The 56193-nt window shown below is 71.6% G+C and carries 50 protein-coding genes and 4 pseudogenes (1 of these 54 only partly in view); 34 read left to right on the top strand and 20 right to left on the bottom strand.

The features are described 5' to 3' along the window. The 5 genes and pseudogenes from ACFYWX_RS44875 to ppk2 form a co-directional block, all read left to right on the top strand. Positions 1 to 1027, top strand: partial view of a PP2C family protein-serine/threonine phosphatase gene (locus ACFYWX_RS44875; RefSeq protein WP_389431193.1) — the 3' portion only. The gene continues 107 nt to the left of window position 1, outside the view; only the last 1027 of its 1134 coding nucleotides appear in the window; its start codon lies off the left edge, out of view; it ends in the stop codon at positions 1025 to 1027. A 100-nt stretch (positions 1028 to 1127) separates the two neighbouring features. Further along, positions 1128 to 1526, top strand: a pseudogene (locus ACFYWX_RS44870) (response regulator); the annotation flags it as partial. 245 nt (positions 1527 to 1771) lie between these two features. Continuing rightward, entirely contained in the window at positions 1772 to 2128 is a 357-nt protein-coding gene (locus tag ACFYWX_RS44865) for a hypothetical protein (RefSeq protein WP_389431192.1), read from the top strand. A gap of 328 nt (positions 2129 to 2456) precedes the next feature. Continuing rightward, entirely contained in the window at positions 2457 to 2960 is a 504-nt protein-coding gene (locus ACFYWX_RS44860) for a flavodoxin domain-containing protein (protein ID WP_389431191.1), read from the top strand. A 98-nt stretch (positions 2961 to 3058) separates the two neighbouring features. Continuing rightward, positions 3059 to 3862 (top strand): polyphosphate kinase 2, encoded by an 804-nt coding sequence (gene ppk2 / locus ACFYWX_RS44855; protein ID WP_389431190.1) that lies wholly within the window; start codon positions 3059 to 3061, stop codon positions 3860 to 3862. Between the two features lie 13 nt (positions 3863 to 3875). Here ppk2 and ACFYWX_RS44850 read toward each other — a convergent pair whose 3' ends face one another. The 5 genes and pseudogenes from ACFYWX_RS44850 to ACFYWX_RS44830 form a co-directional block, all read right to left on the bottom strand. Continuing rightward, positions 3876 to 4781, bottom strand: coding sequence for a universal stress protein (locus tag ACFYWX_RS44850; RefSeq protein ID WP_389431188.1), 906 nt, complete (start codon positions 4779 to 4781; stop codon positions 3876 to 3878). A gap of 122 nt (positions 4782 to 4903) precedes the next feature. Continuing rightward, positions 4904 to 7291 carry a glycoside hydrolase family 65 protein gene (locus tag ACFYWX_RS44845; RefSeq protein WP_389431187.1) on the bottom strand — a complete coding sequence of 796 codons (2388 nt, stop codon included), beginning with the start codon at positions 7289 to 7291 and terminating at the stop codon, positions 4904 to 4906. Between the two features lie 124 nt (positions 7292 to 7415). Continuing rightward, positions 7416 to 7796 carry a universal stress protein gene (locus tag ACFYWX_RS44840; RefSeq protein ID WP_389431186.1) on the bottom strand — a complete coding sequence of 127 codons (381 nt, stop codon included), beginning with the start codon at positions 7794 to 7796 and terminating at the stop codon, positions 7416 to 7418. 1178 nt (positions 7797 to 8974) lie between these two features. Next, positions 8975 to 9253: a pyridoxamine 5'-phosphate oxidase family protein gene (locus ACFYWX_RS44835; RefSeq protein ID WP_389431206.1), complete on the bottom strand. Its 279-nt coding sequence runs from the start codon at positions 9251 to 9253 to the stop codon at positions 8975 to 8977. 10 nt (positions 9254 to 9263) lie between these two features. Beyond that, positions 9264 to 9866 (bottom strand): annotated as a pseudogene (locus ACFYWX_RS44830) (alcohol dehydrogenase catalytic domain-containing protein); the annotation flags it as partial. 281 nt (positions 9867 to 10147) lie between these two features. On the opposite strand from ACFYWX_RS44830, the gene ACFYWX_RS44825 reads away from it, so the two are divergent. Next, complete coding sequence (locus ACFYWX_RS44825) at positions 10148 to 11677, top strand: APC family permease (protein WP_389431185.1); 1530 nt, start codon at positions 10148 to 10150, stop codon at positions 11675 to 11677. 94 nt (positions 11678 to 11771) lie between these two features. Here the strand turns inward: ACFYWX_RS44825 and ACFYWX_RS44820 are convergent, their stop codons facing one another. After that, positions 11772 to 12188 carry a peptidoglycan-binding protein gene (locus ACFYWX_RS44820; RefSeq protein WP_389431184.1) on the bottom strand — a complete coding sequence of 139 codons (417 nt, stop codon included), beginning with the start codon at positions 12186 to 12188 and terminating at the stop codon, positions 11772 to 11774. A gap of 72 nt (positions 12189 to 12260) precedes the next feature. Between ACFYWX_RS44820 and ACFYWX_RS44815 the strand changes: the two genes are divergently transcribed. Next, positions 12261 to 12521, top strand: coding sequence for a hypothetical protein (locus ACFYWX_RS44815; RefSeq protein WP_389431205.1), 261 nt, complete (start codon positions 12261 to 12263; stop codon positions 12519 to 12521). 42 nt (positions 12522 to 12563) lie between these two features. Next, a complete protein-coding gene (locus ACFYWX_RS44810; protein ID WP_389431183.1) occupies positions 12564 to 14750 on the top strand; it encodes an endonuclease in 2187 nt (728 codons plus the stop codon). A gap of 100 nt (positions 14751 to 14850) precedes the next feature. On the opposite strand, the gene ACFYWX_RS44805 is transcribed toward ACFYWX_RS44810, so the two are convergent. Next, entirely contained in the window at positions 14851 to 16116 is a 1266-nt protein-coding gene (locus ACFYWX_RS44805) for an MFS transporter (protein ID WP_389431182.1), read from the bottom strand. A gap of 262 nt (positions 16117 to 16378) precedes the next feature. Here ACFYWX_RS44805 and ACFYWX_RS44800 point away from each other — a divergent pair, with 262 nt between their 5' ends. From ACFYWX_RS44800 to ACFYWX_RS44765, 8 genes and pseudogenes are all read left to right on the top strand, one after another. After that, the gene (locus ACFYWX_RS44800; protein ID WP_389431181.1) at positions 16379 to 17437 is read left to right on the top strand and encodes a glycoside hydrolase family 5 protein; all 1059 of its coding nucleotides are present in this window, start codon (positions 16379 to 16381) and stop codon (positions 17435 to 17437) included. Positions 17438 to 17582: 145 nt separating this feature from the next. Further along, the gene (locus tag ACFYWX_RS44795) at positions 17583 to 19583 is read left to right on the top strand and encodes a GDSL-type esterase/lipase family protein (RefSeq protein WP_389431179.1); all 2001 of its coding nucleotides are present in this window, start codon (positions 17583 to 17585) and stop codon (positions 19581 to 19583) included. A gap of 221 nt (positions 19584 to 19804) precedes the next feature. Then, positions 19805 to 19972, top strand: a complete 168-nt coding sequence (locus ACFYWX_RS44790) for a hypothetical protein (RefSeq protein ID WP_389431178.1) — start codon at positions 19805 to 19807, stop codon at positions 19970 to 19972. Positions 19973 to 20126: 154 nt separating this feature from the next. Further along, on the top strand, positions 20127 to 21005 hold the full coding sequence (locus tag ACFYWX_RS44785; RefSeq protein WP_389431177.1) for a DUF6424 family protein: 879 nt from the start codon (positions 20127 to 20129) through the stop codon (positions 21003 to 21005). Between the two features lie 30 nt (positions 21006 to 21035). Beyond that, on the top strand, positions 21036 to 22208 hold the full coding sequence (locus ACFYWX_RS44780; protein ID WP_389431176.1) for a DUF2235 domain-containing protein: 1173 nt from the start codon (positions 21036 to 21038) through the stop codon (positions 22206 to 22208). A 93-nt stretch (positions 22209 to 22301) separates the two neighbouring features. Further along, positions 22302 to 23465, top strand: a pseudogene (locus ACFYWX_RS44775) (NUDIX domain-containing protein); the annotation flags it as partial. Positions 23466 to 23498: 33 nt separating this feature from the next. Continuing rightward, a complete protein-coding gene (locus ACFYWX_RS44770; protein ID WP_389431203.1) occupies positions 23499 to 23996 on the top strand; it encodes a GNAT family N-acetyltransferase in 498 nt (165 codons plus the stop codon). A gap of 170 nt (positions 23997 to 24166) precedes the next feature. Then, positions 24167 to 25405 carry a phosphodiester glycosidase family protein gene (locus ACFYWX_RS44765; RefSeq protein WP_389431175.1) on the top strand — a complete coding sequence of 413 codons (1239 nt, stop codon included), beginning with the start codon at positions 24167 to 24169 and terminating at the stop codon, positions 25403 to 25405. Between the two features lie 3 nt (positions 25406 to 25408). Here ACFYWX_RS44765 and ACFYWX_RS44760 read toward each other — a convergent pair whose 3' ends face one another. The 6 genes from ACFYWX_RS44760 to ACFYWX_RS44735 form a co-directional block, all read right to left on the bottom strand. Further along, positions 25409 to 25603 (bottom strand): hypothetical protein, encoded by a 195-nt coding sequence (locus ACFYWX_RS44760; RefSeq protein WP_037672675.1) that lies wholly within the window; start codon positions 25601 to 25603, stop codon positions 25409 to 25411. Positions 25604 to 25705: 102 nt separating this feature from the next. Further along, positions 25706 to 26569, bottom strand: a complete 864-nt coding sequence (locus tag ACFYWX_RS44755) for a phosphatidylinositol-specific phospholipase C/glycerophosphodiester phosphodiesterase family protein (protein WP_389431174.1) — start codon at positions 26567 to 26569, stop codon at positions 25706 to 25708. Positions 26570 to 26772: 203 nt separating this feature from the next. Then, complete coding sequence (locus tag ACFYWX_RS44750) at positions 26773 to 27846, bottom strand: acyl-CoA dehydrogenase family protein (protein ID WP_389431173.1); 1074 nt, start codon at positions 27844 to 27846, stop codon at positions 26773 to 26775. Further along, entirely contained in the window at positions 27843 to 29024 is a 1182-nt protein-coding gene (locus ACFYWX_RS44745; RefSeq protein ID WP_389431172.1) for an acyl-CoA dehydrogenase family protein, read from the bottom strand. The genes ACFYWX_RS44750 and ACFYWX_RS44745 overlap by 4 nt, the downstream gene beginning before the upstream one ends. After that, positions 29021 to 29992: an NADPH:quinone oxidoreductase family protein gene (locus tag ACFYWX_RS44740; protein ID WP_389431171.1), complete on the bottom strand. Its 972-nt coding sequence runs from the start codon at positions 29990 to 29992 to the stop codon at positions 29021 to 29023. Before ACFYWX_RS44740 ends, ACFYWX_RS44745 begins: the two co-directional genes overlap by 4 nt. Before the next feature lie 101 nt (positions 29993 to 30093). After that, positions 30094 to 30678, bottom strand: coding sequence for a helix-turn-helix domain-containing protein (locus ACFYWX_RS44735; protein ID WP_389431169.1), 585 nt, complete (start codon positions 30676 to 30678; stop codon positions 30094 to 30096). Between the two features lie 77 nt (positions 30679 to 30755). Here ACFYWX_RS44735 and ACFYWX_RS44730 point away from each other — a divergent pair, with 77 nt between their 5' ends. The 5 genes from ACFYWX_RS44730 (at position 30756) to ACFYWX_RS44710 (ending at position 35447) form a co-directional block, all read left to right on the top strand. Then, positions 30756 to 31685, top strand: a complete 930-nt coding sequence (locus ACFYWX_RS44730) for an NAD(P)/FAD-dependent oxidoreductase (protein WP_389431168.1) — start codon at positions 30756 to 30758, stop codon at positions 31683 to 31685. A gap of 29 nt (positions 31686 to 31714) precedes the next feature. Beyond that, the gene (locus ACFYWX_RS44725) at positions 31715 to 33253 is read left to right on the top strand and encodes an ATP-dependent DNA ligase (RefSeq protein ID WP_389431167.1); all 1539 of its coding nucleotides are present in this window, start codon (positions 31715 to 31717) and stop codon (positions 33251 to 33253) included. 5 nt (positions 33254 to 33258) lie between these two features. After that, positions 33259 to 33723: an NUDIX domain-containing protein gene (locus ACFYWX_RS44720; protein WP_389431202.1), complete on the top strand. Its 465-nt coding sequence runs from the start codon at positions 33259 to 33261 to the stop codon at positions 33721 to 33723. Positions 33724 to 33799: 76 nt separating this feature from the next. Then, positions 33800 to 35185, top strand: a complete 1386-nt coding sequence (locus ACFYWX_RS44715; RefSeq protein ID WP_389431166.1) for an NADP-dependent succinic semialdehyde dehydrogenase — start codon at positions 33800 to 33802, stop codon at positions 35183 to 35185. A 25-nt stretch (positions 35186 to 35210) separates the two neighbouring features. Next, on the top strand, positions 35211 to 35447 hold the full coding sequence (locus ACFYWX_RS44710) for a DUF6213 family protein (RefSeq protein ID WP_133931902.1): 237 nt from the start codon (positions 35211 to 35213) through the stop codon (positions 35445 to 35447). Positions 35448 to 35587: 140 nt separating this feature from the next. On the opposite strand, the gene ACFYWX_RS44705 is transcribed toward ACFYWX_RS44710, so the two are convergent. Then, positions 35588 to 36814 (bottom strand): acyl-CoA dehydrogenase family protein, encoded by a 1227-nt coding sequence (locus tag ACFYWX_RS44705; RefSeq protein WP_389431164.1) that lies wholly within the window; start codon positions 36812 to 36814, stop codon positions 35588 to 35590. 180 nt (positions 36815 to 36994) lie between these two features. On the opposite strand from ACFYWX_RS44705, the gene ACFYWX_RS44700 reads away from it, so the two are divergent. Then, positions 36995 to 37639: a TetR family transcriptional regulator gene (locus tag ACFYWX_RS44700; RefSeq protein ID WP_389431163.1), complete on the top strand. Its 645-nt coding sequence runs from the start codon at positions 36995 to 36997 to the stop codon at positions 37637 to 37639. 92 nt (positions 37640 to 37731) lie between these two features. Here ACFYWX_RS44700 and def read toward each other — a convergent pair whose 3' ends face one another. Next, positions 37732 to 38271 carry a peptide deformylase gene (gene def / locus ACFYWX_RS44695; protein WP_389431161.1) on the bottom strand — a complete coding sequence of 180 codons (540 nt, stop codon included), beginning with the start codon at positions 38269 to 38271 and terminating at the stop codon, positions 37732 to 37734. A gap of 157 nt (positions 38272 to 38428) precedes the next feature. Between def and ACFYWX_RS44690 the strand changes: the two genes are divergently transcribed. The 7 genes from ACFYWX_RS44690 to ACFYWX_RS44660 all read left to right on the top strand — a co-directional run bounded on the left by ACFYWX_RS44690 (position 38429) and on the right by ACFYWX_RS44660 (position 46428). Next, a complete protein-coding gene (locus ACFYWX_RS44690) occupies positions 38429 to 39667 on the top strand; it encodes a MurT ligase domain-containing protein (RefSeq protein WP_389431159.1) in 1239 nt (412 codons plus the stop codon). Between the two features lie 20 nt (positions 39668 to 39687). Next, on the top strand, positions 39688 to 40416 hold the full coding sequence (locus tag ACFYWX_RS44685) for a type 1 glutamine amidotransferase (RefSeq protein WP_389431157.1): 729 nt from the start codon (positions 39688 to 39690) through the stop codon (positions 40414 to 40416). A gap of 225 nt (positions 40417 to 40641) precedes the next feature. Then, positions 40642 to 41667 carry a 6-phosphofructokinase gene (locus tag ACFYWX_RS44680; RefSeq protein WP_389431156.1) on the top strand — a complete coding sequence of 342 codons (1026 nt, stop codon included), beginning with the start codon at positions 40642 to 40644 and terminating at the stop codon, positions 41665 to 41667. Positions 41668 to 41846: 179 nt separating this feature from the next. After that, positions 41847 to 42797: a cytochrome c oxidase assembly protein gene (locus ACFYWX_RS44675; protein ID WP_389431155.1), complete on the top strand. Its 951-nt coding sequence runs from the start codon at positions 41847 to 41849 to the stop codon at positions 42795 to 42797. A 57-nt stretch (positions 42798 to 42854) separates the two neighbouring features. Then, a complete protein-coding gene (locus ACFYWX_RS44670; protein WP_389431153.1) occupies positions 42855 to 44288 on the top strand; it encodes a DUF6777 domain-containing protein in 1434 nt (477 codons plus the stop codon). 45 nt (positions 44289 to 44333) lie between these two features. Then, a complete protein-coding gene (locus ACFYWX_RS44665; protein WP_389431152.1) occupies positions 44334 to 46244 on the top strand; it encodes a protein kinase in 1911 nt (636 codons plus the stop codon). 13 nt (positions 46245 to 46257) lie between these two features. Further along, the gene (locus ACFYWX_RS44660; protein WP_389431151.1) at positions 46258 to 46428 is read left to right on the top strand and encodes a hypothetical protein; all 171 of its coding nucleotides are present in this window, start codon (positions 46258 to 46260) and stop codon (positions 46426 to 46428) included. Positions 46429 to 46431: 3 nt separating this feature from the next. On the opposite strand, the gene ACFYWX_RS44655 is transcribed toward ACFYWX_RS44660, so the two are convergent. Genes ACFYWX_RS44655 through ACFYWX_RS44640 form a run of 4 tightly spaced genes read right to left on the bottom strand, consistent with a single transcriptional unit; the run spans position 46432 to position 50526 of the window. Beyond that, positions 46432 to 47637 carry a sensor histidine kinase gene (locus tag ACFYWX_RS44655; RefSeq protein ID WP_389431150.1) on the bottom strand — a complete coding sequence of 402 codons (1206 nt, stop codon included), beginning with the start codon at positions 47635 to 47637 and terminating at the stop codon, positions 46432 to 46434. Positions 47638 to 47659: 22 nt separating this feature from the next. After that, complete coding sequence (locus tag ACFYWX_RS44650; RefSeq protein WP_389431149.1) at positions 47660 to 49375, bottom strand: cation acetate symporter; 1716 nt, start codon at positions 49373 to 49375, stop codon at positions 47660 to 47662. Between the two features lie 25 nt (positions 49376 to 49400). Further along, on the bottom strand, positions 49401 to 49760 hold the full coding sequence (locus tag ACFYWX_RS44645) for a hypothetical protein (protein WP_389431147.1): 360 nt from the start codon (positions 49758 to 49760) through the stop codon (positions 49401 to 49403). 1 nt (position 49761) lies between these two features. Continuing rightward, a complete protein-coding gene (locus ACFYWX_RS44640; protein WP_389431146.1) occupies positions 49762 to 50526 on the bottom strand; it encodes a LytR/AlgR family response regulator transcription factor in 765 nt (254 codons plus the stop codon). Positions 50527 to 50626: 100 nt separating this feature from the next. On the opposite strand from ACFYWX_RS44640, the gene ACFYWX_RS44635 reads away from it, so the two are divergent. From ACFYWX_RS44635 to rocD, 3 genes are all read left to right on the top strand, one after another. Continuing rightward, the gene (locus tag ACFYWX_RS44635; RefSeq protein ID WP_389431145.1) at positions 50627 to 51118 is read left to right on the top strand and encodes an Lrp/AsnC family transcriptional regulator; all 492 of its coding nucleotides are present in this window, start codon (positions 50627 to 50629) and stop codon (positions 51116 to 51118) included. Between the two features lie 136 nt (positions 51119 to 51254). After that, positions 51255 to 52085 (top strand): dimethylargininase, encoded by an 831-nt coding sequence (ddaH, locus tag ACFYWX_RS44630; protein ID WP_389431144.1) that lies wholly within the window; start codon positions 51255 to 51257, stop codon positions 52083 to 52085. Then, a complete protein-coding gene (gene rocD / locus ACFYWX_RS44625; protein WP_389431142.1) occupies positions 52082 to 53308 on the top strand; it encodes an ornithine--oxo-acid transaminase in 1227 nt (408 codons plus the stop codon). Before ddaH ends, rocD begins: the two co-directional genes overlap by 4 nt. Positions 53309 to 53355: 47 nt before the next feature. Here rocD and ACFYWX_RS44620 read toward each other — a convergent pair whose 3' ends face one another. Then, positions 53356 to 53796 carry a DUF6174 domain-containing protein gene (locus ACFYWX_RS44620; protein ID WP_389431141.1) on the bottom strand — a complete coding sequence of 147 codons (441 nt, stop codon included), beginning with the start codon at positions 53794 to 53796 and terminating at the stop codon, positions 53356 to 53358. A 148-nt stretch (positions 53797 to 53944) separates the two neighbouring features. Here ACFYWX_RS44620 and ACFYWX_RS44615 point away from each other — a divergent pair. Together ACFYWX_RS44615 and ACFYWX_RS44610 are read left to right on the top strand one after the other, a co-directional pair. After that, positions 53945 to 54722: pseudogene (locus ACFYWX_RS44615) on the top strand (SpoIIE family protein phosphatase); the annotation flags it as partial. 67 nt (positions 54723 to 54789) lie between these two features. After that, the gene (locus ACFYWX_RS44610) at positions 54790 to 56016 is read left to right on the top strand and encodes a PP2C family protein-serine/threonine phosphatase (protein WP_389431140.1); all 1227 of its coding nucleotides are present in this window, start codon (positions 54790 to 54792) and stop codon (positions 56014 to 56016) included. Positions 56017 to 56193 lie beyond the last annotated feature (177 nt).

Raw genomic sequence — 56193 nt, 5'->3', positions numbered from 1 at the left:
CCTGGTGGAGGTTCTCGGTGTCCTGTCCGGATCCGAGGTGTGGCTCCTGGGGCTCCTGGTGTTCCTGCCGGGGGCGGCGTCGGCCCTGTGCACCGTGCGGCAGACGAAGTTCGTCGCCGCCTGGACCACGCTCTTCGTCACCGCCACCGTGCTGCTGCGGGACGTCGCCGAGGGCCGGTGGCTCGACCGTCTCCTGCTGGTCCTGCTCACCCTCGCCCTGGGCGTGACCTCCGTCTACGCCTGCCACCGGCGGGTCAGACGCGAGCACGAGATGCTGCGCCTGCGCTCCACCGCCGCGGCGATGCAGCGGCACATCCTGCATCCCCTCCCCCTGGTCACCGACGACGTGCTGGTCAACGGCGTCTACGAACCCGTCCAGGAGGACCGGCTCGTCGGCGGCGACATCTACGAGGTGGTCGCCTCGCCCTGGGGAACCCGGGTCCTGATCGGAGACGTGCAGGGCAAGGGACTGGCCGCCGTGGGCACCGCGTTCGCCGTCATCGGAGCCTTCCGCGAGGCGGCCTATCGCGAGCCCACGCTCACGGCACTCGTCGACGTTCTGGACGCGGCCGTCGTACGCCACAACTCCTACGCCGAACACGCCGGCGACGACGAACGCTTCGTCACCGCCCTCGTCATCGGCATCGACGCGCACACCGAGGAGGTGCAGGCCGTCAACTGCGGTCACGTCCTGCCCCGCGTGATGCACGCCGGCACCGTCACCGCACCGCCGCTGGACTCCGGCGTCCCCCTCGGACTCGCCGCGCTCGCCCTCGAACCCACGACCGTGGGCTGGTTCGAGTTCCCGGAGGGTGCGACGCTGCTGCTCAGCACCGACGGCCTCACCGAGACCCGTGCCGCCGACGGCTCGTTCTACCCCGTCGACGAGCGCCTGGCCAAGCACCTCGGTCTCTCCCCCACCGAACTGCCCCAGGTCCTCTACGAGGACGCCCGCGCGTTCGCGGGCCACGGCGGCCGGCACGACGACGTCGCCGTCCTGACCGTCCGCCGGGCACCGCGTCGCTGAACACTCCGCCTCGGCCACCACGTTCTGCCGCCCCCTCCCCCACAGCACACACCCAGCACGCGCACAGGACGCTCATGGCCGACCGGGAGAAGGTCGGCTCATGTCTGGCGTCCCCGGTACCCGTGACGGCACGGTCCGCGTGCTGATAGTCGACGACGAGCCCGAGCTCACCGAGCTGCTGTCCGCGGCCGTGACCGAGGCGGGGTGGCGGTCCTTCACCGCGGGGGACGGACGCGGAGCACTGCGCATCGCGCGGGACTGCGCCCCGGACGTCGTCGTCCTCGACGGGATGCTGCCCGACGTGGACGGGGTGCAGGTACTGCGCAGGCTGCGCGGCGAGAACACGCGACTGCCCGTGCTGATGCTCACCGCTCGCGACGCGCTCGAGCACCGTCTCGACGGGCTGTCGGCCGGCGCGGACGACTACGTGACCAAGCCCTTCTCTCTGGAGGAGGTCATGCTGCGGCTGCGCGGGCTGCTGCGCCGCGCGGGCCCCGCCGACCCATTCCCCGTCCGCGGATGCCCCCCGTCATTCCCTGTCGGCGGATGACCCTGCCGTCACACTCCTGCGGACTCTAAGCGCTCTCACAGAGAAGCAGCTCAGGCCGCCTCCACCGTTGCCCGCGCGGCGATTTGGAGGGGCGTACCGCCTCTTCTTAAGGCCGGCCTAAGTTCGCTGCTCCACAGTGATCACCGGGCGGCCGTCCAGCGTGGATGTGCCCATGACGAAGGGAATCAGCGACGATGACCGAGCTCGACACCGGTGAGCCGACGGCCCGGGAGCCGCAGTCCGAGAGCGGCCGGCGTGCTCACGCGAGCCGCCGCAACTTCATGCGCAAGGTCTTCTTCGCCAGCGGTGCCACGGCCGTCGCGACCATGGGCGGCGCCGGAGCCTGGGCCGCGATGGCCGACGACACGACCCCGACCGCCGACGCCTCCGCGGCCCCGAGCGGTGCCCCCAGCGGCGGCCCGGGCGGTGGTGCCGGCGGTCCCGGCAACCAGTCGATCACCGAGGACTTCTTCGGCCTCACCACCGACGGCAACGACTACGGAAAGGAACTCCTCAGGCAGCACTACCTGACGTCACCGCACCACCGGTGACTGCGGCCGTGAGCGCGGCGCGGCCGGCCTCCAGGCGGGCCGTCGGGATCCGGAAGGGCGAGCAGGAGACGTAGTCGAGGCCCGCTCGGCGGCGCCGGCGGTGACAGGCGGAAGCGCGCCGCGCATCCCCTGCGCTCGATGTGCTTCTCACTGCCGGCGTCGCGGACCGGTGCCTCGGCCGCGCAGGGGCCGTCCGGCCCTCCCCCGTGCCCGACCGGCCCATCGGACCAGGGGCCACCGAGGACGAGGCTGAAGTTGCGGACCTGCCGACGAGAGGCCTCCTGGACGGGGCAACAGGCATCGCAAGCTGCAAGGAGGTGCACCGGTCATGAACGAGACGGTGCTGGTCGCCTACGGATCGACCAACGGCTCGACGGCCGAGATCGCCGAGCGCATCGGTGAGATCCTGAGCAAGGAAGGACTGACGGTGGACGTGCGGTCCGCTGCGCAGGTCACGGACCTCACGCCGTACGACGCGGTCGTGCTCGGCGGCGGACTGTACGCGGGGCGCTGGCAGCGCGACGCCCGCCGCTTCGCACGGCGTCACCGCAGGGCCCTGGCGGAACGTCCGGTGTGGCTGTTCAGCAGCGGTCCGCTGGACCCCTCGGCGTCCGAACGGGACATCCCGCCGACGTCCGGCGTGCGGCGCGTCATGCACCGTACCGACGCGCGGGGGCACATCACGTTCGGCGGGCGTCTGGAGGGCGAGGTCAAGGGGCGCATCGCCCGGATGATCGTCAACTCCGGGAAGGGCGGCGACTTCCGCGACTTCGAGCAGATCAACACCTGGGCGACCATGGTGGCCCGGAACCAAGGAGGCCCCGACACCTGAATCCCGGCCTCCCGCCGGGCGGCCGACAGGCCACGGCTCCGGTCGGGCAGTACGGTGCTGGCACGGATGCCCGAGCCGTGGTGGACCGAGGAGGCGGCATGGCCGACAAGCAGGCGGCGAGGCTGCCGCGCAAGGAGTACGAGAAGGAACTGCTGCGCCTGCAGACGGAGCTGGTGAAGCTCCAGGAATGGGTGCGGACGGAGGGTGCCCGGCTGGTCGTGATCTTCGAGGGGCGGGACGCGGCCGGCAAGGGCGGCACCATCAAGCGGGTCGCCGAGCACCTCAACCCCCGCGTCGCCCGGATCGCGGCGCTGCCGAAGCCGACCGAGCGCGAACGCACCCAGTGGTACTTCCAGCGGTACATCGAACACCTGCCGGCGGCCGGTGAGATCGTGCTGTTCGACCGCAGCTGGTACAACCGGGCCGGCGTCGAGCAGGTGATGGGCTTCTGCACGAGGGAGGAGTACCAGCTCTTCCTGCGTCAGTGCCCGATCTTCGAACGGATGCTGGTCGAGGACGGCATCCTGCTGCGCAAGTACTGGTTCTCGGTGAGCGACACCGAGCAGCAGGAACGCTTCCGGCGCCGGCTGGGCGACCCCGTGAGGCGCTGGAAGCTGTCGCCCATGGACCTGGAGTCCATCACCCACTGGGAGGCCTACTCCCGCGCCAAGGACGAGATGCAGGTGCACACCGACATCGCCGAGGCACCGTGGTACGTCGTCGAGAGCGACGACAAGCGTCGGGCCCGGCTGAACATGATCGCGCACCTCCTGGACTCCGTGCCGTACCACGAGGTGCCGCCTCCCGTGCTGGAGCTCCCCGCGCGGCCCCCGTCGACCGGCTACCAGCGCCCGCCGCGCGATCTGCAGACCTACGTCCCGGACCACGCGCCCGGCCTGTGACGCACGCACGCCGTCAGTCGTGGGCGACGACGGCGACGGGGGCGGCGGAGTGGTGCAGTACGGCGTGCGTGACCGGGCCGATGTGCGCGCCGAACGGGCTGCGGCGGACCTTGCGCCCCACCACCACGAACGAGGCCTCGCGGGAGGCGTCCACGAGGTGGTTCGCGGGGCTGCCGGAGCGGGAGTCCTCGACCACCTCGACGGCCGGGTACTTCTGCCGCCAGGGGCGCAGCGCCTCGGTCAGCGCGGCGGCCCGCTGCCGGGCGATCTGACGGTGCGGGCTCAGGTCGGCGGACAGGCCGTAGACGTAGTACGGCGGCAGGTTCCAGCCGTGCACGACCCGCAGGGCGGTGTCGCGACGGGCGGCCTCCTCGAAGGCGAAGGCGATCACCGCGTCGTCGGGGTCGTCGGTGTCGAGGCCGAGCAGGACCGGGCGGAACGGGGTCGCCGCGGACGGGATGCCGACCGGGTCCATGGCGTGTTCGTCGGCCGCCTGCTCCCCGGCCCGCACGAGCACCACGGGGGTTTCGGCATGGGCGACGACGGCGAGGCCGACGGAGCCGACCAGGAACCCTTGGATCCCGCTCAGTCCGCGGGAGCCGAGGACCAGCAGTTCGGCGTCCTTCGCCGCGTCCGCCAGGACGTCGGCGGGCCGGCCGTTCAGCTGCTCCTGGACGACCTTTACCCCGGGGTGGCGCAGCCGGAGCCCGTCGGCCGTCTCGCGCGGGATGCGCTCGCTCCAGTGCGCCTGCGTCTCGGCGCCCAGCAGCGGGGCCTGAGCCATGGGCTCGGGCACGGGTTCCCAGACGTGCACCAGCCGCAGCGGCAGGCCGCGCAGCTTCGCCTCACGAGCCGCCCACTCGGCGGCCGCCCGGCTCTCGGGCGATCCGTCGAGGCCCACGGTGACGTTGCGGGACATGCTGTCCACCTCCTGAATCGGGGATCCGCCCTCAGGTTCCTGCCGGCAGCGGCCGGTGTGCAGGGGCCGCAGGTCCCGCTCGGGGGCCGTTCGGCCCAGGACGGCCTCACTCCCTCACTCCCTCACTCCGCAAGGAGCAGCCGGCACGTCTCGCCCGGTTGCACGCAGACCTCACGGTCGGGGAGCAGGACGTCGATGGGTGACAGGTCGGAGGACGGTACGGCGATCTCCAGTTGCTCGCGCTCCATGCGCAGGCGTACGCCCCAGTGGCCCCGATAGTGGAGCGCGAAACCGTAGGAGGACAGCTCGGGCAGGGGCGCGGGGTCCAGCCGGAGGGCGCCGCCCCGGGTCTCCAGGCCGGGCAGGCCCCGTTGCACCAGGTCGAGGGTGCCGGCCATCGCTCCGAGGTGGATGCCCTCGCCCGTGGTGCCGCCCTGCACGTCGGCGATGTCGCCCCGCAGGGCTTCCTGGCAGAACGTCCACGCCTCGGTGCGGCGGGCCCGGGCGAGGATCCAGCCGTGCACGAGGCCGCTGAGGGTGGATCCGTGGCTGGTGCGGGCGAGGTAGTGGTCGGCGGTGCGCCGCCAGGTGTCCTCGTCCAGCCGGTAGCCCAACCGGTGGAAGAGGGATTGCAGTTCCGCGGGTGAGAAGAGGTGGCCGAGCATCAGCACGTCGGCCTGCTTGGACACCTGGTAGCGGTTGACGGTGTCGCCCTCGGCCTCCAGGATCCGGTCGAGGCGCCGGATGTCGTCGTACCGCTTGCGGTAGTCGTCCCAGTCGAGCTCCTCCAGCCTGTCGTAGCCGTCGAACTGGCTGATGACACCGGCGTGGAAGGGGACGTGGAGGGTGCGGGAGACCTCCTGCCACCGTTCGAGTTCGCCGCCGTCGATCCCGGTGCGCTCGACGAGTTCCCGGCGGCGCGGTGCGGGGAGGGCGTCGAGCAGTTCGAGGGCGCGGGCGAGCACCCAGGCGGCCGTGACGTTGGTGTACGCGTTGTCGTCGACGCCGGGCCGGGTCGCCCAGGGGTAGGCCTCGTGGTACTCGTCGGGGCCGACGATCCCGCGGATGCGGTGTCGTCCGAGCTGCTCGTCGTACACGGCCGAGTCCGCCCAGAAACGGGCGATCTCCAGCAGCATCTCGGCGCCCTCGGTGTGCAGGAACTCGGTGTCGCCACTGGCCTCGCAGTACTGCCACACGTTGTAGGCGACGGCCGATCCGACGTGGTGCTGGAGGTGGGAGTGGTCGGGCAGCCAGCGTCCGGAGCGTGGGTTGAGGTGCAGACGCTGGGTCTCCTCGCGGCCGTCGCTGCCGCTCTGCCAGGGGTACAGCGCTCCGCGCCGGCCGAGGTCGCGGGCGGCGGAGCGGGCCGCGCCCAGGCGGCGGTGGCGGTAGTGCAGCAGGGCGCGGGAGACCTCCGGGAAGTGCAGGTCGAGGTAGGGCAGCACGAACAGCTCGTCCCAGAACACGTGACCGCGGTAGGCCTCGCCGTGCAGGCCGCGTGCGGGCACGCCGACGTCGAGGTCGGCGGTGTGCGGGGAGAGGGTCTGCAGGACGTGGAAGAGGTGCAGCCGCAGGATGCCGCCCGCCTCACCGGGCACCTCCAGTTCGGCTCTGCGCCACAGCTGTTCCCAGGCGGTGCGGTGCGACTCCAGGAGGTCGTCGAAGCCCGGGGCGCGGCCCACCCGGTCGATCGCGGCGTCCAGGGGGTCGCTGATCGCCGGGTCGCGGGAGGTGTGCAGGGCGACGCACTTGTCGACGGTGGCGGTGCGGCCCGGTGCCAGGTGCAGCCGCAGTCGTTGGACGGCACGCGCAGGGGTGTGCCGGGGGGCGAGGGGCACGTCGGCCGTGAGCCGGGCCGCCATGCCGACGCGGATGTCGGAGGTACGGGTGCGGCAGCGCAGCCACACGGTGTCCTCGGCGGCGTCACCGGTGTGCACGTGGGTGAGATGGCGGCCGTCCAGGTCGCGGTAGCGCGCCACTCCGGCGTTGGTCACACCGCCGTCGAGGGCCGCCTCCACGTCCAGGTCCAGGCCCGGGGCCAGGTCCCCGGCCCTTCCCGTCGCCGTGAACTCCGTGCGCAGGGCCGCGAGATGAGGGTCCGCCATGTGCACCAGCCGCTGCTGCCGTACCGCCAGCGCCCGTCCCTCGCCGAGGTCGTAGCGTGTGCGGCGCTCCAGCAGTCCCGACGACAGGTGCAGCACCAGGTGGTGTTCCGGCACCGTCGCCGTGTCCGGGGTGAGCCAGCGTCGTCCGGGCAGGCGGAAGCGCAGCGGCAGCCAGTTCGGCAGGTTGACCATGTCCTCGTTCTCGACGAGCCGCCCGGCCACCTCGGACGTCAGGCGGTTGTAGACACCGGCCGCGTACGTGCCCGGGTAGTGCACCTCGTCCGCCGCGCACTCGGGCAGGGCGCCGCGGGTCGCGAAACGGCCGTTGCCCAGGGTGCACAGAGACTCCCTGAGCCGCTCCTCCTCCGCGGCGTATCCCTCGTACTCCCAGGTCAGGGCCGTCACGTCGGTGCTCCTCGCGTCAGCGGTCCGCCCGGTCGCCCACGTCGGTGTCGGCGCCGTGGCGCGGCGGTCCCTGCCGGGTACCCGCACCGGCCGCCCGATCCACGCGCGAGGAGGCGGTGGGCGGTCAGACCCGCTGGGGTACGACCGCCACCGGGCACTCGGCGTGGTGCAGCAGGGTGTGTGCCACGCGGCCCAGCTGGAGGCCGTAGTGGCCGTGCCGGTGCCGGGCCCCGATGATCAGGAGGTCCGCCGCCGCGGAGCGGTGCAGGAGCACCCTGCGGGCCGGTCCCTCCACCGTCGAGCGGCGTACGCGAAGCGCGCGCACCAGCTCCGGGCCCACCGCCGCCCGCAACAGCACGGCGCCGTCGTCGTCCAAACGGAAGTCGACCGGCAGGACGGCGGGCAGGGCCTGCCGCGTGTGGACGATGCGACCGAGAGGCGCGTTCGCCAGCAGACGCAGACACTCCTGCCGGTCGAGTTCGCGGAAACCGTCGTTGGGATACATCGCCAACCGCCTTTCGCCGGCGCAGCGGTGTTGGGTCCCTCCCATGCTGCGCCGGGCAGCGGCCGGCCAAGAGGGGCCATCGGTCCCGCCCCGGCGGAGAAGGACCCTGACCGCCGCGAGCAAACGCGCCCCTTCCGGCTACGCCTGTCCGCCCTGGTTGCCGGAGGCCCCCTCGTCGCCCCGGCCGACGTGGGGACGCGGCGGACGAGCACGCAGCACCAGCACATCCGAACGCAGCTCGTCAGGAGCCACGTCCAGCCCCGCCCACAGCGCGCAGGCAGCGAGCAGGTTCAACGGGCGGTGCGGGGCGCAGCGTACGTCGGAGGCGAGAGGGAGCTCTGGCGGACGCTCGGCGGGCGTGGGTACGTCCGAGGAGAACGGCGGGTCGGGCGGCGTGCGTACGTCGGAGGAGAACGTCACCCCCGGCAGGCGCTCGGCCGGCGTGCCCACCTCGGATACGAACGGCAGCTCGGGCAGGCGCTCGGCCAGGGCGCGAGCGGCTGCCTCCGCGTCGGCCGCGTGCGGTCCACTGGCCGTGGGCACGGGTTTGCCCGCGCCGGACACCAGCGCCTCCGCGAGAAGCAGCCGCGGGCCGTGGGGAGTCGCCCACCGGTCCGGCCGAGTGGTCACCGTCGTGCCGGGAAGGAGGTCGGCCAGACGGGCCGCCATCCAGGCGGCCTGCGCCACACCGGTGGCCAGGACGCCGGCACCGGCGCCCGCCGACCACGGGCGGTTGCCCTCGCCGGTACGCGCCCGCCCCAGCAGCTCCCAGCCGTCCGCCCTGTCGGCCGCGGGAACCGGCACCGACATGGGCGCCTCCAGCACGAGCGCGGCCCGCCCGCCGGAGGCCAGGCCCGCGATCACGGCCTGGACCGCCGTCTCGGGGTCGGCCCCCTGCCCGGCGAGAGACAACCCCGGCGCGTCGAGCGCGGCCCAGGCGAACCTGCCCTGAGACACCGAACCGACATCGACTCCCACCAGACGCGCTTCCATACGGCCAAGTCCAGCACAGGCCCCCCGCGACCAGGCCCCGGCATGGCTCATCGGCCCGGTGCGGCCGGGAGGGACCCGGGACCCACGCGGCCGGGACCCGACACCGCTCACCGATCCCGCGCGGCCGACGCCGGCGCCCCCATCGAACCCACGTAGCCAGAACCCCGCACCCCACCCCACACCGCTCACCCACCCCCCGAGGCCCCCTCCGTGATCTCGCGGCCGCTGATGTCGACCGCGTCGACGCAGACCCACGTCTCGCGTCGGCCGCCCGCCCACGGCTCGCTGTGGGCCCGCTCTCGCAGCCGTCGTACGGTGTCCGGGTCGGACACGCCTCGGGCCCGGCCGTGCAGCAGTACGCTCCAGCCTCTGCTGAGCGCCTCGTCGATGTGGTCGACCTCGAACGCGACGCGTCGGCCGAGGACCTGCGAGGGTACGGAGCCGGGGGCGGTGCGGAAGGCGATCGTGCCGTCGAGCGAGGTCCACGGCGATGATCCGTGCGGGCGTGTACAGCCGGGCGGTGAGGACAGCGGCGAGCCCGATGGGGCCGACGCCGACGACGGCGACCGTGTCTCCGGGGCGTACGTTCCCGTTGGTCACGCCCACTTCGTAGGCGGTCGGGAAGATGTCGGCGAACAGCACGGCGTCGTGGGACTCCAACGCGCCGGGCAGCGGATGCACGGACAGGTCGGCGTGCGGCACGCGCACGTACTCGGCCTGCGTGCCGTCGATCAGGTGGCCCAGGATCCAGCCCCCGCCGCCCTGGCACTGGCCGTACGCCGCCTCTTTGCAGAACCGGCAGCGGCCGCAGGCGGTGATGCAGGAGACCAGGACCCGGTCGCCCGGCCGGACGGTGCGCACGTCGCCGCCGGTCTCGACGATCTCGCCGACCGCCTCGTGGCCCAGCACCGTGCCGGGACGCACCTCCGGCACGTCGCCCTTGAGGATGTGCAGGTCGGTCCCGCAGATGGTGACGGCGTCGACCCGCACGACGGCGTCGGTCGGGTCCTTGATTCCGGGGTCCGGGACGTCCTCCCAGGCGGACCGTCCGGGGCCGTGGAAGACGAAGCCCTTCATGACCGTTCCTCCTTCGGTCGGCGGTGCCGGGAATCTCCCGCAATTCCAGCCTGACCACCGCGGCCGGCATCCACTTGGGCCGGTCGGCCCCCGGACGGGCCTCCTCGGCCCTTCTTCGCCTCCCGTGTCGGTGCGGTTTCCGATGCAGTCGGTGCGGTTTCCGATGCGTTCGGGCGGAGAAATGATGGTCAAGACTTGTGCAGGAACGCTTGTGGGATTTTGTGGCGGCGGCGAACCATGGGCCGGATCCCGCCCGTACCACGAGCACGCAGGAGCTCCCGGTGGCCGCTGGCCAGATAGTCTCCGAGCCGGCCGACACGCCGGCGGCAGCACAGACGGAGCGGCGGAAGCTGCGCAAGCACTTCGGCCGCTTCGACATCCTCTTCTTCCTCCTCTGCACCATCGTCGGCGTCGACACCATCGGCACCGTGGCCTCGTCCGGTGCCGAGGCGTTCACCTGGCTCATCGTGCTGGCCGTGGTGTTCTTCGTGCCGTCCGCGCTGTTGACCGCCGAGCTCGGCGCCGCGTTCCCCGACGAGGGCGGTCCCTACATCTGGACCAGCCGGGCCTTCGGGCGCCTGGCCGGTGCCGTCAACAACTTCCTGTACTGGATCACCAATCCGGTGTGGCTCGGCGGCACACTCTCCGTCTCCGCGGTCACGGCCTACACCACCTTCTTCCACGACGGGAAGGACCTGAGCACCCCGGCGTTCTACGCCTTCACCCTCGTGTTCATCTGGGTGGGCGTGCTCGCCGCGATCCTCTCCTTCGACGTCGGCAAGTGGATTCCCACCGTCGGCGCGTGGAGCCGGTTCATCCTCCTCGGCCTGTTCACCGTCACGGTCGTGGTGTACGGCGTCCGGCACGGCCTGCACGGATTCGGGCTCGGCGACTTCTCGCCGACGTACGCGGGATTCGTCGGCCTGGTACCCGTCCTGATGTTCAACTACGTCGGGTTCGAGCTGCCCAACACGGCCGGCGACGAGATGACCGACGCACAGAAGGACGTGCCCTTCGCCATCTTCCGCAGCGCCTTCCTCGCCGTCGTGCTGTACGCGCTGCCGATCCTCGGCATCCTGCTCGTCCTGCCGGTCAAGGCCGTCACGGGCCTCGGCGGGTTCGTCGACGCGATCCGGCAGGTCTTCACCGTGTACGGCGGTCATGTCGCCGCCGACGGCACCGCCTCACTCAGCGGCGCCGGCAGCCTGCTCGGGGACCTTGCCGCGCTCCTGTTCATCCTCACGGTGCTGTCGTCGGGCGTCACTTGGGTCATGGGCTCCGACCGCGCCCTCGCCGTCTCCGGTTACGACGGCGCCGCGCCCCGCTTCCTCGGCGTCATCTCCAGCCGGTTCGGCACCCCGGTACGGGTCAACGTCCTCAGCGGAGTGGTCTCCACCGTCGTGCTGGTCCTGGCACACGAACTGACCGACGGCAGCGCCGCGAAGCTCTTCGGCGCCGTCCTCGGCCTCGCCGTCTCGACCACTCTCGTCAGCTATCTGGGCATCTTCCCGGCGCTCGCGGTACTGCGCCGCAAGGCCCCGGACGTCCCCCGCCCGTACCGGGCACCCCTGCCCCGCACCATCAGCGTGGTGCTCACCCTGCTCGTCCTGTTCGCCAGTGTGCAGTTGGTCGCTCCCGGGCTCGGCGACCACTGGTTCGGCTCCGACTACGCGCCGGACGGCTGGAGTTACGGCGAGCGCTGGACGTATCTGCTGACGGAGGCCGTTCCGCTCGCCGGGTTCATGCTCCTCGGCGTCCTCTTCTGGGCACTGGGCAAGCCGACCCGCATGTCGGCTGCCGCGAGGGAGTAGGTCAGGGCTGACTCCCAAGGGCGCCCGCGAATCGGCTTGTCGACCAGCGGTACAGGCTGCGCGCCCGCGCGTTCTACGCGTGGATCTCGCCGTTCTACGCGTAGATCTCGCTGGGGTAGGGAACCTTGAGTTTGGCCCAGGACGTCTGGCCCGGCCAGCCGTCCGCGTCCGCGCCCTTGTAGTGGAGCTTCCGCTGCCACTTGGCGTAGGAGTCACGGTGCTGCGCGTTCCACTGGTACGAGGGGCCTGTGTGGCCGTATGCCGAACAGCCCTCTTGCATCAGGCGGATTCCCATTTCGTGGATGATGGGGCTCTCCGGCAGCGTCTTGAACCACGCGGCTCCCGGGAAGGGAATGTAGTTGGAGTGGTCCTGCCTGACGATCAGCCGTTGGCCGACCCTGATTTTGTTCGGGTCGCGGATTCCGTTCCACGCCTGAAGCTGTTCGACCGTTGTATCGAACCTTTGCGCCAGTTCGTACAGCGTGTCGCCCGTCTCAACTGTGTAGTACATGTCGTCTCTTTCCATGCTTTTATGGTAGGCGTAGCCGTCATTGCGTGCATGTGGAGGGCAGCGGTGGCTTCCATGGACAGTGATGTGCAGAAAACCCGTACGTGGGCAGGCCTTTTGGCCGTTTTCATCGGTGACGCGGCGATCTCGGTCGCCGCGATCTGGGGAGTGACCGGCACCGATGACGCGCAGAGCGTAGCCATTCTCACCAGTGCGTTCACCGCGGTCAGCACCATGACCACGGCCTATTTCGGCATCAGAGCCCTGTCGAACACGGCCCAGGCGAAGGCGGCGGCACATTCCAAGGAGCCAGACGCCGCGAAAGCTCCTGATTGACCAGGTGACATTTGAATCGGCGACCGATGTCGGGAGGCGTTCATGATTACCGGAGAACGCGTTTCTGAGGCCGGAACGGATTATTTGGCGCAGCTGGAGAAAGCCGGTGAGCGTTTCGAGAGCCGCACCGCGCAACGCGAGGAAACCCGCACGACCATCGAGCGCCGTGGCGTGCTTTATGCGGACGAGCCCGACCGGGTCAGGAAGCGGTTGGCGCGGCTGAACGCCGACTGGTCACTCGTCAGATCGATCGAGGCGACCCCCACGGAGCCGTCCGCGTCGACGGGAAGCACTCTGCCGCTGCCTCCGGAATCCTTCGGCGCCGATGTGCTCGGCCTGGAACGCCTGATGGGACGCAACAACCTCACCGGGGTGGCGTTCCTCGAGGGTGGGTATCTGGCCGCCCGGTCGACCGGGCGGGTGACCGTCGCGGCGCCGGCGGGCGGACACCACGGCACCGGATTCATGGTGTCGCCCTCCCTGTTGATGACCAACAACCACGTGTTGCGCAGCGCCGAGGAAGCGGGCCACGCCGTCGTCGAGTTCAACCTGCAGGCGGGCCTCGACGGACTCCCGCTCGCCCCGGTCGCGTTCCCGCTCGAGCCCCAGAGGTTCTTCGCGACCGACCGCGACCTGGACTTCAGCGTGGTCGCGGTGGCCGAGCGCAGCCAACAGGGCGCGCGGCTCGCCGACTTCCACTGGCTGCCCCTCGACGGGGCACAGGGCAAGGCCATCCTCGGGGAGTTCGTCAACATCGTTCAGCACCCGGGCGGTGAGCCCAAGCAGCTCGCACTGCGGGAGAACCAGATCGTCGATCTGCTGGACCAGTTCATCCACTACGAGACCGACACCGCACCGGGTTCCTCGGGCTCCCCGGTCTTCAACGACCAGTGGGAGGTGGTCGCCCTGCACCACTCGGCGGTGCCGAAGACCGACGGCGAAGGCCGGCTCCTGGCGATCGACGGAACGGTCTGGCGGCGGGGGATGGACGAGCACCGGCTGGCGTGGAAGGCGAACGAAGGGGTGCGCATCAGCCGCGTGCTGGAGACACTGAGCCGACTCACGTTGACCGGGACCGCGGCCCGGCTGCGGGACGAACTGTTCAAGCCACCGGGGCCGGGCGACGGCGCGCCGCGGACGACCGCGGGTGCGAGGCCGGAAGCCGACGGGGCGACACCGAACGGTTCGGCACAGGTCACCTCGCGGGGCGCGGTGGGAGTGACCGTGCCGCTGCGGATCACCGTCGACGTCGATCTGCCGACTCCCGAACAGCCCGACCCAGGACGCTCCCCGGCAGGCCCACTCCCGGTCGGGACGACAGCAGTTGCCGCCCCGCAGGTCGACGGCACCGCCGCGACCGACGCCGCCGAACGGGATCTGCACGCGGCCCTGCGCAACCTCAGACTCGGGGAGGAACGGGTCTACTACGACCGGGACGCCGACCGCGCCGCACGAGACGCCTACTACGCGGGCATCGACCACGGAGCCGACGGCGACGCGCTGCGACGTGCGTTGACCGACCTGCTGGACGACACCCACGAGCGCCGCCCCTCGTACAAACCCGCACGGATGCTCTACCCGTGGGTCGACCTCCATCCCGACCGGCTCCTGCGCAGCGTGTACTCCGGCAAGACCTTCACCGCGGAGCAACTCATCCGCGCCGACGCCGCCGCCGAGGCCGCCCGGCTCAGGGCTGTGCGGGAGTTCCTGCTCCGGGAGAGCGCGACGGGCCCGGCCGAAGTCACCGCGGAGCTGGGCGCGTTGGAGGCCTCGCTGCCGTTCAACTGCGAGCACGTCGTCCCCCAGGCCTGGTTCGCGCACCGGGAACCCATGCGGGGCGACCTGCACCATCTGTTCGCCTGCGAACCGGCGTGCAACACCTTCCGCGGCAGCATCCCGTACATGGACTTCCCCGGCTTCGACGAGACCGTGCGGGAGGACTGCGGCATGCGCGAGCCGGGAGGGTTCGAGCCCGAGCACAGCAGGGGGGCCGTCGCCAGAGCCACCTTGTACTTCCTGTTGCGCTACCCCAAGCTCGTCGGTGACGAGGCGGACGAGTTCCAGAAGGAACGGCTGCCCGCCCTCCTTGGCTGGCACGCGACCGAAGCCGTGAACGAGTACGAGCTGCATCGCAACGCGGCCATCGCCGAGATTCAGGGCAACCGCAATCCCCTGATAGATCACCCGGAGTGGGCTCAGCGCATCGACTTCTCCGGCGTGTGGCCCTGAGCGGAGCCGTCGCCTCCGTCGCGGTGAGCCGACGGCCGGCCTCCGGGTCGGACAGGATCCCGGTGGATGAGCCCGGTCGAGGGCGGCGGCCGGCGACTGCTCAGGGCCGGGTGTCGGCTGCCGTGGCGCTCGGGGCACGGCTGCCGGTGGTGCCGAAACGGACACCCTTGGCCTCCGTGCCGATCGCGCTGAGCACGATGACGACGGCCAGGGTGGGCAGTACGGTCCAGGCCATCGCCGAGGGATAGCCGTGGCGTTCGGCGATGGCCTCCTGGACGGGCAGGTTGAGGGCAGCGATCAGGTTGCCGAGCTGGTAGGTCACGCCCGGGTAGAAGCCCCGGACGGCGTCCGGGCTCATCTCGGTCAGATGCGCCGGGATGACGCCCCAGGCTCCCTGGACGCACACCTGCATCAGGAAGGAGGAGAGCATCAGCCAGCCGACCGTGCTGGACAGCACGAAGAACGGCACCACGACCAGGCCGGCGGCCGCCGCGACCATGATGGTCCGACGCCGGCCCAGCTTCTCCGAGTAGGCACCGAGCAGCACACCGCCGATGATGGCGCCGACGTTGTAGACGACGGCGATGGCGATCGCGGTGTCCGGCGACAGCCCCAGGCCCTTCTTGATGAAGGTCGGGTAGATGTCCTGCGTGCCGTGCGACATCCAGTTGAAGGCGGTCATCAGCGCGACCAGGTACACGAAGCGCCGCAGCACCGCCGGGTTCCTGAACACCTGGTACGCGGGGGTGCGGTTGAGCCGGACGCTCTTCTCCCACACCTCGCTCTCCTCCACCCGGCTGCGCACCCACAGCGCGACCAGGGCGGGCACGAGACTGAAGGCGAACAGCCCGCGCCAGCCGAAGGCGGGCTCGATGACGAAGAACGCCACGGCGGCGAGCAGGTACCCCAGTGAGTAGCCGCTCTGCAGCAGGCCCGACCAGAAACCCCGCCTGGCGGCCGGGATCTTCTCCATGGCCAGCGCCGCGCCCAGGCCCCACTCGCCGCCCATCCCGATGCCGTACAGCAGGCGCAGCACCAGCAGCACGGTGTAGTTCGGGGCGAAGGCGCAGGCGAAGCCGACGATCGAGTAGAAGACGACGTCGACCATGAGCGGGACGCGGCGGCCGCGGCGGTCGGCCCACATGCCGAAGACCAGGGCACCGACCGGTCGCATCACCAGCGTGACGGTGGTGAGGAAGGCCATGTCGGTGAGGGAGACATGGAAGTCGTCGGCGATCTCGCTGTAGACGAGTACCACCAGGAAGTAGTCGAAGGCGTCCATCGCCCAGCCCAAGTAGGCGGCGACGAAGGCGTTGCGCTGGTCCTTGGTGAGACCCGCTGCCTGGTCTGTGACGGTCTTCAGCATGCCAGTCCTCCCGAAGTCCGCAGGTGACGCTAGGCGCGCGCGGTGGGGCGGACAACGAAGGAGCGGCAAAGCACGGCCCACGATTGAACAAAAGTCGGCGCGTTCGCGGCACCGCTCCACCGCGTGGGGCGTTATGTGCGGGAAGCCTTGACGCTCAACGTGGCGGGTGCCACGATTCCGGCGCCGCGATGTTTACGTAAACATGGGACCGGGAGGTCGACGATGTTTGCGTAAACATGAGGATCCCCGAAAGGCAAGGCCGATGAGCAGAACCCCCGCCGGCACCCGCCGCCGCTCCCCCCGTCTCCGAGCCGCCGCCGTGGCGCTCCTGATCGCCGGGGCGGGCACCACCCTCACCGGCAGCCCCGCCTCCGCCGCCACGCCCAGTACGGACACGACCCAGTTCAAGGGGGTCAACTGGGCCGACCCGCGGGACAACTTCGCCGACGACCCGGTCGTACTGTCGGGCCTGTCGCTGTCCGACACTTACGGGCAGACCTACACCAAGGCGAGCCGGATCATCTCGGCGTTCCGCGCGAACCTCGGTGCCAACACCGTCCGGCTGCCCATCAACCCGTACACGGTCAACGGCTCGTACTGGAAGTCCTACCGAGCGGTCATCGACGCCGCGTCCGCCAAGGGCTTCAAGGTCATCGTGTCCTACTGGGAGGGCACGGGCGCCCAGAAGGACGGCTTCATCGACGACGAGGCCACCTACTGGCCGATGTGGAACACCGTCGTCAAGGCCTACAAGAACAACAGCCGTGTGTACTTCGAGCCGATGAACGAGCCCCACGGCTACACTGACACCGAGTGGGCCGACATAGCCGCGAAGTGGCTGTCTACCTACCCGTCGGTCCCCCGCAACCGCGTCTTCGTCAGCGGCGCCGGCTACAACGACCACGTCACCTCGGTCTGCGCCGACCCTCGCCTGAAGGGCACCTACCTGTCCCTGCACCACTACGGGTTCTGGAAGGACTACGCCACCTACGACCAGTGGGTGGCCGACCTCAAGGTGCGCATCGGTGACTGCGCGAACCGGACGGTCGCGGACGAGTTCGGATCGCCGATGACCACCGGCCTGAACTACAACGTGCCGACCCCGGACAACAACTTCGTCAATTACCTCCAGGCCGTCACCGACACCTTCCGTGAGCTGAAGATGGGGTCCGTGTACTGGCCGGGCCTGCGCACCGACGACACCTACTCGCTGCAGAAGCTGACCGGCGACCCCGCCCGCCCCTGGCTGGCCACCACCAACCAGTCCGGCGCCGACCGACTCGCCTGGGCCTGGGGCCGCGGCAAGCCTGTAAAGCCCTGATCACGTGAGACACGGAGTCCCGGAGCCGCCACAGGCGCTCCGGGACTCCGTGTCTCACGCGGTCCCTTGACGCTCAACCGTTTCGTTGCTTCTCTCGAAAGGCTGTACATGGGAGCGCTCCCACCCCCACGCGAAAGGGATCCCCATGCATGCCACCCCCCATGCCACCTTCTTACGCCGTGCCAGAGGCACCCTCCCGGCCCTCCTCACGGCCGTGCTCGTCGCCTGTCTGCTGTCCTGGGCGGGCGCCTCCCCCGCGCGGGCCGCGCCGGCGGACGGCTCGGTCTCCGACCCGAACATCGTCTACGTCGGACGCTGGGACACCGGCACCGGCACCGCCGCGGTCCCCTCCTGGACCGGCGCGTATCTGCAGACCGCCTTCACCGGAACCACCGTGAAGGTCAAGGCCAGGGACGCGGTCAACCTGTACGTGAGCATCGACGGCGGACCCGACGTGTTCCACGCGGGCGTGCGCGGCACGGTGAACCTCACGCCCCGCCCCCTCTCCGCCGGCACCCACACCCTGCGGATCTCCTACCGCTCCGGCGACACCGTCTTCCAGGGCCTGGTGCTGGACCCCGGCGCGCGCACGGTCAGCCCCGACACACCGGCCCGGCTCGTCGAGTTCGTCGGCGACTCCATCACCGCGGGCGCCCTCACCGACCGGCTGGCGCTCGACTCGTACGCCTGGAAGACCGGTGAGCAGCTGGGGGCGCGCCACACCCAGATCGCCCGCTCCGGCTACTGTCTCGTCGCCCAGTCCGGGTGCACCGGCCTGAGCGGCCAGTTCTTCAAGACGGCCAGCACGGGCGGTCAGGACTGGGACTTCTCCCGCTACCGGGCGGACGCGGTCGTCATCAACCTCGGCACCAACGACATCGGCCACGGCGTGTCCGGCTCGACCTTCCAGGCGGCGTACACCAAGTTCCTCGCCGACCTGCGCGCCGCCTACCCGAACGCGCACCTCTTCGCGGTGCAGACGCTCAAGAAGCGGTACGTCACCGAGACCAGGGCGGCCGTCAGCGCCCGCGCCAACGCCGGTGACACCAAGGTGACTTACGTCGACACCACGGGCTGGCTCACCGACGGGACCGACTACGAGGACGGCAACGGGCATCCCAACGAGGCGGGCCACACCAAGTTCGCGAGCCGTCTCGCCCCCGTCGTCGCCGCCCGGCTCGGCAACCCGGCGTCCACCATGGCGGCCGCTCCCGGCCAGCCCGGCGACCCCAACATCAAGTTCGTCGGCCGCTGGGACACCCAGAGCTCCACGACCGCCTACACCCCCTACTGGGCGGGCGCGTACTACCGGGTCGGCTTCACCGGCCGGACCGTCAAGCTGAAGCAGCGGGGCACGATCGACTTCTGGGCGCGCATCGACAACGGACCCGTGACCTTCTACGACGACGCCAAGGGGACCGTGAACCTGACGCCGTCACCATTGTCCGCGGGCAACCACACCCTCCAGGTCAACTACCAGGTGGTCGCCGGTTCGTACCACGGCGACGCCGTCTTCCAGGGTCTGGCCCTCGACAGTGGCGCGACGACGTTCGCACCGCAGGCCCCCGGCAAGCTGATCGAGTTCGTCGGCGACTCGATCACGGTGGGGACGACCACCTCGCAGAACGCCCGCACGGCGTACGGCTGGCTGATCGGCGAACGGCTCGGCGCCGAGCACACCCAGATCGCCCAGGGCGGCGCCTGTCTGGTCGCCGCGGCCGACGGATGTGTGGGCCTCGAACGGCAGTACGGCAAACTCAACCCGAACGCGGCCACGCCCGACTGGGACCTCGCCCGCTACCGGGCGGACGCCGTCGTCATCAACCTCGGCACCAACGACGTCGGCCACGGGGTCAGCTCCACGCAGTTCCAGGCGGCGTACACCAGCCTGCTGCGCAAGGTCCGCGCCGCCCATCCGCAGGCGTGGATCTTCGCGCTGGAGACCTTCCGCGGCCGGTACGTCCCCCAGACCGAGGCGGCGGTCAGGGCGGCCGTCGAGGGGGGCGATTCCCGGGTCTCCTTCGTCGACACCACCGGCTGGCTGGGCTCCGGCGATCTCACGGACTCGGTGCACCCCAACGACCAGGGTCACCGCGTCATCACGGACCGCCTCGCACCGATCATCGCGGCGAGGATCGGTACGTGAACGGACCTCGGGGGTGAAGACGACGGGCTGCCGGGAGCAGGCGGCGACTGTGAGGTCGGTCGTGTCCGCACCGGCGCTGTGACCCACGCGACACGACCGACCGCACTGTCTAGTTCCCGGCGGAGCGTAGGAGCCGCAGAACCGGGTAGCGGACCGCAAGCCCGCCGGACCCCGCCCTCGTGGTCCGGCCCGGTGATGCCGCCCAGGAGGAGGAGACCGACGTGATTGCCGCCGCTTCGGGTACCGCACCCATCTACGACCGTCTGATCACCGAACGCGGGGACGTGATCGCCGACGTCCAACGCGTCGCGGAACAGACCCGGCGCGAGGCCGCCGACGTCCTGGACTTCGGAGCGCTCGACCTGGACGCCGACGACGACGGCGAGTAGACCGCGGCCCCAGGGCCGTTTCGCCTTCACCTGTTGCGCCGTCAACTGCTTCTGGGCTCGCCGTCACCTCGTCCGAGGAGCACGATGGAACCAGAGGCACTCGGCGCTGCGGACCCGCCGCGAGCCCGCGCGGCCGGTGCGAGGAGGTCGGCCCATGGCCCGTATCGCTTCCGCCATCAGATCACGGATACCCGACACCATCCGGCTCGCCGGAACCCACACGGGAAACCACCCGTGGAAGATCCAACTCGTCGAACACCCCGCGCGCAAGGAGTCGACGTTCTTCCGAGCCGCGAAGTCGACGGTGAAGGAGATCCTCGATGAAACGGCCGACGACGACCTGCCCTACGGTCCCCGGCCCACCGGATCCGAGCACTGGGAGATGCACCACGGCGGCAGCCTCTGGGTGAAGGGGCGGGACGGCTGGCGCATGTACCGCGCCAAGGCCGGCATCGAGTGGAGCATGCAGTTCTGCGCAGACCCGGAGAAGGTCGACCGGCTGCGCCTGCTCGCCGCCGAACTCGTGGACGCCTTCCCCCTCACCCTGCCCGCCCTGGACGCGCTGGGCTACGAAGAGGCCCGCGACCTGCTGCGCACCCCGATCACGGACGCCGACGGGGTCGAGGCGTGGACCGACTCCCTGTTCAACTCGTGCGTCCCCCTGAACCGCGGGGACCACCAGGGCATCCTGCCCAAGACCCCCGGCGAACACCACTACCCCTGGCCGGTCAAGGGCGCGGACTACTTCCGCTACTCCGACTTCAAGCTGTGGGTGACCCTGCCCGACGGCACCCACGGCGCCGTGGCCCCGGTCGGCCGGCGCGGTTCCGGCGACGGCCGGGTCCGCCTGCTCCACGCCCCCGAGGGCAGCAGGGCGGCGGGCACACTGGCCCAGGCGCAGGAGCTGCGGGAGATGGCCGTGCTCCCGCCCGACAGCCCTGTCGCGCGGGAGGCGTTCGAGCTGCAGATCGCCGAGACGGACGGGGCGCGGCACGACGGAAGACCGCGACGCGGCAGACGGCACCAGGGCTAGGGCGACACCCCCTAGGCAAGGAGCGCGACCATGGCACGCAAGATCGTCATCTGCCTGGACGGGACCGGCAACCAGGTCGGCGCCCGCCACCCGACCAATGTGGTCAGACTCTACGAGATGCTGCGCCCGGACGACCCGGCCCAGCAACTCCTGTACTACGACCCCGGCGTCGGCACCATGTCCGCCGCCACCGCGCACGGACCGGCGGGCCGCTGGTTCTCCCGCGTGAGCGGACTCGCGTTCGGCACGGGGCTGAAGACCAACCTCACCGAGGCCTACACGTTCCTGATGCGGACCTGGCAGCCGGGCGACGAGGTGTACGTCTTCGGCTTCAGCCGCGGCGCCTACACCGCCCGCGCCCTCGTCGGCATGCTGAACAAGCCGGGCCTGATGCGCCCCGGTTCGGAGAACCTCGTCCCGTACGCGGTGGCCAAGTACGCCTTCAACCAGGACATCGACAAGAGCATGAAGGAGGTGGCGCGGTTCTCGCACGCCTTCTGCCGGCGCACCGAGAGGGAGCCGCTGTGGAGGGTGGTGAAGGACAACGCGGAGGCGGCCGGGCACGAAAGGCAGGTGTCGCACTACGCCCTTCCCGTCGCGTACCTCGGCATCTGGGACACCGTGAAGGCGGCGGGCATCCTGCGCCTGGGCAACCTGAACTGGCCTTACACCCACCAGCTGCCCAACGCCGCCCGCATCCGCCACGCCGTGTCCCTCGACGAGAAGCGCCGCCCCTACCACGAGTACGAGGTGACACCGCGTCCGCCGGTCCTCCAGGAGACCGCGCAGGAGGTCTGGTTCGCCGGAGTGCACTCCGACGTCGGCGGCACGTTCGCGCATGCCGACAACGAGCCCCTGCTCTCCACCATCACCCTCAAGTGGGTCACCGACGGCGTCTGCGACGACCTGCTCTTCCGCCCCGGCGCCTACGCCGAGGCCTGCACGGTGACCGAGGAGTTCGCGGGCGCGCCCCTCCACAAGAACGGCGTGGCCTGGATCCTCGCGGGCCGACGCTCACGGCCGGTTCCCGAGGGCGCGCGGGTGCACGCGAGCGTACGACTCCGGCGGCAGAGCGATCCCCAGTACCACCCCGATCTGCGGGAGCCACGGCAGTGGGCCGACCTCGACTGGACCCAGCCGAGACGGGACCAGGCCGACACCGACGCCGGGCGGTTGACCGGCCCCGTACCACTGGGCGGCTGAGCAGGCGAACAACCGGATCGCGCGGCATCTCCCGACGCCTAGGGGCGATCATGGGCCGTTGAAGGAACACGGCCCCGCCCTGGAGGTACCTTGATGCCGCAGCCCCTCGATCCGGACGGCCCGGAGTCGGTCAACTCCGCTGTCTGGGACGCGTACGGGACCCACCATCTCCGGCGCGGCACGGTCCCGGACGAGGTGGAGCGGATCGACTGGGGCATCCCGGACGCCGGGCCGGACGCCGACCTCCTCGGGGAGCTGTCGGGCCGCCGCGTCCTGGACCTCGGCTGCGGCACGGCCCGGCACGCCGCGCATCTCGTACGGGCGTACGGAGCGTCGGTGGACGCGGTGGACGCCTCACCGAGCCAGTACGAGCGGGCCCGCGCGCGGTACGGCTCGCTGCCGGGGCTGTGCCTGGTCCGTGCCGACGCGGTCGAGCATCTGCGGTCGGCGGCGCCGTACGACGTGATCTACTCCGTCAACGGCGTCCCGTTCATCGATCCCCGCCGTCTGCTGCCCGCCCTCGCCACGGCCCTCACGCCCGGCGGGACGCTGTGCTTCTCCACGCTGCACACCAACTCGCGCGGCGACGGACCGTCGTCCGACGTGATGTCGCGGCCGGAGGTCCTGCGGTTCGCGGGTGGCGGCGACGCCACCGTGCGGATGTGGGTGCTCGCGCCGGAGCTCTGGGAGGACCTGCTCGCCGAGCACGGGCTACGGCTGGAGTCCGTGCACGCCGTCGACGCGCCGGAGCCCGGCAACCACGCCTCCTACCGCGTCTTCCGCGCCCGGCGCCCCGCCCGCGTCTCCTCCCGCCCCCGCACCTCCCAGCCTCCCGTCGCGCACGCGACCCTCGGCGTGGCCCCCATCCTGTACGGCCCCCGAGGGCTGCTCCTGGGCCGTCACCGCCGGGGCACCTGGGAGCTGCCCGGCGGGAAGGCGGACCCCGGCGAAACGCTCCGGGAGACGGTCGTGCGTGAGCTCGGCGAGGAGACCGGCCTGCGGGCCGAGCCGTCCGACGTACGTCTGCTGGGCACGCTCCTCGACCACGTCGCCGACGTCGTACGGGTGACCGTGGCCGCCGTCGTCACCGACTGGCGCGGCGAGCCGGCCGACCAGCCCGGCGAGAGCGTCGGGGACTGGCGCTGGTACCCCCTGGACCAGCTGCCGCCCGGCCTGTTCGTGTGCAGCGCCCAGGCCCTCACCGCCTGGCGCCCCGAACTGTCGATCGACCACACACCCGCCCACTTCACGCCGTACGGGGACGCCCCGCGCGGCGGCCGGGGCCGGCCCGTGCGGCCCCGGGTGGCGGACGACTTGGCCGACTGCATCGCCGTACTCACGGCGGTCCACGAGGACGGCGGCTACCCCGTGAACTGGCCTGCCCGGCCCGCCGACTGGCTCACGCCCCGCTCGCTGCTGTCCGCGTGGGTGGCGGAGCTGGACGGACGGATCGTCGGGCACGTCGTCCTGTCCCACAGCGACGAGGGCGACGTCGCGCCCGGCCTGTGGCAGGCCCGTCACAAAGGCGCCGGGGCTGCCGCCGTGGTGAACCGGCTGTTCGTCTCCCCCGCCGCACGAGGGCGGGGCATCGGGGCGGCGCTGCTGGAACGGGCCACGTGTGAGGCGCACGCGCGGGGCCTGCATCCGGTGCTGGACGTCGTCGCGTCCGACACCGCGGCGACCGCGCTCTACGAGCGGCTGGGCTGGGAGTTGCTGGACGTGGTCGAGCAGCGCTGGGGCCCGGACCGGACGGTCTCCCTCCGCTGCTACGCGGCGCACTCCTCGTAAACCACCGGCCCGTCTCTGAGGGGCCGATCAGCTCAGTTGCGCTCGCGCGTTTTCCGGCCGCTTTTCACCCGTTCTTGTGCAGTCGGCCGCGCGGCCATCCCCTCGGCCCTCGCCTTCTGCTGCACTTCCCCTGAGTCCTGGGACAGTTGACGAGACCTCAGGGGGCAACGGTGACACGTCGTCAAGGACGACTCGGAACGCGCAGAACAGTACTGACGGTCCTCACGGCACTCGGCACGCTGGCCGGTGCGGCCCTGGCGGGGGCGGCACCGGCCGGCGCCGCGCGGGGCGGCATGCGGGTCGCGCCCGGGGTCGTCTACCGGGAGTTCGACATCCAGGGGAACAAGGGCCCCACGCACGCCCATGTGCTGAGCGTCGACCTGGCCGACTCCCGGGTGCGCCTCGGCCTGCTGTACCCGGGGACGGTGGCCGCCCGGGCGACCGTCTCGCGGCTGGCGGACACCCAGCGGGCCCTCGGGGGCGTCAACGGCGACTTCTTCAACATCTCCGAGACCCAGCACCCGGGCGTCGAGGCGACCGGCGCGAGCGTGGGTCCGGCGATCGCGGACGGCCACGTACTGAAGGCGGCCGTGCCGAAGGGCCAGCGGTTCGGGCCGGCGCTGCCGTCGGGCACCACCACCCGGGACGTGCTGGGCGTCGGCACCGACCACCGCGCCCGGCTGGACCGGCTGACCCTCGACGGATCGGTCACCACGCCCGAGGACCGGTTCGCGCTCGGCGGGCTCAACCAGTACGCGCTGCCCGTGGGTTCCGTCGGCGCGTTCACCACGGAGTGGGGCAGCGCCTCCCGGGTGCGCGCCACGTGCGGCACGGACGACGACCGCGGCGCGCCGTGCAGCACCGACACGTTCGAGGTGACGGTCCGGGACGGCCGGGTCGTGTCCACCGCCGACGCCCCCGGCGGCGGCGCCATCGCCGCCGGGACCACCGTGCTGGTCGGCCGGGAGGCCGGCGCGCAGCGGCTGCGGAAGTTCTTCACCGGGGAGTCGGTGCAGGTGAGCCACCGGCTCGTGGCGTCCACCGCGTCGGCGCCGTACGACTTCGCCCTCGGCGGCTACCCGGTCCTGCGGGGTGGACAGCCGCTGCCCGGCCTCGACACCACGGCCGCGGCCGTGCGCACCGCCGTGGGCGTCACCGAGGGCGGCCGGGGCGTGCTGCTGTTCGCGCTGGACGGGGCGCCCGAGTACCGCAGCGGCCTGACGGTCGCCGAAGTGGCGGACGCCCTGCACGATCTCGGCGCGGTCGACGCCTTCAACCTGGACGGCGGCGGCTCCACGACGCTGGTCACCCGGGCTTCGGGCGCCAGTACGGTCTCGGTGCGCAACCATCCCTCCGGCGGCGCGGAGCGCCCGGTCGCCAACGGCATCGGGGTCTTCGCCACCGGATGATCCTCACGGCCGCAGGCTGCTCACGATGTCGGCGGTCGCCGTGATGCCGCTGTGGATGGTGGGAGCGACGCTGGTGCTCGCCAGGTAGAAGCCGAGCAGCAGACAGACCAGGGCGTGGGAGATCTTCAGCCCGCCGTTGCGCAGGAAGATCACCGCCAGGACAGCGAGCAACAGCACCACAGAGATGGAAACGGCCATCGTCAACCTCCTCCGCCACGTCCGCTTCGCGGCGTTCGGCCGCAAGTGTGGCGTAGCGGAGGGTGTGGCCGGGCGGCTGACCTGTCCTCCGATCGAGTGGTGTCACTCGGACCGGTGTGCGTCCAGGAACGCCTCCAGGCCCGCCAGGTCGTCGGTGTTGAGGTGGTCGACGCCGGCGGCGAGCAGCTCGCCCCACACCGCGTCCCGGGCCGGTCCGGCGACATCGGGCGTCGCCCAGAACCGCACCCGCTGCCCGCGCGCGTGGGCCGCGGCGACGATGCCGCGAAGCTTCTCCCGCTCGGCGTCCGGGAACGCGCCCACACCCAGCCACGTGAAGTTCAGCGTCCAGTTGTCGCTGATCAGCGGCACGAAGGAGGCGGGCGCCGCGCTGCCCAGGTCGCTGAGGCGTCCGTCGTAGAAGGCGCGGCGCACGCGCTGGGCCTCCATCGGCGTACGGGCCGCGCGGTCGCCGGAGATCACGGCGGTGACCGGGCCGGTGTACACCCGGCCGTGGGCGTACGTGGTGAACAGGTGCGGGTAGCGCTGCAGGTGGCGGTCGAGTTCGAGGTAGGTGGACGCGCCCTCGGTCTTGATGTCGATCAGCAGCTGGAGCGGCTTGTGCCAACCCCGGTACACCCAGCCGTGGTTGGCCTTGACGCGGGCCGCCAGCGGATCGAGGTAGAGGGATTCGAGGGTGCGGGAGGGGTCGAGGTCCTCCGGGTCGTGGGCGACGAGGAGTTGGTCGCCGACGAGGTAGATGTCGGCCTCGACGCTGCCGAAGCGGTGGCCGAGGGCGTCGAGGAGGGGGCGGGGGTGCTCGTAGTCGTTGTGGGCGTGGGCGCGCCACAACGGGCCGGTGCGGTGCCTTTGTTCGCTTGCCCGCGCGCCGGACGCGGGCAGGGCGACCGCGCCGGCGAGCGCGGCGCCGAAGGTGCTGAGGGCTCTGCGGCGGGTGGTGAGGGCCATGCTCTGCCTCCCTTTGGGTGCCGTACGGGACCTCAGCGAGTATCAGGTCCTCGGGGCCGCAAAGGGCCTGCTCATGGCAGGAGTTGGCCGGACTGCCTCCCCTCGTTCACCGCCTGCGCGCAAGGCACACGGAAAAGCCCGCCCCAGGTGGGGCGGGCTTTCCCTGGTGAACGTGGGTGGAAGTGGGCGTACGTCGGCGAAGGTCAGGGAGCCTGGAGGTCGACCAGTTCGGCCAGTGTGGAGCGGTGGGCGCCCGCGGTGCCGTAGGCGATCGAGTCGGCCTTGGCCCGCTTCAGGTACAGGTGCACCGGGTGCTCCCACGTCATGCCGATGCCGGCGTGCAGCTGCAGTGCCTCCTCGGCCGCGTGGACGGCGACCTGCGCCGCGTAGGCCTGGGCGACGGCCACCGCCACGTCGACGTCCTGGCCGCTCGCGAGCGCGTCGGCCGCGCCCCGGGCGGCGGCGCGGAGGCTGACGACCTCCAGCCAGAGCTGCGCGAGCCGGTGCTTGAGCGCCTGGAAGCCGCCGACGGGACGGTTGAACTGCTTGCGCTCCTTCAGGTAGCGCACGGTCTCCGTCAACGTCCACTCGGCGACACCGAGCTGCTCGGAGGCGAGCAGCCCGGCACCGGCGCGCAGGGCGCGGCGGACGGCGGGCTCGGCGTCGCCCAGGCGACGGCCCGGGGCACCGTCGAGGGTGACGGTGGCGAGCGGCCGGGTCAGGTCCAGGGAGATCTGCGGGGTGACGGTCGCCGCGTCGGCCTCGACCGCGTACAGACCACCGTCGTCCGCCGGTACGAGGAACACATCGGCTACGGCCGCGTCCGCGACGCCGGTCAACTCCCCGTGCAGGGACCCGTTTTCATGCCGTACGACCTTGTGGGCGGCGCCCGGAGCGACGCTCAGGGCGACGGCGAGGGCGCCGATCCGCCGGCCGGACGCCAGGTCGGTGAGGAGGTCGTCGGCCTCGCAGGCCAGCAGGGCCTCGGTGGCGACGACGGCGCTCGTCAGGTAGGGAACGGGGGCGACCGCGCGGCCCAACTCCTCCAGGACGACGGCGACTTCGCGGTGGGAGGCGCCCTGGCCGCCCCGGGACTCCGGCACCAGGAGGCCGGCGAGGCCCATGCCGTCGGCCAGCGCCTTCCACGCCGCGCGGTCGTGCGGGGCGTCGGACTCGGTGCGGGCGATCACGCCCGGTGCGTCGCAGTGGTCCGTGAGCAGGTCGCGGACGGCGGCGCGGAGGGCCTCTTCCTCCTCCGAGTACAGAAGATCGGTCATCGGGCCAGGTCCTTCCAGGCGACGTCCTTGTCGGTGCGCGGCTCGGACGGCAGGCCCAGGACGCGCTCGGCGACGATGTTCAGCAGGACCTCGCTGGTCCCGCCCTCGATGCTGTTGCCCTTGGAGCGCAGGTAGCGGTAGCCGGCCTCGCGACCGGTGAAGTCCACCATCTCCGGGCGTCGCATGGTCCAGTCGTCGTACAACAGCCCTTCCTCGCCGAGGAGTTCGACCTCCAGGCCGCTGATCTCCTGGTTGAGACGGGCGAAGGCGAGCTTCATGCCGGCGCCTTCGGGGCCGGGCTGGCCGACGACGAGTTGCTGGCGCAGGCGTTCACCGGTGAGCCGGGCGACCTCGGCCTCCACCCACAGCTTCAGCAGCCGCTGGTGCAGGTCGTGGGTGCGCAGTTCGGGGCGTTCGCGCCAGGTCTTGGAGACCGGGCCGATCATGCCGCCCTCGCGGGGCAGCCGCATGCCGCCGATGGCGACGCGTTCGTTGTTCAGCGTGGTCTGCGCGACCCGCCAGCCGTCGCCGACCTCGCCGAGGCGGCGCGAGTCCGGGATGCGGACGTTCGTGAGGAAGACCTCGTTGAACTCGGCCTCGCCGGTGACCTGGCGCAGCGGCCGCACCTCGACGCCCGGGTCGGTCATGTCGCAGAGGAAGTAGGTGACGCCCACGTGCTTGGGCACGTCCGGGTCGGTGCGGGCGATGAGGATGGCCCAGCGGGCGACGTGGGCGCTGGACGTCCACACCTTCTGCCCGTTGACGACCCAGTCTTCGCCTTCCCGCACGGCGCGGGTGCCCAGCGCGGCCAGGTCGGAACCGGCGCCCGGCTCGCTGAACAGCTGGCACCAGACCTCCTCGCCCACCCAGAGGGGCCTGAGGAACCGCTGCTTCTGCTCCTCGGTGCCGTACTTGAGGATGGTCGGCGCGGCCATGCCGAGGCCGATGCCGATGCGCCGCGGGTCGTTGTCGGGAGCGTCCGCGGCCTCCAGCTCGGCGTCGACGACGACCTGGAGGGAGCGTGGGGCACCGAGTCCGCCGAGGCCCTCGGGGTAGTGGACCCACGCGAGACCGGCATCGAAGCGGGCCTTCAGGAAGTCCGTCCGATCCGTCGTGGCGGGTGGATTCGCGGCCAGCAGCTCCGCTGCGCGGCGCCTGAGTTCGGCTGCGTCGGTCATGCCTCGACTCCGTTCTGCGGTACGACGGCGACCCGGCCGGTGGTGACACCGTCGCCGACCCGCTGGACCGCTGCCGCCGCCTCGCCGAGCGGCACGCGCTCGCTCACCAGCGGCTTGATCGCGCCCCGGGCGGCCAGCTCGGTGAGCTGCTCGTGGCAGTGCTGGACCAGCTTCGGGTTCTTGGTGTTGTACAGGCCCCAGTGCAGGCCGAGGATCGCGTAGTTCTTCACGAGGGCGTGGTTGAGGGACGGGCTCGGAATCGTCCCGCTCGCGAAGCCCACGACGACGATCCGGCCCTCGAAGGCGACCACCTTGGTGGACTGCGTGTAGGCCTCGCCGCCGACCGGATCGTAGATCACGTCGGCGCCCCGCCCGCCGGTGGCCTCCTTCACGGACGCGACCACGTCTGCGGCACGCCGGTCGATCACCACGTCGCAGCCCAGCTCGCGGGCGACGGCGGCCTTGTCGGCCCCGCCGACGACACCGATGACGGTGGCCCCGGCCGCCTTGCCGAGCTGCACGGCCGCGCTGCCGACCCCTCCTGCGGCGGCGTGGACGAGCAGTGTCTCGCCGGCTTCGAGACCGGCCCGGCGGTGCAGGCCGAACCAGCCCGTCTGGTACCCGATGTGCAGGGCGGCCGCCTCGGCGTCGTCCAGCGAGTCGGGAGCGGGCAGCAGAGCGGCGGCGTCCGCGACGGCGTACTCGGCGAAACCGCCGTACGGCAGCGCGGGGTTGGCGATCACGCGGCGTCCGTCCTCGGTCTCGCCGCAGATCTCCACGCCCGGGGTGAACGGCAGCGGGGGCCGGACCTGGTAGTGCCCACGGCACATCAGCACGTCAGGGAAGTTGATGTTCGCGGCGCGCACCTTCAGCAGGACCTGGCCGTCGCCGGGCTCGGGCCGCGCCACGTCCTCCAGGCGCATCACCTCACTCGGCTCGCCGTTCTCGTGCACCTGCCATGCCTGCATGCGGAGCCTCCACGCGACTACGTCGTCCGACCGGGGTCCTTCGCATACTAAGCGGTCGCTTGCCGATCAGGGAACAGCCTGCCGCGGAAGAGTCACGTCCGTCACGAACGCCTGGGCTTCGCCCGTACGTGCATCCGCTCCCCTTGCGGCCCGAAGAGACTCAGGAACTCCACCGGCCCCTCCCCCGTCGACCCGAACCAGTGCGGCACGCGCGTGTCGAACTCGGCGGCCTCCCCCGCCGCGAGCACCACGTCGTGCTCGCCCAGCACGAACCGCAGCCGCCCGGCGAGGACGTAGAGCCATTCGTACCCCTCGTGGACACGGGGTTCCGGCTCCTCCGTCCCCTGCGGTACGAGCACCTTGAACGCCTGGACTCCGCCGGGCTGGCGGGTGAGCGGCCAGTAGGTGCGCCCGTGCCGCACGATCGGCTGAGCCCGCACCCGCGGGTCCCGGACCGGCGGAGTTCCGACCAGTTCGTCCAGCGCCACCCCGTGGGCCCGCGCGATCGGCAGCAGCAGTTCTAGGCTGGGCTTACGCAGGCCCGACTCCAGCCGCGACAGGGTGCTCACCGAGATACCGGTCGCCTCCGACAGCCCGGCGAGCGTCGCGCCCCGTTCCTTCCGGATCCGCCGCAGCCGGGGTCCGACCTCCGCGAGCACCTCGTCCGTGCCTGTGCCGTCACTCATGACTCCATTGCAGTTTCGGCAAACACGTTTGTCAATGCGGCAGTGGCCGAGCGACCTTGTCCACGGAGGTGGTCACCATGACCGAGATGTACGAAGTGGTCGTCGTCGGAGGCGGCGCGGCCGGACTGTCCGCCGCACTGGTCCTCGGCCGCGCCCGGCGCCGGACCCTTGTCGTCGACGCGGGCGAGCCCCGCAACGCGCCCGCCGCGCACATGCAGGGCTATCTGACCCGGGACGGCATGCCGCCCGCGGAGTTCCTGGCGCTCGGCCGCGAGGAGATCGCGCGGTACGGGGTGGAGCTGGTCCGGGACCGGGCGGTGGACGTCACCAAGGACGGCGACTTCGCCATGGCGCTGGCGAGCGGACGTACCGTGCGCGCCCGGCGGCTCGTCGTCGCCACCGGGCTGAAGGACGAGCTTCCGGCGGTCCCCGGCGTGGCCGAGCGGTTCGGCCGGGACGTGCTGCACTGCCCGTACTGCCACGGCTGGGAGGTGCGGGACCAGCCCTTCGGCGTGCTGGCCACGTCCGCGCTGAGCGTGCACCAGGCGCTGATGGTGTCCCAGTGGTCCAAGGACGTGACGTTCTTCCTGCACAAGGTCGCCGAGGCGGAGCTCTCGGACGACGACCTGCGCAGGCTCGCGGCGGCGGGGGTCGAGGTGGTGCCCGGTGAGGTCGCGGAGCTGGTGGTCGAGGACGACCGGCTCACCGGGGTCCGGCTCGCGGACGGCACGACCCACGACCGTTCGGTGATGTTCGTCGCGCCGCGCGCCGTGCCGCAGACCGGTCTGCTCCAGCAACTGGGCGCCGAGCTGCGCGAGACCCCGTTCGGCGCGTATCCCGTGGTGGACGAGACGGGCCTGACCACCGTGCCCGGAGTGTGGGCGGCGGGCAACGCGATGGGCTTCGCCGAGCAGGTGGTGAACGCGGCGGCGGGCGGCTACCGGGCGGGGGCCACGATCAACGGGGAGCTGCTGATGACGGACCTCGACGCCGACGCCCGGGTGTAGAGCGCCCGCCCCCGGTGCACCATGGCTGCATGCTGTTGACCCGGCTCGCCCAGGTGTCCCGGGACGTCGCCGACACCTCGGCGCGCTCCCGCAAGATCGCCCTGCTCGCCGCGTTGTTCCGGGACGCGGACGCCGACGACGCGCCGATCGTCATCCCGTATCTGGCGGGCAGACTCCCGCAGGGCCGGATCGGCGTCGGCTGGAAGGTGCTGAGCCGCCCCGCCGAACCGGCCGCCGAGCCGACGCTGACCGTGCGCGAGGTGGACGCCCGGCTCACCGAGCTCGGCAAGGTCTCCGGCCCCGGTTCACAGGCCGAACGGGCCCGCCTGGTCGAGGAGTTGATGAGGTCGGCCACCGAGGACGAGCAGCGCTTCCTTCTCGGCCTGCTCACCGGCGAGGTGCGCCAGGGCGCCCTGGACGCGGTCGCCGTGGAGGGGCTGGCGCAGGCGACCGGGGCGCCGGCGGCGGACGTACGGCGGGCGGTGATGCTCGCGGGTTCGCTGCAAGAGGTCGCTCAGGCGCTGCTCGGGGAGGGGCCGGCGACGCTGGAGCGGTTCCGGCTCACCGTCGGCCGCCCGGTGCTGCCGATGCTGGCGCACAGCGCCTCCTCGGTGGCGGAGGCGGTCGAGAAGCTGGGCGCCTGCGTGGTCGAGGAGAAGCTGGACGGCATCCGCGTCCAGGTGCACCGGGAGGGCGACGACGTACGCCTGTACACCCGCACCCTCGACGACATCACCGACCGCCTGCCGGAACTGACGTCGGCGGCGCGGGAGTTGAGGGGTGAGCGGTTCATCCTGGACGGCGAGGTGATCGCCTTCGACGGCGGCGGCCGGCCCCGTACCTTCCAGGAGACCGCCGGGCGCGTCGGCTCGCGCGTGGACGTGGCGACGGCCGCCGAGACGGTCCCCGTCTCCCCGGTCTTCTTCGACGCGCTGTCGGTCGACGGCCGCGACCTGCTCGACCTGCCGTTCGCCGAGCGGCACGCGGAGCTGGCCCGGCTGGTCCCGGAGCCGATGCGGGTACGGCGGGCACTGCTGTCCGGGCCCGAGGACGTCCCGGTGGCGGAGGAGTTCCTCGCCGAGACGCTGAAGCGCGGTCACGAGGGCGTCGTGATCAAGGCCCTGGACGCCGGCTACAGCGCCGGCCGGCGCGGGGCGTCCTGGCTGAAGGTCAAGCCCGTGCACACTCTCGACCTGGTCGTGCTGGCCGTCGAACGCGGCCACGGCCGCCGCACCGGCAAGCTCTCCAACCTCCACCTGGGCGCCCGCACCGCCGACGGCGGCTTCGCCATGCTCGGCAAGACCTTCAAGGGCATGACCGACGCGCTGCTCACCTGGCAGACCGAGCGCCTGACGGAGCTGGCCGTCGACGACGACGGCTGGGTGGTGAGCGTACGCCCGGAACTCGTCGTCGAGATCGCCTACGACGGCCTGCAGCGCTCCACCCGCTACCCGGCGGGCGTCGCCCTCCGCTTCGCCCGCGTCATCCGCTACCGCGAGGACAAGCGCCCGGAGGAGGCGGACACGGTGGAGACACTGCTCGCCGCGCACCCGGAGGTGCGGCCGTGACGGACATGACGGGCAAGCGCAGCGCGGGTCTGCTGTTGTTCCGGCACACCGACGACGGCCTTCAGGTGCTGCTCGGCCACATGGGCGGCCCGTTCTTCGCGCGGCGCGACGCGGGCGCCTGGACCGTGCCGAAGGGCGAGTACGAGTCCGACGAACCCGCCTGGGACGCGGCCCGGCGCGAGTTCCAGGAGGAGCTCGGGCTGCCGCCGCCCGACGGCGAGGCCGTACCGCTCGGTGAGGTCCGCCAGACCAACGGCAAGATCGTCACGGCGTGGGCGGTCGAGGCGGACCTGGACCCGGCGACGGTCGTCCCCGGCACGTTCCGTATGGAGTGGCCGCCGAAGTCCGGACAGGTGCAGGAGTTCCCCGAGCTGGACCGGGTGGAGTGGTTCGGCCTCGACCGGGCGCGCGAGGTGATCGTGAAGGCACAGGCCGCGTTTCTCGACCGGCTGGCGGAGCACTCGCACTGAGCAGATGGCTCCGCGTTGCGGGCCCCCGCGCCCCGCGGGAAGGTCGAAGCACAGCGCGCTTTCAGGGAGGTCGGTCATGCCCATCGCAACGGTGAACCCGGCGAACGGTGAGACGCTCAAGACGTACGAGGCCATGGGCGAGGAGGAGCTGGAACGCCGGCTCCAGCTCGCGGAGGCCACGTTCCGCACGTACCGCACGACCGGCTTCGCCGAACGCGCCCGCCTGCTCACCCGGGCGGCCGAGCTGCTCGACGAGGACCAGGCGGAGATCGCCCGGGTCATGACGACCGAGATGGGCAAGCCGATCAAGCAGGCCCGCGCCGAGGCCGCCAAGTGCGCGAAGGCGATGCGCTGGTACGCGGAGCACGCCGAGGAACTGCTCGCCGACGAGAGGCCCGCCGACGCGGACGTGAAGGACTCCGGCGCCTCCCACGCCCTGGTCCGCTACCGGCCGCTGGGCCCGGTGCTCGCGGTGATGCCGTGGAACTTCCCGCTGTGGCAGGTGGTCCGCTTCGCCGCGCCCGCGCTGATGGCCGGCAACGTCGGCCTGCTCAAGCACGCCTCCAACGTCCCGCAGACCGCCCTCTACCTGGAGGACCTCTTCCACCGCGCGGGCTTCACGGAGGGCTGCTTCCAGACCCTGCTGATCGGCTCCTCCGCCGTCGACGAGATCCTGCGGGACGAGCGCGTGAAGGCCGCCACCCTCACCGGCAGCGAGCCCGCGGGCCGGGCGGTCGCCTCCACCGCCAGCCAGATGATCAAGAAGACGGTGCTGGAACTGGGCGGCAGCGACCCCTTCGTCGTCATGCCCTCCGCGGACGTCGACCGCGCCGCCGAGGTCGCGGTGACCGCGCGCGTGCAGAACAACGGGCAGTCGTGCATCGCCGCGAAGCGGTTCATCGTGCACACGGACGTCTACGACGCCTTCGCCGAGCGCTTCACCGCGCGCATGAAGGCCCTGAAGGTCGGCGACCCGCTGGAGGACGACACGGAGGTCGGGCCGCTCTCCAGTGAGCAGGGGCGTACCGACCTGGAGGAACTCGTCGACGACGCCAGGCACGTCGGCGCGACCGTCCTGTGCGGTGGCGAACGCCCGGACGGGCCCGGCTGGTACTACCCGCCGACCGTCCTCGCCGACATCCACCGCGACATGCGCATCCACCAGGAGGAGGCCTTCGGCCCCGTCGCCACGCTCTACCGCGCCGGCGACCTGGACGAGGCAGTACTGATCGCCAACGACTCCCCGTTCGGCCTGAGTTCCAACGTCTGGACGCGGGACGAGGCCGAGGTCGACCGTTTCGTACGGGATCTGGAGGCGGGCGGTGTCTTCGTCAACGGCATGACCGCCTCCCACCCGGCGCTTCCGTTCGGGGGTGTGAAGAGGTCGGGATACGGCCGTGAGCTGTCCGGGCACGGAATCCGGGAGTTCTGCAACATCACCACGGTTTGGCACGGTGCGTGAGGCTTCCGCGGCTACGATCCCGTCTGTGAACCGCGAAGTGACTCTGCCTCTGATCGTCGACGACCGCGGTACCTTGCAGGTGGCCGCGGCCGACGTGAGCAAGCTGCTCCGCACGGTGGGCGGGCGGTGGCTGCATCTCGTCGAGGCCGGGGCGGAGGGGCTGGACGAGGATACGGTCGCTGCGCTGACGATCGAGCTTGCGAAACTTGCCGATCGGATCGACGTGGCGTGCATTGCGCACAGCAGTGGGGGTGCGCCGTAGGGGGTGCGGGGTGCGATACCGGGTGCGGGTGCGTTGTGGCTTGTCGCGCAGTTCCCCGCGCCCCTTTCAGGGGCGTCCAGTGCACGTACCTCAGGGGCGCGGGGAACTGCGCGATCAGCCACACACAACCCGCGGACGCGCTACCGGATCGGCATCCCCGACAACGTGCGCGCGATCACCAGCCGCTGGACCTCACTCGTGCCCTCGAAGATCGTGTAGATCGCCGCGTCCCGGTGCATCCGCTCCACCGGGTACTCCCGCGTGTAGCCATTGCCGCCGAGAATCTGGATCGCCTGCGCCGTCACCTTCTTCGCCGTCTCACTCGCGAACAGCTTGGACATCGAGCCCTCCGCCGCGGTGAACGGCTTGCCGCTGATGGCCATCCAGGAGGCGCGCCAGACGAGCAGGCGGGCCGCGTCGATGGACGTGCGCATGTCCGCGAGCTGGAAGGCGACACCCTGGTTGTCGATGATCGGCCGACCGAACTGCTCACGCGTCTTCGCGTAGTCGAGGGCCACCTCGTACGCGGCGCGGGCCGTACCGACGGCCATGGCACCGACCGCCGGCCGCGAAGCCTCGAACGTCGCCATCGCCGCGTTCTTCACCCGCTCACCGCCCGTCTTCGCCCTCTCCCGGGCACGGGCCATGCGCTCGTCCAGCTTGTCCTTGCCGCCGAGCAGGCAGGAGCCGGGGACGCGCACGTTGTCGAGGACGACCTCGGCGGTGTGGGAGGCGCGGATGCCGTGCTTCTTGAACTTCTGGCCCTGGGCGAGACCGGGTGTGTTCGGCGGGATGATGAAGGACGCGTGGCCCTTGGAGCCGAGCTCGGCGTCGACGACCGCGACGACCACGTGGACGTTGGCGATGCCGCCGTTGGTCGCCCACGTCTTCGTGCCGTTGATCACCCACTCGTCGTTCGCCTCGTCGTACACGGCACGCGTGCGCATGGAGGCGACGTCGGAACCGGCGTCGGGCTCGGAGGAGCAGAAGGCGGCGACCTTGACATCGTTGGCATCGCCGTACATCTGGGGGATCCAGGTGCCGATCTGCTCCTCGGTGCCGTTGGCGAGGACGCCCACGGCGGCGAGGCCGGTGCCGACGATGGACAGGGCGATGCCCGCGTCGCCCCAGAACAGCTCTTCCATGGTCATGGGTATGCCGAGGCCGGTGGGGTCGAAGTACTGCTGGGCGTAGAAGTCCAGGGAGTAGATGCCGACCTTGGCGGCCTCCTGGATGACCGGCCAGGGGGTCTCCTCACGCTCGTCCCATTCGGCGGCCGCGGGGCGGATCACGTCGGCGGCGAAGCCGTGGATCCAGTCCCGGACCTCCTTCTGTTCGTCGTTGAGCTCCATGGTGAACTCGGCCATGTCCCCTCCAGCGGCGGCGCACGCGTCAACGTGCATGTTACTTGCGGTAACACGAGTGTGTTACCGGTCGGTAGGAAAAGTCAACTCCCGACGGCAGCTCGTCAGCCCGTTCGATGTCAGGCTGCTGTCAGGTGTTAGTTTGCGCAGGCGTCATCGAAACAGCACGGGTGGGGAGAGAGCATGGACACCACGCAGCGGACCGAGCAGCAGCGATCCGCCGACCGCCGGCGGCGGGAGCTGCTGGAGGCCGCGGACCGGGTGGTGCTGCGTGACGGCCCGCAGGCCTCGATGAACGCGATCGCCGCGGAGGCGGGCATCACCAAGCCTATTCTCTACCGCCACTTCGGCGACAAGGGCGGACTTTACGCGGCGTTGGCCAAACGGCACACCGACGCGTTGCTGGACTCGCTGCGGGCGGCGCTGGACGCTCCCGCGGACCGGCGGGAGCGGGTCGAGGCGACGCTCGACACGTACCTCGCGGCGATCGAGGCGCGGCCTCAGGTGTACCGCTTTCTCATGCATCCTTCCGAGGGCGGGCAGGGCGGTGAGCAGGGGTTCGACGTCGGGAAGCACTCGGCGCCGTTGCTTCGCCGGATGGGTGAGGAGTTGGCGCAGGTCATCGAGGAACGGCTGGATCTCGGGCCTGGCGGGCAGCAGCTGGCTCGGGTGTGGGGGCATGGGATCGTCGGGATGATGCACGCCGCCGGGGACTGGTGGCTTGGCGAACGCCCTTGTACTCGGGCGGAGTTGGTGCGGAGTTTGGCTGATCTGTTGTGGGGTCGGCTTGCGGCCGCGGGGGACAAGGTGGGCAGTCCTGGGTTCTGACGGTTGTGTGGGTGCGGGCCGCCTTGAGCTGGTCGCGCCCACGCGGCGGAGCCGCAAATCGATACAGCCCCGCGCCCCTGAGGTAGATCAGCTCACCTGTGCCAAGAGGCTCGACCGACCTGGCGCATCAGTCTGCGGTGGCGCCAGCCCTTCAAGTGGTCCGCGTACACCCGCCCCTCCACGTGGTCGTACTCATGCTGCAGGCATCTCGCGAACCACCCCGTGCCGTGCACCCTCACCCGGTCCCCCGTCATCGTGAAGCCCTCGATCACCGCGTGGTCGTAGCGTTCCGTGCCGGCTTCCAGGCCCGGCAGGGAGAGGCAGCCCTCCGGGCCGCGGATGACGATGCCGTCGGCCTCGACGAGGCGGGGGTTGACGACGTGGCCGAGGTGGCGGACGTCATCGTCGTCGGGGCAGTCGTAGACGAAGACCCGCAGGGGCTCGCCGACCTGATTGGCGGCCAGGCCCACGCCGTGGGCCGCGTACATGGTGGCGAACAAGTCCTCCACGAGCTCCGCCAGTTCGGGGCCGAAGTCGGTGACCTCCCGGCAGGGCTCGTGCAGGACCGCGTCGCCGAGGAGGCTGAGGGGGCGGACGCGCCCGCGGGCGCCGGGGATCTGGCCGTGTCGCATGGCGGCAAGGGTACGGTCCTCCCTGACACGCGCATGCCGTACGGGCGTGATGGTGGTGCCGCGGTTCGGGAGTGCGAATGGATCTCGATAGGCTGACCACCTACCACGTTGCCGTCAGGCAGAGGCGCGGCGCGTACGCAAGGAGGATCGAGAACTGATGGCAGGCAACTCGGACCCGCTCTCGCCGCGGGCCAAGCTGGCCGTGACCGCGGGCAAGGCGGTCGCTGCGGCATCCCGCGCCGCGGGGCGCGGCAGCGGTTCGGTGATCGGCGGCCGGGTGGCGCTCAAGCTCGACCCCGACCTGCTGGCCCGGCTGGCCCAGAACCTGGACGTCGTCCTCGTCTCGGCGACCAACGGCAAGACCACCACCACCCGGCTCATCGCCGAGGCCCTGCGTGCCGCGGGGCCGGTCGTCTCCAACGCGCTCGGCGCCAACATGCCGGCGGGCATCACCTCGGCGCTCGCGGGTGGCTCGGAGGCGCGGTACGGCGTCATCGAGGTCGACGAGAAGTACCTCGCGGGCGTGGCCCGGGACACCGCCCCGAAGTGCATCGCGCTGCTCAACCTCTCCCGCGACCAGCTCGACCGCGCCGCCGAGACCCGCATGCTCGCCGAGAACTGGCGTGAGGGCCTGGCCGGCTCCAAGGCGGTCATCGTCGCCAACTGCGACGACCCGCTGGTGGTGTGGGCCGCGTCCTCCTCCGCCAACGTGATCTGGGTCGCCGCAGGCCAGATGTGGAAGGACGACGCCTGGTCCTGCCCGTCCTGCGGTGGCGTGATGCAGCGGCCGGGCGACGACTGGTTCTGCGGTGAGTGCGGTTTCCGCCGTCCCACGCCGAGCTGGGCGCTGTCCGGGGATCATGTGCTCGACCCGCACGGGTCCGCCTGGCCGATCCACCTCCAGCTGCCCGGCCGCGCCAACAAGGCCAACGCGGCCTCCTCCGCGGCCGTCGCCGCCGTCTTCGGGGTGCCGCCGCAGGTCGCGCTGGAGCGCATGTACCAGGTGCAGGCGGTCGCCGGACGCTACGACGTCGTCCAGTTCCAGGGCCGCGACCTGAGACTCCTGCTCGCCAAGAACCCGGCCGGCTGGCTGGAGACCTTCTCGCTGATCGACCCGCCGCCGACCCCGGTGGTCCTCTCCGTGAACGCGCGCGGCGCGGACGGCACCGACACCTCCTGGCTGTGGGACGTCGACTACACGCGTCTCACCGGCCACCCGATCTTCGTCATCGGTGACCGGAAGCTGGACCTCGCGGTGCGTCTGGAGGTCGCCAACCAGCACTTCCAGGTCTGCGAGAACCTCGACCAGGCCGTGCAGATGTGCCCGCCCGGCCGGATCGAGGTCATCGCGAACTACACCGCGTTCCAGGACCTGCGCCGCCGCGTCGGCAACTGACCACGAAGGACGAACACTTCATGAGCGACAACCAGCTGCGGGTGGTCTGGATCTACCCGGACCTGCTCAGCACGTACGGCGACCAGGGCAACGTCCTCGTCGTGGAGCGCCGGGCCCGGCAGCGCGGCCTCGACGTGGCCCGCCTCGATGTGCGCAGCGACCAGCCGATCCCGACGTCCGGCGACATCTACCTGATCGGCGGCGGTGAGGACCGTCCACAGCGGCTCGCCGCCGAGCGGCTGCGCCGCGACGGGCACCTGTACCAGGCCGTGCAGAACGGCGCGATCGTGTTCGCGGTGTGCGCCGGCTACCAGATCCTCGGCCACGAATTCGTCAACGACCTCGGCCAGCGCGAGCCCGGCCTCGGTCTGCTCGACGTGACCGCGACGCGCGGCGAGGGCGAGCGCTGCGTCGGCGACGTCCTCGCGGACATCGACCCGCGCCTGGGTCTGCCCCCGCTGACCGGCTTCGAGAACCACCAGGGCATCACCCACCTCGGCCCCACGGCCCGCCCCCTCGCCCGGGTCAAGCTCGGCAAGGGCAACGGCACGGGAGACGGCACGGAGGGCGCGTACAACGACACCGTCTTCGGTACGTACATGCACGGCCCGGTGCTGGCCCGCAACCCGCTGATCGCGGACCTGCTGCTGAAGCTCGCGCTCGACGTGAACGCGCTGCCGCCGACCGACGACCGTTGGTACGAGGCGCTGCGCAACGAGCGCATCGCATCCGCGCAGCAGCCCGCGTAGGGGGGCCTGACCTCGCGTTCCACACAGCCTGAAGGAACCTTCTAGCGCCCTGGCCCAGGGTCGTCACCGGGCCCGCCTGACAGCCCGTCCGCTCACTTGTGCGGCCGCGTCCAGCAGGCGGACGCCCCGTGGGGAACGACCCCCTCACGCCGGTAGGGTGGCCGGGATTCCAGCCGGACAGAGCGGTCCGGCTCCCGGCCCACATCGAGAAGGTTGTTTCGGGCTATGCGCATTGGTGTCCTCACGTCCGGCGGCGACTGCCCCGGCCTGAACGCCGTCATCCGGTCCGTCGTGCACCGCGCCGTCGTCGACCACGGCGACGAGGTCATCGGATTCCGCGACGGCTGGAAGGGCCTCCTGGAGTGCGACTACCTCAAGCTCGACCTCGACGCGGTGGGCGGCATCCTGGCCCGCGGCGGCACGATCCTCGGCTCCTCCCGGGTCCGTCCCGAGCACCTGCGGGACGGCGTGGAGCGGGCCAAGGGCCATGTCGAGGAGCTCGGGCTCGACGCGATCATCCCGATCGGCGGTGAGGGCACGCTCAAGGCGGCCCGGCTGCTGTCGGACAACGGCCTGCCGATCGTCGGCGTGCCGAAGACCATCGACAACGACATCGCGGTCACCGACGTCACCTTCGGCTTCGACACGGCCGTGGGCGTGGCCACGGAGGCGCTGGACCGGCTGAAGACCACCGCCGAGTCCCACCAGCGCGTGCTGATCGTGGAGGTCATGGGCCGCCACACCGGCTGGATCGCGCTGCACTCCGGCATGGCGGCCGGCGCGCACGCCGTCGTCGTGCCGGAACGGCCCTTCGACATCGAGGAGTTGACCCGCAAGGTCGGCGAGCGGTTCGAGGCGGGGAAGCGGTTTGCGATCGTCGTCGCGGCGGAGGGGGCCAAGCCGGCGCCTGGCAGCATGGCCTTCGACGAGGGCGGCAAGGACGTCTACGGTCACGAGCGGTTCGCCGGGATCGCACGTCAGCTGTCCATCGAGCTGGAGGCCCGGCTGGGCAAGGAGGCTCGGCCGGTGATCCTCGGGCATGTTCAGCGGGGTGGGACGCCTACCGCGTACGACCGGGTGCTGGCGACTCGGTTCGGGTGGCATGCGGTGGAGGCGGTGCATCGGGGGGAGTTCGGGCAGATGACCGCGCTGCGGGGGACGGACATCGTGATGGTGTCGTTGGCGGAGGCGGTCGAGTCGCTGAAGACGGTGCCTGCGGAGCGGTACGCCGAGGCGGAGTGCGTGCTTTAGCCGTCTGGCGGGTGCGGGTTGATTGTGGCTTGTCGCGCCCACACGGCGGAGCCGCACATTGATACAGCCCCGCGCCCCTGAGTGTCTTGCAGTCGCCCCCGGTCGCAGACGCGGCCGGGGGTCGTCTTAGTCTTGGGCGGACAGACGGCACATCCCCCCACGAAACAGGAGCCGGCGCAATGGATCACGGCGGGCACGGCATGATGATGGATCTGCCGCCGTTCACGCTGGGGCGGGGGCTCCAGTGGTCGGCGGATCCGTTCTTCCTCACTGCCTGTCTCGTGGGGCTCGGGCTGTACGGGTGGGGGGTCGTGCGGCTGCGGCGGCGCGGGGACACCTGGTCCGCGTGGCGGACGCTGTCGTACGTCGCGGGGGTGCTGTCCATCGGGCTGATGATGTGCACGAAGCTGAACGACTACGGGATGGTCATGTTCAGCGTGCACATGGTGCAGCACATGGTGATCAGCATGCTGTCTCCGATCCTGATCCTGCTCGGCGCCCCGGTCACGCTGGCCCTGCGCGCGCTGCCGACGGCGGGGCGTGGCCGCAAGGGGCCGCGTGAGGTGCTGCTGATGCTGCTGCACAGCCGGTACATGCGGATCATCACGCATCCGGCGTTCACGATCCCGCTGTTCATCGCCAGCCTCTACGCGCTGTACTTCACCCCGATCTTCGACTTCCTGATGGGCTCCAGGACGGGGCACATCGCGATGATGGTGCACTTCCTCGCCGTGGGTGTGGTGTTCTTCTGGCCGATCATCGGCGTGGACCCGGGTCCGAGCCGGCCGGGGTATCTCATGCGGATGCTGGAGCTGTTCGCGGGCATGCCGTTCCACGCGTTCTTCGGCATCGCGCTGATGATGGCGTCGACCCCGATGGTGGAGACGTTCAAGAACCCGCCCGCCTCACTGGGCATCGACGCGCTCTCCGACCAGAACGCGGCCGGCGGTATCGCCTGGGCGTTCAGCGAGATTCCGTCCGTACTGGTACTGGTCGCGCTGTTGTTCCAGTGGTACGGCTCGGAGCAGCGGCAGGCCAGGCGCAAGGACCGGGCCGCGGATCGGGACGGCGACAAGGAACTCGAGGCGTACAACGCCTATTTGGCCTCATTGAACGCACGGGGGCGCTGACCGCTTTTCCATTCAGTAGCATGAAGCGCGTTGGGGGAACCGCCGGGGGGAGCGGTGATGAATATTCGCGCATTCATGCGAGGGGCCGGAATTCGGGTGGTCCGCCGGATCGCCGTGTTGCTGGTCCTCGTTCTGGTGACGAGCGGGTGCGACCGGGACGCACCGCTGTTGGTGGTGCGGGCCGTCGCGGTGGGCGTTCCGTCGCTCGCGCCCTTCTTCGACGAGAGTCAGGGGCTGGGTCACGACGCCGAGATCCGGTCGCTGGCGGCGCCGGGCAGCCTTCAGCAGGGTGATACGCCCGGGCTGTACGGCGGCACCAAGCAGCCCGGGATCTGTGACGTCGAACAATTGAAGGAATTTCTCGCCGATCCGCGAAACGACCGGAAGGCTCAGGTGTGGGCCGGCGTTTTCGGCATCACCACCGAGGAGATTCCGGGGTTTCTGGACCGGCTCACACCCGTACTGCTGCGTCACGACACGCTCGTGAAGAACCACGACTACAAGAAGGAAAAGGCCGTTCCTTTCGACTCCCTGCTCCAGGCGGGAATCGCGGTTCTCGTCGATGAACAGGGAGTTCCGGCTGTGAAGTGCTCGTGCGGAAATCCGCTGCGGCCCTTCACGGGTGACGCCGACCGGATCGACGTGAAGTTCCAGCACGGGAACAAGGCGTGGAAGGGGTACGACCGTTCCTCCGTGGTCGCCGTGCGCCCGGCCTCGCGGCAATTGGAGCGGCTCGCACTCGTCGACGTGGACGAGCCGCAGCGCGGCATCGACCGGCCGATCGGCACGACGGGCGAGAAGGACACCACGTTCAACACGCGGAAGGTGCGTACGGTGCCCAGCCTGACGGGGACCACCTTCGGGGAGGCGAGCCGGAAGCTGGCCGACAACGGGCTGGGTGCCTCGTACGACGGGGAGGGGCTGCCGCCGGACGACGCCCGGGTCACGGCGTCCGATCCGCCGGCCGGGACCGAGCTGCGGTTCGGGGAGTACGTGGTGCTGCGCGTGGCCGGGGGGTCGGGCAGGGCGAGCACTCCCCCGGGCCCGGGAGGGTCGGAGTCGACGCACACCCCGCCGACGTCGTCGGACCCGCCGACCTCGTCCGGCCCCCCGGCCTCGTCCGATCCGCCGTCGTCGAGCACGCCGCCGTCGTCGTCCAGCGCTCCGCCGTCGTCGAGCCCGCCGCCGTCGAGCGACCCGCCTCCGTCGAGCCCGCCGCCCTCGTCGGACGATCCTCCGTCCCCCGAACCGCCGACCAGCGCACCGCCGACCACGACCAGCGCACCGCCGGAAATCACCAGCGGACCGCCGGAGAGCATCAGCGCGCCGCCCACCACGGCGCCCGAAGCACCGCCGGAACCGCCCAAACCGCCCACCACCGCGCCCGAAGCACCGCCGGAACCGCCAGAACCGCCGGAACCGCCCACCACCGCGCCCGAAATACCGCCGGAGCCGCCCACCACCGACCCCGCGACCAGCGCCCAGGCATAGCGCCGTACCGCCGTAGCGCCCCCGTAGAAACCCGGGAGTCACCGGATGCCTTCAGGACCACCGACGTCGGGAGTGGGCCGGCTCATCGCCGGCCGTTATCTGCTGCTGAACCCGCTGGGCAGCGGCGGCATGGGCCATGTGTGGCTCGCCCACGACCAGAGACTCGCCTGTGACGTCGCGCTCAAGGAGATCGTGTTCCGCGACCCGGCCGAGGCCGACGACGAGCGGGAGGCCAGGGTCGCCCGGGCCCGCGCGGAGGCCCGGCACGCGGCGGGGCTGCGTGACCATCCGCACGTGGTGACCGTGCACGACGTGCTGGAGCACGAGGGGCTGCCGTGGATCGTCATGGAGTACGTGGCGGACGCCGTCGACCTGCGTGAACTGGTGGCCCGGCACGGCCCGCTCGCCCCCGCCGAGTGCGCCCGCATCGGCCTGGCGGTGCTGGACGCGCTGACCGCCGGGCACGAGCGGGGCGTCCTGCACCGGGACGTGAAACCGGCGAACATCCTGCTGGCGCCGGACCGCACCGGGGCGCCGTACGGGCGGGTCCTGCTCGCCGACTACGGGATATCGGTGCAGCCGGACGCCGGGGAGCCCAGGTACACGCTGGCGTCGGTACTCGTGGGCACGGCCGGCTATCTCGCACCGGAACGGGCCACGGGCGGGCCGCCCACCCCGGCCGCCGACCTGTTCTCCCTGGGCTGCACGCTCTACTACGGCGTCGAGGGCTGCGGCCCCTTCGAGCGCGACACGCACCTCGCGGAGATCACCGCGGTGGTCACGGAGGAGCCGGGGCCGACGGTGCGCGCGGGCGCGCTGGAGCCCGTGCTGCGGGCGTTCCTCGTGAAGGATCCGGCGCGGCGGATCGACGCGGCGACGGCGGAGGTGGCCCTGTCGCAGATCGTGCTGCCGCAGGCGGACGCCCATGCGCGGACGCAGACCGATCTGGGGTCGCAGCCCCACTGGAGCGGGCCTCAGCGGCAGCCGGGCGCCGGCTTTCAGGGGTTCGGTCCGGTGCCGGTGGTGCCGCCCGCGGGCCTTTTGGGGGCCGGGCCGGTGCCCGACATGGCGCCCGCGGGTCTTCCGGGGCTCGGTCCGGTCCCCGTCGTGCCGGACCGGGCGGCTTGCTCCGGGCGGGGGCGGCGGATCCGGCATGCCGTGCTGGCCGGCGTGCTCGGGCTGGTCCTCGCCCTTGGCGGGGTCTGGTACGCGACGGCGGACAGGGTGGCGGCGGGAGACGGGGCGGAGTGGCCGTACGGGGAGAAGGTGGGGCTGGCCGGGCCGCTGAAGGACGGTGACTGTGTGATCGCCGACTGGACCGGCGCGGAGCGCTTCGACGGCACGCCCCGGCTGGCCCTGGACCCGACCTGCCGGGACAAGGCGCCCGACGGGCAGGTGATGGCGTTCGTGGGAGCGGCCTCGGCGGCTCAGGCACGTCGGCTGGGGCCCGGGCGGTGCGAGGAGCGGACGCGGGAACTGCGGGAGCGACTGGCGGACGTGCGGAGCGTCGCCGTCGTCCCGACCGGGGCGGGGTTCGAGGCGGCCGGGCGGCGCGTCGCCTGCCTGCTGCTGGGGGCGCACGGGCCGGTGTACGGGCCGCTCGGCACGCACCGCCGGATCGGCGCCGCTTTCACCGACACGTCGAACATGCAGAAGCGGGACTGCCTGCGCACCGGCTCCGACCGGGACGCCCGGCTGGCCTCCTGCGAGGGGTCGTACGACGAGCTGGTGATCGGATTCACCCGGTTGGGCGCCGAGGTGACGCTCGCCGAGGCGCGCACCGAGTCGGACGCCGCGTGCCGTCGGGAGGTGGCGCCGGGCGACTACGGGTTCGATCCGTCGGTGTACGAGTCGGGCTCCTGGTCGAGCCAGGGACCGTGGAAGTCCGGAACGCGTTACGTCGTGTGCACCGTCCGGAGGCAGAACCAGGGCACCATGGAGGGGGACGGACCATGAGGAGGGTGTTGCGATGCCCGGATCCACGAACGGTTCCACGAAGACCATGGGGGTGATCACCGTCGGCGGCCTGGTCGCGGTGACGGCCTACACGGTGGCACTCGGCAGTAACGGCTGGCTGTGGTTCGGCTGGGTGGTGCTGGGTCTGATCACCCTCGGGATGGTCGCCACGCGCAGCACATAGATCTCACTCCGGCGCGAGCCGGGCCGCCGAGTGCACGCCCGGCTGGTACTTCGGCAGCCGGGCGGTGACCTTCATGCCCGCCCCTAGGGCGGTCTCGATGACGAGGCCGTAGTCGTCGCCGTAGACCTGGCGGAGCCGGTCGTCGACGTTGGACAGGCCGATACCGCCCGACGGGCTGACCTCGCCGGCGAGGATGCGGCGCAGCAGGTCCGGGTCCATGCCGGCGCCGTCGTCCTCGATGACGACGAGGGCCTCGGCGCCGCTGTCCTGCGCGGTGATCTGGATGTGGCACTTGTCGGCCTTGCCCTCCAGTCCGTGCTTGACGGCGTTCTCCACGAGCGGCTGGAGACACAGGAACGGCAGGGCGACCGGGAGCACCTCCGGGGCGATCTGCAGGGTGACGGAGAGGCGGTCGCCGAAGCGTGCCCGGACGAGCGCCAAATAGTGGTCGATGGCGTGGAGTTCGTCGGCCAGGGTGGTGAAGTCGCCGCGCCTGCGGAACGAGTAGCGGGTGAAGTCGGCGAACTCCAGGAGCAGTTCGCGGGCGCGCTCGGGGTCGGTGCGCACGAACGAGGCGATCACGGCGAGGGAGTTGAAGATGAAGTGCGGGGAGATCTGGGCGCGCAGGGCCCTGATCTCCGCCTCGATGAGCTTCGTCCGGGACTGGTCCAGGTCGGCCAGCTCCAGTTGGACGCTCACCCAGCGGGCCACCTCGCCGGCCGCGCGGACGAGCACGGCGGACTCGCGCGGGGCGCAGGCGACGAGGGCGCCGTGCACCCGGTCGTCCACGGTGAGCGGGGCGACCACGGCCCAGCGCACCGGGCAGTCGGGGGCGTCGCAGGTGAGTGGGAACGCCTCGCCTCGGCCGGTCTCCAGCGGGCCGGACAGGCGCGCCATGATCTCGGTGCGGTGGTGGGCGCCCACGCCGTCCCAGACGAGGACCTGTTCCCGGTCCGTCAGGCACAGCGCGTCGGTGCCGAGCAGGGTGCGCAGTCTGCGGGCCGACCTGCGTGCGGTCTCCTCCGTCAGGCCCGCCCGCAGCGGGGGTGCGGCGAGGGCGGCGGTGTGCAGGGTCTCGAAGGTGGCGTGTTCGACGGGGGTGCCGAGCCCGCCGAGGGTCTGCGGGCGCGCGGTGCGGCGGCCGAGCCAGAAGCCGGCGGCGAGGAGGGGCAGGACGGCGACGCACAGCCCCGCGAGGAACCCGCTCATGGGGCAACTCCCTCTTGTGCTCTCACGCCTTCACCTCCGCCGCCCGCAGCTCCTCCGGCAGGTGGAACCGGGCCAGGATCGCCGCCGTGCCCGCCGGGACCCGGCCCGGGGTCGCCAGGGACACCAGGATCATGGTGAGGAAGCCGAGCGGGACCGACCACAGGGCGGGCCAGGCGAGCAGGCTGTGCAGGGGGCCCGAGCCGGGGACGCCGGCCATGGTCGCGGCGACGGCCAGGAAGGCGGACCCGCCGCCCACCAGCATGCCGGCGGCAGCGCCGGGCGGGGTCAGGCGGCGCCACCAGATGCCGAGGACGAGCAGCGGGCAGAACGACGAGGCGGACACGGCGAACGCGAGCCCCACGGCGTCGGCGACGGGCAGCCCGCCGACCAGGGTGCTCGCGGCCAGGGGTACGACCATGGCCAGGCCGGTGCCGAGTCTGAAGTGCCGTACGCCGCGCGACGGGAGGACGTCCTGGGTGAGCACGCCCGCCACGGCCATCGTGAGCCCCGAGGCGGTGGACAGGAACGCGGCGAAGGCGCCCCCGGCGACCAGCGCGCCCAGCAGGTCGCCGCCGAGGCCGCCGATCATCCGGTCGGGCAGGAGCAGGACGGCGGCGTCCGCGTCGCCGGCGAGTGCGAGTTCGGGGGCGTAGAGGCGGCCGAGGGCGCCGTAGACGGGCGGCAGCAGGTAGAAGCCGCCGATCAGGGCGAGGACGGCGACGGTGGTGCGGCGGGCGGCGACGCCGTGCGGGCTGGTGTAGAAGCGGACGACGACGTGCGGCAGGCCCATGGTGCCGAGGAAGGTGGCGAGGATCAGGCCGTACGTGGCGTACAGCGGGCGTTCCTCGCGGCTCGCGGCGAGCGAGGTGGACATGCCGCCGTTGGTGCCGCGGGCGGCCGCGGGGACGGGCGCGCCCCGGTCGAAGGTGAGGCGGGTGCCGGCCGCGACGCGGTGGGTGCCCGTGGGGAGTTCGAGGCGGGTGTCGTCGTGCCGGCGGCCGTCGATCGTGCCCCGGACGGTGACGGTCAGCGGCCCTTCCAGCCTCAGGTCGACGGTGTCCTCGACGCGGACGACCCGCTGTGCGCGGAAGGTGGGGGGTTCCTCGAAGGCCTGCCGGGGTGCTCCGTCGCCCTGCCAGGCGAGGACCAGGAAGAGGGCGGGGACGAGCAGGGCGGTGAGTTTCAGCCAGTACTGGAAGGCCTGCACGAAGGTGATGCTGCGCATGCCGCCCGCGGCGACGGTCGCGGTGACGACGACGGCGACGATCAGCCCCCCGAGGGTTTCCGGCGCGCCCGTGAGGACGGTCAACGTCAGTCCGGCGCCCTGGAGTTGGGGCAGCAGGTAGAGCCAGCCGACGCCCACGACGAAGGCCCCGGCGAGCCGGCGTACCGCCTGGGATGCGAGGCGGGCCTCGGCGAAGTCGGGCAGCGTGTAGGCGCCGGAGCGGCGCAGCGGGGCGGCGACGAACAGCAGGAGGACCAGGTATCCGGCGGTGTAGCCGACCGGGTACCAGAGCATGTCGGGGCCCTGGACCAGGACCAGTCCTGCGATGCCGAGGAAGGACGCGGCGGAGAGGTACTCGCCGCTGATGGCGGCCGCGTTGAGGCGGGGGCCGACGGTGCGGGAGGCGACGTAGAAGTCGGAGGTGGTGCGGGAGATGCGCAGGCCGAAGGCGCCGACGAGGACGGTGGCGACCACGACGAGGGCGACGGCGGGGACGGCGTAGCTGGAATTCATCGGCTGTCGGTTCCCGGCCGTCGGTTCAGCGGTCTTCGACGAGACGCACGAAGTCGCGTTCGTTGCGTTCGGCGCGCCGCACGTACCAGCGGGCGAGCAGGACCAGCGGGCCGTAGAGGCCGAAGCCGAGGACCGCCCACTCCAGGCGGCGGGCCTGCGGGGCGGCCGCGAACACCAGGGGCAGGGGGCCGACGAGCAGGCCGAGGACGGCGAACACGGTGAGGGCGGCGCGCAGTTGGGTGCGCATCAGGGAGCGGACGTAGGTGTGGCCGAGGGTGGTCTGCTCGTCGATCTCGGTGCGGGGACGGTAGTAGCCGGAGGTGCGCCGGATGCGGCGGGGCGGTCCGGTGACGACGACGCGGCGTTCGGTGGGGTCCTGGGGCATGTCACGGCCTCCTCATCAGCAGGTCCCGCAGCTCGCGCGTGTGGCGCCGGCTGACCTGGAGTTCCTCGCTGCCGACCAGGACGCTCACCGTGCCCGCGTCCAGGCGGAGTTCGCCGACGTGGTGCAGGGCGACGAGGTGGCGGCGGTGGATGCGGACGAAGCCGCGGGAGCGCCAGCGCTCCTCCAGGGTGGACAGCGGGATACGGACGAGGTGGCTGCCGCGGCCGGTGTGCAGCCGGGCGTAGTCGCCCTGCGCCTCGACGTGTGTGATGTCGTCGACGGCGACGAAGCGGGTCACGCCGCCGAGTTCGACGGGTATGTGGTCGGGGTCGGGTTCGTGGACGGGTATCCGGGGGGCGGTGCCGCGCGGTTCGGCGGCGCCGAGTTCGACGACGCGGCGGACCGCCTCGGCGAGGCGTTCCTTGCGGACGGGTTTGAGGACGTAGTCGACGGCCTTGAGGTCGAAGGCCTGGACGGCGAAGTCCTCGTGGGCGGTGACGAACACGACCAGCGGCGGCCGGGCGAAGCCGGTCAGCAGCCGGGCCAGGTCGAGGCCGTCGAGGCCGGGCATGTTGATGTCGAGGAAGACGACGTCGATCGCCTCGGGGCCGCCCGGCCCCGACTCCAGGGCGCGATTCATGCGGCGCAGCGCCTCGGTCGCGTCACCGGCGCCCTCGACACTCCCGATCCGGGGATCCGCGGTCAGCAGATAGAGCAGTTCCTCGAGCGAGGGGCGTTCGTCGTCGACAGCCAGGGCGCGCAGCATGAACGTGGAGTCTAGGAGCAATTCGTACGCCAGGACATGCGGTCGGTGTGCCTGTTCCCGCTGGATACGGTGGGGCCCGGGCGCTGGATACGGTGGGGCCATGAACAGCAGGCCCACATCGTTCGACGAGCTCGACCGGAAGATCGTCACCGCTCTCATGGCGAACGCCAGGTCCAGTTTCGCGGAGATCGGCGCGGCGGTCGGTCTGTCGTCGACGGCGGTCAAGCGGCGGGTGGACCGGCTGCGCGAGACGGGCGTGATCACCGGGTTCACGGCCACGGTGAAGCCTGCGGCGCTGGGCTGGCGCACCGAGGCGTACGTGGAGGTGTACTGCGAGGGCGCGGCGCCGCCGCGGCGGCTCGCGGAGGTGGTGCGCAACCATCCGGAGATCACCGCGGCGATGACGGTGACGGGCGGCGCGGACGCGCTGCTGCACGTGCGGGCGCGGGACGTGGAGCACTTCGAGGAGGTACTGGAGCGGATCCGCGTCGAGCCGTTCATCCGCAAGACGATCAGCGTGATGGTGCTGTCCCATCTGCTGCCGGAGGCGCCGGAGGCGGGTGCCAGTCAGCCCGCGCCCGAGGGCGCATGACACGTGCGTGGGCTGCGGAGACAACGCAGCGTTGCTGCGCGAACACGCAGTCTTTCTTTCTTGTCGGGCGTCTTGGCCGCTCCCTACCGTGGTGTCATCCCAGTCGACACCGCAGGAAAAGCGGAGGAACCCCTCTGTGCCAGAAAGCCGTGTCCAGCGCCCTCGGCGCTTTCTCGTCTGCGAACCCAGACACTTCGCCGTGCAGTACGCGATCAACCCCTGGATGCATCCCGACGCCCACGTCGACGTGGACCTCGCGCAGGAACAGTGGCAGTCGCTGATCAGCGCCTACCGTACGCACGGGCACACCGTCGACTCCGTGGAGCCGGTTCCCGGCCTCCCGGACATGGTCTTCGCCGCGAACTCGGCGGTCGTCGTCGGCGGCCGTGTGCTCGGCTCCCTCTTCCACGCGCCGGAGCGGCGTCTCGAGGCCGTCCACTACGACTCCTGGTTCAAGACGGCCGGCTACGACGTCCACCGGCCCGAGGCCGTCTGTGAGGGCGAGGGCGACCTGGTCTGGACGGGCCGCTACCTGCTGGCCGGCACCGGGTTCCGGACGGCCCGGGACGCGCACCGCGAGGCGCAGGAGTTCTTCGGCCACCCGGTGATCAGCCTGACCCTGGTGGACCCGTACTTCTACCATCTCGACACCGCGCTGTTCGTCCTCGACGACCGCGACGACAGCAACGCCAACAACATCGTGTACTACCCGGAGGCCTTCTCCGCCGGCAGCCGTGAGGTGCTCGCGCGGCTGTACCCGGACGCAGTGCTGGCCACCCGCGACGACGCGATGGCGTTCGGCCTCAACTCCGTCTCCGACGGACGCCATGTCTTCATCGCCCCGGCCGCCGAGGTCCTCGCGGACCGGCTCGCGGGCCACGGCTACGTCCCCGTCCCCGTCGACCTGTCCGAGTTCCACAAGGCCGGCGGCGGCATCAAGTGCTGCACCCAGGAGATCCGCTCATGACCGCACCCGCTCGTACGCGCACCTCCGCCGACCTGATCCGCGCCGAGGAGCCCGTCCTCGCGCACAACTACCACCCGCTGCCCGTGGTCGTCGCCCGCGCGGAGGGCACCTGGGTGGAGGACGTCGAGGGGCGCCGCTACCTCGACATGCTGGCGGGCTACTCGGCCCTCAACTTCGGCCACCGCCATCCGGCCCTGGTCGAGGCGGCGCACCGCCAGCTCGACCGGCTCACCCTCACCTCGCGCGCCTTCCACAACGACCGGCTCGCCGAGTTCGCCGAGCGGCTGGCGGAGTTGACCGGGCTTGACATGGTGCTGCCGATGAACACGGGCGCCGAGGCGGTGGAGAGCGGCATCAAGGTGGCCCGCAAGTGGGCGTACGAGGTGAAGGGCGTCCCGGCCGACCGGGCGACGATCGTGGTCGCGGCGGACAACTTCCACGGCCGTACGACGACGATCGTGAGCTTCTCGACGGACGAGTCGGCGCGCACGGGGTTCGGGCCGTTCGCCCCGGGCTTCCGGGTCGTGCCCTACAACGACCTGGCCGCGTTGGAGGCGGCGGTCGACGAGACCACGGCGGCGGTGCTGATCGAGCCGATCCAGGGCGAGGCGGGCGTCGTCATCCCGGACGACGGCTATCTGGCGGGCGTCCGCGAGCTGACCCGCCGGGCGAACTGCCTGTTCGTCGCGGACGAGATCCAGTCGGGTCTGGGCCGTACGGGGCGGACGCTGGCGGTCGAGCACGAGGATGTCGTACCGGACGTCCTGCTGCTCGGCAAGGCGCTCGGCGGGGGCATCGTGCCGGTGTCGGCGGTCGTCGGGCGCCGGGAGGTGCTGGGCGTGCTGCGGCCGGGCGAGCACGGCTCGACGTTCGGCGGCAATCCCCTCGCCGCGGCGGTCGGCACGGCCGTCGTCGAGCTGCTGGAGACGGGTGAGTTCCAGAGCCGGGCCGCCGAGCTGGGCGTGGTGCTGCGGGACGGTCTGACCGAGCTGGTCGGCAAGGGCGTCGTCGGCTTCCGCTCGCGCGGCCTGTGGGCGGGCGTCGACGTCGACCCGGCCCTCGGCACCGGCCGCGAGGTGAGCGAACGCCTGATGCGGCAGGGCGTCCTGGTCAAGGACACCCACGGCTCGACGATCCGCCTGGCCCCGCCTCTGACGATCACGGCGGAGGAACTGGGCTCGGCGCTGGACTCCCTGGAGAAGGTGCTGACGGGAGGGGTCTGACGCCGGCCGGCGGAGGGGCGCCGGGTCCCGGCACTCCTCCGCCTCGGTCAGTTCCGCGGCTTGTATGCGCTGATCACGTACCGTGCCTCGTCGTCGACGGCCCGCTCGTCCCAGTCCACCTCGATCCGCAGCGGGTGGCCGTCCTTCGCGTACTGCACCTTTACCACGTCCGCGTGGTCGTGGCGGGCCTGGTCCAGTTCCGCGAGGAGGTCCGCGAGGGTGGGGATCGCGTCGGGTGACTGGCTCACCACCCGTCGGCTGTCCGCGTCGAGTCCGGTCGCCCGTGCCACCTCGCCGTCACGGACGGTCACCCGGAAGGTGCCGATGAGGGCCCGCTCCCCCTCGCTCGACGTGAGCGTGTAGGTGTAGGCGGCGGGCTCGGCCCAGGCGGGGCGGCTCGGTCCGGCCCCGGGTGTCGCCTCGGCGCCGCAGGCGGTCAGGACGGCGCACGACAGCAGGGCGCGGGCGGTGGAACGTACGGCGGTCATGGGCGGCCTTTCGCTGGGCCTTCGCTGGTGGTCGCCCCTTTGACGCCCGGCGGAGGAGGAACGTTCGCCGGGGGCGGTCGGCTCGGGGTGCGTGTATCTGGTCCACGACCCGGTCGGCTCGGGGTGCGTGTATCTGGTCCACGACCCGGTCGGCTCGGGGTGCGTGTACCTGGTCTACGACCCGGTCGACGGGCGGTGCGCCATGGCCGCCGCGGGGGTATTCCGCGCCCGCCGTGGTCGGTCCCGACGGCACGGTCACGTTCGTGGAGCTGCCCCAGGGGGCACCGCTGGGCGCGGGCGGGCCGCCGTTCGAGTCGGTCGAGCTGTCCCTGGCGCAGGGCAGCACGCTCGCGCTGCACACAGACGGGGTGCCGGCGCACGGCGAGGAGTGGGCCCTGGACGCCGGCCGGGAGCGGCTGCGGCGGGCCCTGGAGAGGTCGGCGGACGCGCTCGACTGCGCTGCCGGGCCGTCGTCGACGCGCTGGTCCCGGCCCGCCCGTACGACGCCGTGGCGCTGCTGATGGCCCGCACCCGCCGGCTGGGTGCCGACCAGGTGGCGGACTGGGACCTGCCGGGGGATCCGGCGGTCGTCGCCGACGCCCGCAAGGCGGCGAGTCGGCGACTGGCGGAGTGGGGGCCGACGAGCCGGCCTTCACGACCGAGCTGTCGTCAGCGAGCTGGTCACCAACGCCATCCGGCACACCCGCGGCCCGATCCGGCTCCGGCTGATCCGGGAGCGGGCGCTGTTCTGCGAGGTCTTCGACGGCGACGCCACCACCCCGCACCTGGGTCGTCCCCGCACCGCGGACGAGGGCGGTCGGGGGCTGCTGCTGGTCTCCCGGTTCACCCAGCGGTGGGGCACGCGCTTCGTCCCCGACGGGAAGATCATCTGGGCCGAGCAGTCGCTGACGGAGTCCGCGGTGTGACACCAAGCGGCACCTCTCGTCCCACATGATGCGAAACTGGTTCAAAACCGGCGGTGAGGCGGCGGCCATGGACGACGAGACGGCGATCGACTACGCGGCGCTGTTCCAGGCGTTGCCGGGCATGGTCGCGCTGCTCACCCGCGATCTGGTCTACGCGGACATCAACGAGGAGTTCCTGCGGGTGACGGGCCGCAGACGCGAGCAGGTGGTGGGACGCCATCTCTTCGACGTGTTCCCCGACAACCCCAATGACCCCGCCGCGACCGGCATGCGCAACCTGGAGGCCTCGCTGCAGCGGGTGCTGGCCACCGGCGAGCGCGACGCCATGGCCCTGCAGCGCTACGACGTGGAGTCCCTCCCCGGCGTGTGGGAGGAGCGCTACTGGAGCCCGGTCAACGTGCCGGTGCTCGGCGCGGAAGGCAAGGTGGAGCTGCTGGTGCACCGGGTCGAGGAGGTCACCGAGCTGATCCGGGCCCGCGGCGGCCCGAGCGGCAGCCGGGCCCGGGTGCTGGAGGCCGAGCTGTACACGCGCGCCCGTGAACTCCAGGAGCTCAACGACCGTCTGCGCCAGGCGCACGCCCGCGAACGCGAGGTGGCGATGGCCCTTCAGGAGGCGATGCTGCCCGCCGCCCGCCAAGTGGGCCGCCGGCAGGCCGCCGTGCGCTACCGGCCCGCGGTCGGCGCGCTGAACGTGTGCGGGGACTGGTACGACCTGGTCGACCTGGTGGGCGGCAACCGCATCGGTGTCTCCGTGGGGGACGTCGTGGGGCACGGCCTCGAGGCGGCCGGTGTGATGGGCCAGCTGCGCAGCGCGCTGAGCGCCACGTCCCGCGTGGCCGACGGCCCCGCGCAGGCCCTGGACGTCCTGGGCCGGTACGCGAACGTCGTCGACGGCGCCGAGTCGGCCACCGCGGTGACGACGTTCATCGACTGCGACCTCCACACGATCACGTACAGCAGTGCCGGCCACCCGCCGCCGGCACTGGTCCATCCCGACGGCCGGGTGGAGTTCCTCGACCGGGCCACCGACACCCCGCTCGACGCGCGCCCCGACCCGATCCCCAGGCCCCAGGCCGGTACCACCTACACCGACGGCGCCATTCTCGCCCTGTACACGGACGGGCTGGTCGAGCGGCGCCGCGAGGACATCGACACCGGTCTGGCCCGCCTGGCCGGCTCCCTCGCCCGGCACCGCGACGACGACCCCGAGTCACTCGCCGACGCCGTACTCCTGGAGCTGCTGCCGCCCGGCGGTGCCACGGACGACACGGCACTGGTCATCGTGCGGCTGTGAGCGAGGCGTTCCGCATGACAGCGGCTGCACCTGAACTGACATCCCACGACTTGCCGGAGCGCGGCGCTGCGATGTGCAGGTCGCGCCTGTACCTCGTTCGCGTTGAACGCCGACGTCTGGAAGGGCAAGCGGCCCGCCGGGAACAGCCGGTCCGGCCGGCGCGGTTGCATCGACCGA

Origin of the sequence: Streptomyces sp. NPDC002888 (assembly GCF_042888465.1) — a bacterium.
Classification (GTDB): Bacteria; Actinomycetota; Actinomycetes; order Streptomycetales; family Streptomycetaceae; genus Streptomyces.
Note: the sequence above shows the minus strand (reverse complement) of the source record. Positions and strands in the feature narration are given on the sequence as shown.

Coding starts and splice junctions, on each gene's coding strand:
- ACFYWX_RS44750 (WP_389431173.1), bottom strand. CDS start 27,846: ATGACCGATCTTCTGTACTCGGAGGAGGAAGAGGCCCTCCGCGCCGCC.
- ACFYWX_RS44690 (WP_389431159.1), top strand. CDS start 38,429: ATGGCAGGCAACTCGGACCCGCTCTCGCCGCGGGCCAAGCTGGCCGTG.
- rocD (WP_389431142.1), top strand. CDS start 52,082: ATGACCGCACCCGCTCGTACGCGCACCTCCGCCGACCTGATCCGCGCC.
- ppk2 (WP_389431190.1), top strand. CDS start 3,059: ATGGCCGACAAGCAGGCGGCGAGGCTGCCGCGCAAGGAGTACGAGAAG.
- ACFYWX_RS44685 (WP_389431157.1), top strand. CDS start 39,688: ATGAGCGACAACCAGCTGCGGGTGGTCTGGATCTACCCGGACCTGCTC.
- ACFYWX_RS44760 (WP_037672675.1), bottom strand. CDS start 25,603: ATGGCCGTTTCCATCTCTGTGGTGCTGTTGCTCGCTGTCCTGGCGGTG.
- ACFYWX_RS44705 (WP_389431164.1), bottom strand. CDS start 36,814: ATGGCCGAGTTCACCATGGAGCTCAACGACGAACAGAAGGAGGTCCGG.
- ACFYWX_RS44865 (WP_389431192.1), top strand. CDS start 1,772: ATGACCGAGCTCGACACCGGTGAGCCGACGGCCCGGGAGCCGCAGTCC.
- ACFYWX_RS44850 (WP_389431188.1), bottom strand. CDS start 4,781: ATGTCCCGCAACGTCACCGTGGGCCTCGACGGATCGCCCGAGAGCCGG.
- ACFYWX_RS44650 (WP_389431149.1), bottom strand. CDS start 49,375: ATGAATTCCAGCTACGCCGTCCCCGCCGTCGCCCTCGTCGTGGTCGCC.
- ACFYWX_RS44670 (WP_389431153.1), top strand. CDS start 42,855: ATGAATATTCGCGCATTCATGCGAGGGGCCGGAATTCGGGTGGTCCGC.
- ACFYWX_RS44610 (WP_389431140.1), top strand. CDS start 54,790: ATGGACGACGAGACGGCGATCGACTACGCGGCGCTGTTCCAGGCGTTG.
- ACFYWX_RS44820 (WP_389431184.1), bottom strand. CDS start 12,188: ATGTACTACACAGTTGAGACGGGCGACACGCTGTACGAACTGGCGCAA.
- def (WP_389431161.1), bottom strand. CDS start 38,271: ATGCGACACGGCCAGATCCCCGGCGCCCGCGGGCGCGTCCGCCCCCTC.
- ACFYWX_RS44780 (WP_389431176.1), top strand. CDS start 21,036: ATGGCACGCAAGATCGTCATCTGCCTGGACGGGACCGGCAACCAGGTC.
- ACFYWX_RS44635 (WP_389431145.1), top strand. CDS start 50,627: ATGAACAGCAGGCCCACATCGTTCGACGAGCTCGACCGGAAGATCGTC.
- ACFYWX_RS44805 (WP_389431182.1), bottom strand. CDS start 16,116: ATGCTGAAGACCGTCACAGACCAGGCAGCGGGTCTCACCAAGGACCAG.
- ACFYWX_RS44680 (WP_389431156.1), top strand. CDS start 40,642: ATGCGCATTGGTGTCCTCACGTCCGGCGGCGACTGCCCCGGCCTGAAC.
- ACFYWX_RS44715 (WP_389431166.1), top strand. CDS start 33,800: ATGCCCATCGCAACGGTGAACCCGGCGAACGGTGAGACGCTCAAGACG.
- ACFYWX_RS44700 (WP_389431163.1), top strand. CDS start 36,995: ATGGACACCACGCAGCGGACCGAGCAGCAGCGATCCGCCGACCGCCGG.
- ACFYWX_RS44730 (WP_389431168.1), top strand. CDS start 30,756: ATGACCGAGATGTACGAAGTGGTCGTCGTCGGAGGCGGCGCGGCCGGA.
- ACFYWX_RS44620 (WP_389431141.1), bottom strand. CDS start 53,796: ATGACCGCCGTACGTTCCACCGCCCGCGCCCTGCTGTCGTGCGCCGTC.
- ACFYWX_RS44725 (WP_389431167.1), top strand. CDS start 31,715: ATGCTGTTGACCCGGCTCGCCCAGGTGTCCCGGGACGTCGCCGACACC.
- ACFYWX_RS44660 (WP_389431151.1), top strand. CDS start 46,258: ATGCCCGGATCCACGAACGGTTCCACGAAGACCATGGGGGTGATCACC.
- ACFYWX_RS44720 (WP_389431202.1), top strand. CDS start 33,259: ATGACGGGCAAGCGCAGCGCGGGTCTGCTGTTGTTCCGGCACACCGAC.
- ACFYWX_RS44795 (WP_389431179.1), top strand. CDS start 17,583: ATGCATGCCACCCCCCATGCCACCTTCTTACGCCGTGCCAGAGGCACC.
- ACFYWX_RS44645 (WP_389431147.1), bottom strand. CDS start 49,760: ATGCCCCAGGACCCCACCGAACGCCGCGTCGTCGTCACCGGACCGCCC.
- ACFYWX_RS44655 (WP_389431150.1), bottom strand. CDS start 47,637: ATGAGCGGGTTCCTCGCGGGGCTGTGCGTCGCCGTCCTGCCCCTCCTC.
- ACFYWX_RS44800 (WP_389431181.1), top strand. CDS start 16,379: ATGAGCAGAACCCCCGCCGGCACCCGCCGCCGCTCCCCCCGTCTCCGA.
- ACFYWX_RS44755 (WP_389431174.1), bottom strand. CDS start 26,569: ATGGCCCTCACCACCCGCCGCAGAGCCCTCAGCACCTTCGGCGCCGCG.
- ACFYWX_RS44840 (WP_389431186.1), bottom strand. CDS start 7,796: ATGTATCCCAACGACGGTTTCCGCGAACTCGACCGGCAGGAGTGTCTG.
- ACFYWX_RS44675 (WP_389431155.1), top strand. CDS start 41,847: ATGGATCACGGCGGGCACGGCATGATGATGGATCTGCCGCCGTTCACG.
- ACFYWX_RS44860 (WP_389431191.1), top strand. CDS start 2,457: ATGAACGAGACGGTGCTGGTCGCCTACGGATCGACCAACGGCTCGACG.
- ACFYWX_RS44815 (WP_389431205.1), top strand. CDS start 12,261: ATGGACAGTGATGTGCAGAAAACCCGTACGTGGGCAGGCCTTTTGGCC.
- ACFYWX_RS44735 (WP_389431169.1), bottom strand. CDS start 30,678: ATGAGTGACGGCACAGGCACGGACGAGGTGCTCGCGGAGGTCGGACCC.
- ACFYWX_RS44810 (WP_389431183.1), top strand. CDS start 12,564: ATGATTACCGGAGAACGCGTTTCTGAGGCCGGAACGGATTATTTGGCG.
- ACFYWX_RS44665 (WP_389431152.1), top strand. CDS start 44,334: ATGCCTTCAGGACCACCGACGTCGGGAGTGGGCCGGCTCATCGCCGGC.
- ACFYWX_RS44740 (WP_389431171.1), bottom strand. CDS start 29,992: ATGCAGGCATGGCAGGTGCACGAGAACGGCGAGCCGAGTGAGGTGATG.
- ACFYWX_RS44640 (WP_389431146.1), bottom strand. CDS start 50,526: ATGCTGCGCGCCCTGGCTGTCGACGACGAACGCCCCTCGCTCGAGGAA.
- ACFYWX_RS44745 (WP_389431172.1), bottom strand. CDS start 29,024: ATGACCGACGCAGCCGAACTCAGGCGCCGCGCAGCGGAGCTGCTGGCC.
- ACFYWX_RS44785 (WP_389431177.1), top strand. CDS start 20,127: ATGGCCCGTATCGCTTCCGCCATCAGATCACGGATACCCGACACCATC.